Raw genomic sequence first — 42,575 nt, 5'->3', positions numbered from 1 at the left:
CTAGTCTGTACCGTAGGCTGTAGCAGTCCCGGTCTGTGTTGTTCAGAGATGATTGATAATGTTATTACTCAGCGATCAGCAAGTTAAGCAATTGGGGTTGTTGCGTGCTCTAGTTGTTCGAGACTTGGAGGCTAAATATAAAGGATCAAGTTTGGGAAATTTGTGGACGATCGCCCATCAAATTTCCCAAATTTTTATTTATACCTATGTTTTCTCAATTGTTCTCAAAGTTAAGCTCAATCTCGTTGGAGTTGATTCAAATAGCTTTACGTTTGGTCTATGGCTCTACGCGGGACTATTGCCCTGGACTGCGATTACGAATGCCCTTGTTCAAGCGTCTACGGTTGTTTTAACCCAACCGAATCTAGTTAAGAAGGTTGTTTTTCCTTTGGGGTTATTACCCCTTGTTCCTGTACTATCTGCATTTATGGAGAGCTTTGCAGGGTTTCTGCTTTTGGTGGCGATGTTAGCAGTAAGTCACCAGGAACTACAGTTAACTTTAATTTTGATGCCGTTGATTTGGATTCCACAACTATTGCTGACGATCGGGCTGAGTTATTTGGTTGCTGGCTTAACGGTTTTTATTCGAGATTTAGCGCAGTCTTTACTGGTTGTGCTGAGTATGCTGTTTTATTTGACCCCAATTGTTTATCCACTCTCGGCTGTGCCGGTTGAGTGGCGTGATTGGTTGTTGTGGCTGAATCCGGCTGCGGTAGTCGTTGAAATTTACCGAGAGCTGGCGATTGTAGGGCAAATCACGCACTGGGGAGAATGGCTGGCAACGGTTGGCTATTCGCTCGTGGCTTATGTTGTGGGGCGTTGGGTTTATCGCCGGTTGCGGCCAGGTTTTGCGGATGTGCTTTAGGAGACGCTGGATCCGACCGGGTGAATGCATCAATGCTGAGTAGTTTCTGCTAAGGTGTTTGGAACCTGCAAATTCGCGGTTTACCGGATCTGTGTCGCGGTGCGAAGATCTGGTAACTATCCTTGGTTGGAGTCTGACCGTCCTTAGCCCTAATGAACGATATTGTTATTTCGCTTCAGAGTGTTTCCAAGTCGTTTCAGCGGTATGCGAAGCCGGTCGATCGCCTGAAGGAGTTGCTGTTACCAAATCGTCAGCAAGCGAATGCGTTTTGGGCGGTTAAAGATCTCAACCTTGAGGTTCCCCGAGGACAAACCTTAGGCATTGTGGGCCGAAATGGTTCTGGGAAAAGTACAACCTTGCAGATGGTTGTGGGAACGTTGCAGCCCTCCAGTGGTTCTGTGCAAGTGCAGGGGCGAATTTCCGCACTTTTGGAGTTAGGAAGCGGCTTTAACCCAGAATTTACGGGTCGGCAAAATGTATTTTTCAATGCCCAAATGTTGGGTCTGTCACGCCGAGAAGTAGAGGCAAAGTTTGACCAAATTGCTGCATTTGCGGATATTGGCGAATTTTTAGATGAGCCAGTCAAAACTTACTCGAGTGGCATGTTTGTACGGCTAGCATTTGCCGTTGCCATTCATTCGGATCCTGATATTTTGGTGGTTGACGAAGCTCTCTCGGTAGGAGATGAGGCTTTTCAGCGAAAGTGTTTTGCGAAGATTCATGCGGTGCGAGATGCAGGAGGAACGATTCTCTTTGTTTCTCATGGAGCATCGACAATTATTGAGTTGTGCGATCGCGCTATCTTGCTGGATCGTGGTGAATTGCTATTAGATGGTAATCCGAAATTAGTTGTTGATAAGTATCAAAAACTTAGCTATGCTCCGCCCAATAAAGCTCAGGAGCTACGAGAAGAAATTCGGCGCTTAAACGGCTCAGAAGCTAATGTTTTTAGCCACAAAGAACTGACTATTATTGAAAGCATGGCAGCTTCAACGGATCTACTGCAACCGGTTGCGCCCCGGACTCCGCAGAAGCACCTGGGAACAACTCGGCTTAAGGCCTACTTTGATGCTCAGATGCAGCCGCCACAGACAATCGCCTATATTTCTCGGGGCGCGAAGATTCAGGATCCAAAAATTACAACTTTAAATGGCGAGGTGGTGAACTATCTTGTTGGTCGGGATGAGTATCTGTACACTTACACCGTGAAATTTGAGCAAGATGTGACGCAAGTTCGCTTCGGAATGCTCATTAAAACTGTGAGCGGCTTGGAGTTAGGTGGCGCATCGTTGGTGGGGCGTAACTTTGCGATCGAGCAGGTGAAAGCTGGCTCGGTTGCCAAGGTCAAGTTTCGATTTAAGTGTCTGTTAAATGCAGGTGCTTACTTTATGAACGCTGGAGTTTCTGGAACAATTGATGGGCATTTTGGTTATTTAGATCGCTGGATTGATGCGGCCATGTTTAAGGTGCAGGTGGAAGATTTTTCCCATGCTAGTGGCATTATTGATTGGGTAGTGGATCCTGATGTGACGGTTTATGCGGGACCTGCATCTGCCGTGACATTGCCGCTCAAGGCTTCAGAACCGTGAGGGTTTTGAAGGTTTAATTGGTTTAAGGATTGACATTTTTCTGAATCATTTAACCCATCGAGCAATTTTCATCCTACTGGAAGCGTTGCCATAGTTTTTTTAATTCATCTGTTGATTTATTTGTTAATGGTTATGGCTCATTCGGGATCTGGAAATTTACTGCTCAGTAACATGCCGCTGATTGTGGCAGGAATGCATCGATCGGGCACTTCTCTGATGACGGCGGTGGTGGGAGCGCTCGGTGTAGATTTGGGCGATCGCCTGTTAGATGGCGATATTCATAATGCCAAGGGCTATTTTGAGGATGTTGATTTCCTAGAATTTCAACGCCGAATTTTGCAGGAGCGATCGCCTGCGAATGATTTGGGTTGGCCAGATTGGGGCTGGACGGAAAGCGAGCAGCTCAATTTACAAAATCTGGATGCTTATCTGCCGGATGCTAAAGCTTTAATTGCCAGTCGATCGAGTCAAGGATTGTGGGGATGGAAAGACCCGAGAACAACGCTACTTTTAGATTTTTGGGCTGATTTATTGCCCAATGCTCGCTATCTGCTGGTGTATCGATTCCCTTGGGATGTGGCAGATTCAGTGTTGCGCGTCAATCATCCAACATTTGTGGCAAACCCCGATTATGCGCTACGAAGTTGGTATATTTACAATCGATCGCTCCTGCGTTTTTATGAAAAACATCAAGACCAAAGTTTACTGATTAATGTCAACGCTTTTTTAGAAAACCCAGAAACTGGGCTAAAGCTACTACAAACTAAGCTGAACTTAGCTATTCAAGCAGATCAAGCTGAACCCGAAGTTCTTTCTCAAATTTTTGACCCTAAACTGTTTGCAAGCTTGGGTTGGGATTATCCGCTGGCGCGATCGCTCTATACAATTGCGCCGCGATACTTTTCACTCTTAAAAGCCTTAGATCAAGCAGCAGATCTATCCAGTTCTATGCCGGATTGGGTCACTGTTGCGCCCAGTATTGATGACAATCCACCGATTTATGACGGTGTACCGCCAGAACGTGCTGTTTTGTCTCTGCATGGTTGCTTGATTCAGAATAATTTTCGCCATCAACAGGAAATGCATCAACTATCTCAGCAGTTTGCGGAAAAACTAGATCAGACGCAGGCGCAGCTCAAAACGGTTGAGCAATCTAAAGGTTGGCGGATACAGCAAGCTTTGAAACGTCTGAAAGCCAAGTTTGTGTAGGGCGATTAGATCATGAACTCAGGTATGCCTCAACAGGAATTTGTGATTCCTACGGTTGTTGAAAAGCCAGTGCTGTTATCTGTGGTGATTCCCTGCTACAACCATGGCGAATTTCTGAATGAGGCGATCGCCAGTGTGGAAAGCTGTGGCGGGAGTCATTGGGAAATTATTGTTGTGAATGATGGCTCAACGGATCCACTGACTCTTGAGCAACTCTCAGTTCTGAAAGCTCAGGGCTATCAAGTTATTGACCAGGAAAACCAGGGTTTATCGGCGGCCAGAAACTGTGGAATTCGAGCAGCAAAAGGTTGTTATATTTTGCCCTTGGATGCGGATAATTGTGTCAAGCTTCCATACCTGACTCGGGCGATCGAACTGTTAGTGCAACATCCGGAAGTGGGTGTTGTTTATGGCAACCTAGAGCGATTTGGAGCCGAGTCTGGGTTGGTGCAAGTGCCTCGATTTTCAGTGGATTTGCTGCTGCGCGGTAATGCGATCGATGCCTGTGCGGTGTTTCGTCGCTCAATCTGGTCAGACATTGGCGGTTATGACTCCAAAATTCCCGATCAATTGGGCTATGAAGACTGGGATTTTTGGCTTAGTATTGCTGAACGGGGCTGGCAGTTTTTGCACTTGGAAGCGGTGGGGTTTGCCTATCGTTGTCGCCCGGCTTCGATGGTCAGCGGTTGCAATATTCCCGAGCAACGATCGCGCCTGTTTGAATATATTTGTGCCAAACATGCCAAGCTTTACGCAACACATTTTCCAGCGGTATTTGCGGGCAAGGAGGCGGAAAGACTAGCGGCGGTGATTGAGTGTGAGCGGCTGCAAAATGATTTGTTGGATGCTCAAGAGGCGTTAACCCTAGAGCGCGATCGACTGCAACAGTTGCGCGATCGCCAAGTCAGTCACCTGGCTGAGTTAGCTGAGTTGCGACAATCGCAATCGTTTCTGAAAGCAGAACTTGATCGCCTGCTTGTACATTGTGCGGCTCAGTCAGAGCAAATTCAAGCGCAACAAATGCAACTTCAGCAAATGTCTACCACCCTCGAATCAACCCGAATAACGGCACAAATGTCCTGGTGGCAACGGCTCAAAAGACGGCTTAAACGTGGTCTAATGCTTAACTAGTTTTGGGTTAATTTTTGATCAATTTTTGACCAATCAATTCTTTGAAGAGTCTATTCATTAACTCAAAGCCGGTTGCCAGGTTGAAATCAGAAAAATTCCTAACTCATCAACCATTTCAGTCACAAGTAGTTTCAAGAAACTGGTTTAGTATGAAGCCTGACTTTTTAATTATTGGTGTGCAAAAGGGAGGAACCACTTCTCTTTATCAATATTTGCTGCAACATCCTCAAATTCAATCGGCAGCAACTAAAGAAGTCCATTTCTTCGATTTGCAGTGGAACCAGGGAATTGATTGGTATCTGCAACAGTTTCCTGCCAATTCAGAACCTCATGAAATGACTGGTGAAGCCAGTCCCTACTATATTTTTCATCCTTTGGTGGCTCAACGGGCTTGGGAATTTGATCCAAGCTTAAAAATTATTGTTCTATTACGAAATCCAGCCGATCGCGCCCTGTCCCACTACTACCATGAGGTGCGGTGGCAGTTTGAATCTTTGGACTTGGAGGCGGCTTTGAATGCGGAATCGGAACGCTTGGCCGGCGAAGCCGATCGTTTTCTATCTGATCCAGCCTATCAAAGCTATGCCTATCAGCATTACAGCTATGTGGCTCGGGGACGCTACGCCGAGCAGCTCAAACCTTGGCGATCGCGCTTCGGATCTGATCAACTGCTGATTCTGAACAGTGAAAAATTCTACCAGCATCCCCAAGGAACCCTGGCGCGAGTTGTGCAATTCCTAGGATTACCAGCCCATGAGTTTTCAGGATTTACTAAATATAATGCCGGTGACTATCCCACTCCGGATCTCGTAATTTATGAGCGCCTTAAATCACGATTTCTTGAAGCCAATCAAGATCTCAAGCATTACCTAAAGCAGCATTTCCCAGAAACTTGGCAAGCTGAGTTTGCTAATCAATCAGATTGGTTAATTGAATAAGACCCCTTAAAAGCTAATCACCAGCTCAGAAATTTAAGCTCTAGCATCATCTTGCTGCAAAGCGTGATTTTCAGGACTATTGCAGGCAAAATAGAAAGGTTGTCTTGCGATTTTCCCTGAGCGAACCGCAATGTCTAGCGCCTCTCCCTCTGACCGGACCAAAGCGCCCAAAATTATTGTTTTGGACGATGACCCAACGGGATCCCAGACGGTTCATAGTTGCTTGCTGTTAATGCGTTGGGATGTGGAAACCCTTTGTTTGGGGTTGGAGGATGCGTCGCCAATTGTATTTGTGCTGACTAATACGCGGGCTTTGACGGCGGAGGCGGCCGACGCGGTGACGCGGGAGGTTTGTCGTAATTTGAAGCAGGCGATCGCCCAAGTGGGGCTGACGGATTGGCTGGTGGTGAGTCGATCGGACTCAACCCTGCGTGGCCACTACCCCGTGGAGACTGACGCGATCGCGCAGGAGTTGGGGCCCTTTGATGCTCATTTTCTGGTGCCGGCCTTTTTTGAAGGGGGTCGCGTCACCCGCGACAGTGTGCATTATCTGAAGGTGAACGGTGTGGATACCCCCGTCCACGAGACGGAATTTGCCCGCGATTCGGTGTTTGGTTATCGCCACAGCTACTTGCCGGATTACGTGGCGGAAAAGACGGCGGGGCGCATTCCCGCAGACCGGGTGGAGCGGTTTCAATTGGCCGATTTGCGCGGCGATCGGCTGACCCTGGAGCAGCGACTGCAAGCCTTGACCGGGAATAGATGCTGCGTGGTGGATGGGGAAGTGCAGGCCGATTTAAATCAATTTGCGGCGGCTCTGTTGTCTCAGGCAAGCCAGGGGAAGCGATTCCTGTTTCGATCGGCCGCTAGCATCCTGACGGCCTTAGCGGCCCTGCCACCCCAGCCGGTGGCCGCTGAAGCGATGGCCCAGTATGTCCGAGACGGGCGATCGGGAGTGGCGATTGTGGGTTCCCATGTGCGCAAAACCACCGAACAGCTTCAGCAATTGCTGGCGGAGCCGGGGGTGGTGGGCATTGAAGTGCCCGTGGCAGAACTGCAAAGGCCCGATCGCGCTGCCATTGCCGCTAGCCTGTGCGATCGCGCGTTGACAGAGGTGCAGCGGGTGCGTGCTGATGGTAAAACACCTGTGATCTACACCAGCCGCCAGGAGCTGACCTTTGAGACGGTGGACATTCGCTTGGAATTCGGGCAAGCGGTCTCAGCCCTGCTGATGGCGATCGAGCGGGGGCTGCCGGAGGATATTGGTTACCTCATTAGCAAAGGGGGCATTACCTCCAACGACACCCTCAGCGACGGTTTAGCCTTGCGATCGGCTCGACTGCTAGGCCAGATCTTGCCCGGTGTTTCCGTCGTCAAAACCGCCGACCATCATCCCCAGTTTCCGAACTTGCCCGTGGTCTTATTCCCGGGCAATGTGGGCGATGCCAATGCGCTGGCATTGGTCTATCGCCGTCTCAGCCAAATTTAGTGCAATTTCTCGGTCTGAGCGATTGCTGTTCAATCACAGTTCAGTAACTGCTCAGTGACTGCTTAGGTGCTGTTCGGCTTTTGCCCGATCGGTCGCGCTAGCCCAGATTTCCTCGCCCATGACTGGCGATTGAAGGGGCCCGACCCACCAACAACGCCTCGGAGCACTGAAGTACAACAGAAAAAGAATCAGGAGGTTTAAATTTGCCTCAAAACCCTGAAATCTCTTTGAAATTCCCCGATCCCATCCTTTTGCAATTGCCATCGACGATGATCCGACTGAGGAGGACACCTTGACTGACAATCCACGGCTTGCCCTGATTGAACGGATCGCCACCGCGAGACGTGAGTGGCGCTGGGCTAATTCTGAGCTGGTGCATTTGGAAAAAGGGGTGAACGCTTGGAACCACTGGCGCTCTCGTCAGTCGGAGGCGAAACCCGACCTCAGTGGCATTGATCTGCGCGGTGTGGATCTCAAGGGGGTGAACCTGAGCCATGCCAAGCTAATCCGGGCAGATCTCTCGGGGGCGGACTTAACCGGGGCCAACCTGACCGGGGCGGATTTGGGCCAAGCAAACTTGACCCGGGCCAATTTGCAGGGAGCGATCTTGGTCGATACGGATTTGATTTGGGCCAAGTTGGTAGAAACCAATTTGCGCAAGGCTGATTTGCGGCGATCGAAGCCGATCGAAGCGGAATTTATCGGGGCTGACCTCAGCGAAGCGAGCTTGGCCGATGCCAAACTCAGCCGCGCCAGTTTTATGGACGCGGTGCTTTGTCGGACGGATTTCAGTCGATCAAAGTTGCTGGAAGCCAACTTTAGCGATGCCATCTTGGCCCAGTGCAGTTTTGCCGATGCCATTTTGATTGGGGCGGATCTGTGGCGTGCCCAGTTAACCGGCGCGAATCTGACCAGTGCGACCTTGACGGGAGCCAAGCTGAATAAGGCTGATTTCACCCGAGCGAATCTGTCTTCGGCGGATTTGACGGAGGTGGAAGCAAGGGGCGCAAGGTTCATGGGAACAGTGCTGACGGGGGCTTGCATCCAAGGCTGGGAAATTGATTCTGAAACGTCCCTCAGTGACGCGGTTTGCGATTATTTGTACCTGACGAGGGGCGATCGCCTGCCGGAAGGAACCCGATCGTTCATGCCCGGCGAATTTGAGCAAACGGTTCGCAACGAGCTAATGGCGATCGAGTGGACTTTCCCTCAGGGAATTGACTGGTCGGCTTTTGTGAGTGCCTGTCAATCCGTGAGTGCGGTGAATCCCGACTTACAGTTGGGCTTGCAGTCCTTTGAACAGCGCGCCAGCGGAGAGCTGGTTGTGCGGCTGGATGCCACGGGGGCGCGCGATCGGGCGGCGGTGTTCCAGCAACTGCGCACGGCCTATCAGGCGGCCCTGCCTTCTCCCAAGCCTTCCGCCAAGGGAGCACCCCCGGAGCAGGAACCCAGTTGCCATAGCCTTTGGGCGATCGCTCAAACCCTGTCGCGGGTGCAGCATCTGCCCATGGTTCCCTAGGGGCGAGGTTCCCTAGGGGCGAGATCGGGGCGATCGATCCCTGGTTGCCCACCTCCCCAGGGCCGAAATGGAGAAACCACCCGCAGAACCCCCTTTGGGGCCAGGGGGTTCAACAATGGTTTGGTATCCTAGAGACGGCCATCTGTGCAGTCGTCCTATTTTTTCCATCGATTATTGTCAGAATGTTGCCCAGCGGATCTTGTTAACCTCCTAATCAGATCTGGTTTATGGCGCAATTGATGACCCGAATTGATGCAATTGGGCGCTGTGCCGCTTGCCTAATCCATCCGAAAGCCTGAGAATTTTGCAGCCTTTCTACGCATCCTGAAGCATTCCCAATGGCATCCATCCGCGAGCTACACCAACAACTCGTTCGCAAAGAGCGCTCGGCCGTCGAGATCGCCCGCGAAGCGCTTGACCACATTGCCCAAACCGAGCCACGGGTGAAGAGTTTCTTGACCCTCACGGCTGATTTGGCCCTGGAACAAGCCCAGCGTGTGGATGCCAAAATTGCAGCGGGCGAGTCGATCGGCCCCCTAGCTGGCATCCCGATCGCCATCAAAGACAACATGTGTACGCGCGGCATTCGCACCACCTGCGCGTCCAAAATGTTGGATAACTTTGTGCCGCCCTACGAATCCACCGTGACCCAAAAGCTCTTCGATGCGGGAGCGGTGATGGTCGGCAAGACCAATCTGGACGAGTTTGCCATGGGCAGCTCCACGGAAAACTCCGCTTTCCAAGTGACAGCGAACCCCTGGGACTTGGAGCGTGTGCCCGGTGGTTCCTCCGGTGGGTCGGCGGCGGCCGTTGCAGCAGGCCAATGTCTGGTCTCGATCGGTTCTGATACCGGTGGCTCCATCCGTCAGCCCGCTGCCTTCTGTGGCGTGGTTGGCCTGAAACCCACCTATGGCCTGGTGTCCCGCTATGGGCTGGTGGCCTTTGCCTCTTCGCTGGATCAAGTCGGGCCCTTTGGGCGATCAGTGGAAGACACGGCCCTGCTTTTGGGGACGATCGCGGGGTATGACCCCAAAGATTCCACTAGTTTGAATGTGCCGATTCCCAACTATGCCAAGAGCCTGCTTCCGGATTTCCGCCCCAAGAGCAAGCTAAAGGTAGGGGTGATTCAAGAAACCTTCGGTGCTGGCCTGGACGCGGAAGTGGAAAAGGCCGTTGAAGATGCCCTGAAGGTGCTTCAGGAGCTGGGTGCTGAAATTGAGGTGGTCTCCTGCCCCCGATTCCGCTACGGGCTGCCAACCTACTACATCATTGCGCCGTCGGAAGCTTCAGCGAACCTGGCGCGTTATGACGGGGTGAAGTATGGTTTCCGGGCCCCCGGCGAGAACCTGCTTGAGATGTATGAAAAGACCCGCGCCGCCGGATTTGGCTCCGAGGTCAAACGACGGATTGCGATCGGGACTTATGCCCTGTCAGCGGGTTACTACGATGCCTATTACCTGCGGGCCCAAAAGGTGCGCACCCTGATTAAGCAAGACTTTGAGCGAGCTTTTGCAAGGGTGGATGTGCTGATTTCGCCCACGGCTCCAACCACGGCCTTCAAGGCGGGTGAAAAGACTGATGATCCGGTGTCCATGTACCTGTCGGATTTGATGACAATTCCAGTGAACTTGGCCGGTTTGCCTGCCCTGAGCTTGCCCTGTGGTTTTGATCGCAACGGGATGCCGATCGGGATGCAAATCATTGGCGATGTGCTGCGGGAAGATTTGGTGCTGGAAGTGGCCCATGCTTATGAACAGGCAACTCACTGGCATGTGAAACGACCGGAGATCGCCCCCGACTAATGACGCTTCGTTTAGCGGTTTTCGACAGACTCCATGGGCTATCCCCGATCGATTAACGATCCTTCGCGACCGGTTTTGCGTGCCGTGGTGTTAGTAGCCCATGGCAGTCGCGATCATCGTCCCCGTCAAGCGGTGGAGTTGTTGGCGAGTCGGCTTTCGGCAACGCTGGCGGCGGCCAACGTGCGATCGATTGTGGCTGTGGCCCAGTTGGAGGGGGCTAGCACGCCGCTGCATCAGCAGTTAGTGGGGTTCGCCCAACGTGCGCGATCGGCCGGGGCGGTGCGGGTGGAAATCATTCCCCTCTTTTTGTCGATGGGAGTTCATGCCACGGTGGATGTCCCCGAGGAAGTGGCCTTGGCAACCCAGAGCATGGGGCCCCAATGGGGCGATCGATGGCAGCTCTATCCTCCCCTGGGCGTATGGCCCGGCTTAGATCGGGTCATGACGGAGGAGTGGCGCAAGGTTGCGGTGGAGTTGCCGCGCCGGGCTTGGGTGCTGGTGGCCCATGGCAGCCGGAACCCGCTGGGCAATCAATTGGTGGAACAGTTGGCGGAGCAACTGGGCCTCACGTTGGCTTACTGGGCGATCGCCCCAACGCTGCTCGATCGGCTCACGGAGTTTGCCGCTGCCGGCCACCGGGCGATCGGCATCTTTCCCTACTTCCTGTTTGCCGGTAGTCTCACCGATGCCTTATTTGAGCAGGTATATAGCTGGCAGCGCGATCACACCGATGTGGATGTGCAATGGCTGGAGCCGATCGGCCCGGCAGCCTCCTTGGTTCGGCTCATGGCCAGTCAGTTGCTCGACGACCTCAACGACTGAACGCTTTTCTTGGGAAAGCAATTCCTTGAGGAACAAAGTCCAAGCAACCAAAAACAAGACCAAAACGCGAAAAACAAAATCGGGCTAGCCACAAGGACTAACCCGATTGTTTGTTCAAAAAATAAATTGTCGAACGAGATTCAGTGGTCTGCCGGGTCACAAGGGGCCGTGACCCCTTGCAACCGAACATCCAAGCTGAGCGTTGGTGCGGGGATTAGCCGAGCAGGGCCTTAGCCTTGTCTAACACGTTCTCGACGGTGAAGCCGAACTTCTCCATCAACACGCCACCGGGAGCCGAAGCGCCAAAGGTGTCCGTCCCGATCGAAGCGCCGGCCGAACCCACGTAGCGGGCCCAACCGAAGGTCGTGCCAGCTTCCACCGACAACCGCTTGGTGACGGCAGCGGGCAGCACCGATTCCTTGTATTCGGCGCTTTGCTCTTCAAACAGCTCCATGCAGGGCATCGACACCACGCGCACCTTGCGGCCAGCGGCAGTCAGTTGCTCGGCAGCGGCAACGCAGAGGCTGACTTCCGAACCGGTACCGATCAGGATCAGTTCGGGCGTGCCTTCGCAATCGGTGATCACGTAAGCACCTTGGGCTACCTTGTCAGCGCTGGAACCAGCCAAGTTCGGCAGGTTTTGGCGAGTCAGGGCCAGGGCACTGGGGCGCTTGCGGTTAGCCACGGCCACCTTGTAAGCGCCGGAGGTTTCCGTGCCGTCGGCGGGGCGCAGGGTCAGCAGGTTGGGGATGATCCGCAACGAGGCGATCGTTTCCACGGGTTGGTGGGTCGGGCCATCTTCACCCAGGGCGATCGAGTCGTGGGTCAACACGTAGATCACACCGGCTTCCGCCAGGGCCGACAGGCGCATTGCGCCGCGCATGTAGTCTGCGAACACCAGGAAGGTGGCGCAGTAGGGAATCAAGCCCGAGTTGTGCAGGGCGATGCCGTTGCAGATGGCGGCCATGCCGTGCTCGCGCACCCCAAAGCGGACGTTACGGTTTTCGTAAGCGCCCTTTTGGAAGTCGCCGGAGCACTTCAGCTCGGTCAGGTTGGAGTGGGTCAAGTCCGCCGAACCGCCGATCAGTTCGGGCAGTTTGGGGGCGATCGCATTCAGGCAGATTTCCGAATGCTTCCGGGTTGCCACCGCCTTGTCAGCGGGAGTGTAGGTGGGCAGATCCGCATCCCAACCTTGGGGCAGTTCACCGCGCAGCAACCGCTCAAATTCAGCGGCATCAGCGGCGTACTGGGTCTTGTATTGGGCGAAGATGCTGTTCCACTCGGCTTCCAGGCTGGCACCGGTTTCGATCGCTTTCTTCGTCCAACCCTCGGCCACTTCGGCGGGCACTTCAAACTCGCCGTAGCTCCAACCCAAGCTTTCGCGGGTCAGCTTCACTTCGTCGGGGCCCAGCGCCGCACCGTGTACGCCAGCGGTGTTGGCTTTGTTGGGCGAACCGTAACCGATCGTGGTGGTGACCTTGATCAGGGTCGGCTTGTCTGTGACGGCCTTGGCTTCTTCGATCGCCTTCGCGATCGCGGCCAAATCCGTGTTGCCGTTGGTCACGTGGATCGTGTGCCAGCCGTAGGCTTCAAAGCGCTTGCTGACATCTTCGGTAAAGGAAATATCCGTGTTACCGTCGATCGAAATGTGGTTGTCATCGTACAGCGCGATCAGCTTGCCCAAGCCCCAGTGGCCAGCCAAGGAGCAAGCTTCACCGGACACGCCTTCCATGTTGCAGCCATCGCCCAGGATCACGTAGGTGTAGTGATCGACGATCTTGGCATCGGGCTTGTTGAATTTGGCAGCCAAGTGGGCTTCCGCAGCGGCCAAGCCCACAGCGTTACAAATCCCTTGACCCAGGGGGCCGGTGGTAACTTCCACGCCGGGGGTTTCGAAGTTCTCGGGGTGGCCGGGCGTGCGCGATCCCCACTGACGGAAATTTTTGATGTCTTCAATGGTCACGCTGTCATAGCCCGTCAGATGTAGCAGCGCATACTGCAACATACAGCCGTGGCCAGCCGACAATACGAAGCGATCACGGTTAAACCAGTTCGGATTCTTGGGATTGAAACGGAGGAACTGATTCCACAGCACATAGGCCATGGGAGCCGCGCCCATCGGCAGACCGGGGTGACCCGAGTTCGCCTTCTGAACGGCATCGATCGCCAAAAAGCGAATGGCATTAATAGACAGTTCGTCGAGGGATTGGGTAGCGACAGCCATACTTGCTCGAACTCGTTCGACTGGAGAAGGTGAGTGGGGGACAGCGATCGGCGCGCGCCGCGATCTCAAGAAACAGCTAAATCCCGGGGTGTAGAGCGCGCGTCGCAGTAGGCAGATGGACTACGACCGCCCGAGTTAGCCCCTACACTATCTCACCAGAGGGGAATGGGAGCAAGCAGACCGTGGAATTGCTACATGGAGAAGTCTTTGGGAGCCTGAGTGGGGCCCCGGAGTGATTAAAAAAGGTGTGATGACGGGGCGATCGGGACGAAAATTGACCCAGGCAGCGGGCGATCGACCAATTGATTAACCCGCTCAATTAACCCGCGAATTTTCTAACCCGCGAATTTTCATTAATTTGCATCGGTTAACCGGCGCTGATGACCGGTGCTTAAGCTGCGCCGTGCCTAAGCCGCCTTGGGGAAGCACTCAAGAACGTCTTCATGGCCGATCGCTTCAGTGGGTGAAGCTGTGGGTGGATGGATCGGGATGGGAACTGATGGATTTGACGATGGATTTAGCGTTGAGGAGGAGGGTGGTGGGCCATGATTTTTCATGCAGCGAGATGATTCTTAATTGACTGGTAACCTTTGTTGTCATTTTGAGTTGTTATTTTGAGTTGCGATCGGGCTAGTTAATTTGCATCCCGTAGTGGGGGATACAACTTTTGGGTTGGCTTTTGCCTAGGGTATGTTTGAGGGTAAGCTAAACATACATGGCTTCTAGGGTTCCGGCAGCTTCCAGGTAATTCCAAAAGAATTTCAGATCGCTGTGACTGGTCCGAGAGAAGCAAGCTGATGACTCAGTGGCATGACCAGTGGATTTATCCCCAATTCTCTGGCCTTGAAAACCAGCTTTGAGCATCAGCTACACGGCGGGATAAAAGCCCGGGAGGTCAAAGGCACATCGCGTGGATTGCCTGGAACCCCCGGGCTTTGTAGTTCGGATTTTCGGGAAGTTCGCGCAGGTGACCTCAGCCGAATGGAGCGATCGATTCGGCCCCATTTCCGTAGTCATTTGCAAACCCAAACCCCCATCGCGATCGATGAGTATTTTTGAACGTCCCAACTATCAGGGTGGCGAATCCGAAGCAAAACGTGCCTTGGATTTAGAAGCTCGGCTGCCCATGACCGGCTGGCAGCAGGAAGTAGATCAGGCCCTGCGGTTTGGTTTGGAAGCCGCCGACAGCATCAAAGATCGGACAATTTCGACCTTTTCCCGGGGAGAATTGCCGCACTATGCTGGAATTAATACCTTCATGAAAGCGCCCTACCTGGAAGATGTGAACCAGGTGGGAAATTATGACGTGGCCATTGTGGGTGTGCCCCATGATTCCGGCACAACCTATCGCCCCGGAACGCGGTTTGGCCCCCAAGGAATTCGGCGCATTTCGGCTCTTTACACGCCCTATAACTTTGAGCTGGGCATTGATTTGCGGGAACAAATTACCCTCTGTGACGTGGGGGATATTTTCACAATTCCCGCCAACAATGAGAAGTCTTTTGATCAGATTTCTAAGGGAATTGCCCACATTTTTGCATCGGGCGCGTTCCCGATTATTTTGGGCGGTGACCACTCGATCGGCTATCCCACAGTGCGGGGCGTTTGTCGCCATTTGGGGGACAAAAAAGTGGGCATTATCCACTTCGATCGCCATGTAGATACCCAAGAAACCGACCTCGATGAGCGGATGCACACCTGTCCTTGGTTCCACGCCACCAACATTCAGAATGCGCCTGCCAAGAACCTGGTGCAGTTGGGCATTGGCGGTTGGCAAGTGCCGCGCCAAGGCGTGAAGGTTTGTCGAGAACGGGCCACCAACATTCTGACCGTGACGGATATCACGGAAATTGGGCTAGACGCGGCGGTGGATTTTGCCTTGGAACGCGCCTTGGACGGCACCGATTGCGTTTATATCAGCTTCGATATTGATTGCATTGATGCGGGGTTTGTGCCGGGAACGGGCTGGCCGGAGCCGGGCGGGTTGCTGCCTCGGGAGGCGTTGTATCTACTGTCGCGGATTATTCGCCAAGCGCCGATCTGTGGCTTGGAGGTGGTGGAGGTGTCGCCGCCCTACGATATCAGCGACATGACTTCCCTGATGGCAACGCGGGTGATTTGCGATGCGATGGCGAATTTGGTGCTGTCGGGACAATTGCCGCGCCGGGAAAAGCCGTCCTATATCCATGAGGAAGCGCAGATTTTTGAGGATGGCTGGTCTTAGTGGCCCTTTAGTGGCCCTGACGTTTTTGGGGACTGGTCATGAACCTCAGATATCTCGCCCAGTACCCGATATCTCAACCCAGTGCCAGACCTCTAACCCAGTTAAGGAATAGGTGCGCCCATGCATGAAGTCGATATGACCCGATCGCTCGTGTTGACGTTGCGGGATTGGTGGGAGTCCCAGCCCGATCGCCCGCAAATTTCGCGGGTACATCTGCGGGTGGGAGATTTCACCTGCGTGGAACCGGCGGGGCTGGTGTTTGCCTTCGATGCCTATCGAGAAGGGACATTTCTGGCGGCGGCGGAGTTGGTGGTTGAGTCGGTGCCGTTGGTGGCCTTTTGCCACGCTTGCCAAGCGGAATATCGGCCGGAGGTGGGGTTGCACTACGCCTGTCCCACCTGTGACGCGCCGATGGAGGATATTCGATCGGGTCGGGAGCTGAAAATTTCCCACATCGAATACCAGAACGCTCATCAGGAAACCCAAACCGATCGCTGGGCTGCGGCCTAGTGACGCTTCCGAGGGGAGCGCTGCGGTGGCGGTGGCGGATCCCCTCCGGAGGGACGGCATTGAAACGGCTGATCCCAATTTGGTTTAACGCCAATCCACCCTGAGCGGCCGCTTCTGGCGATCTCGAATGCTGGTGTTGCTAGGTCTGGCTATTTTGGGGCGATCGGGCTTTTGATCCTGATTATTGGTTTTCCTTTTCATTGCCTGATTTCTTGCCCTTTTCTTGCCATTTTTTCTGTTTTGTTGTCGTTTTGCTGTTGCTTGCCCTAGGAGTTGATCGCCATGCACCAAACCTTTGACGCGGCCTTGGAAATGAACCTGCTGCACGCCAATCAGGCAGGGGCAGACCACAACCGCGAGCATTTTGACGAGTGGGGAATCACTTGCCTGAACGTGATGAGCAGCCCCGGAGCAGGGAAAACCTCCCTGTTGGAGGCGACCCTGAGCGCGTTGCAATCGGAATTGGCGATCGCGGTCATTGAAGGGGACATGACCACGGAACTGGATGCCGATCGACTGCGGCGGTGTGGCGTGCCGGTGGTGGCGATCAATACGGGGCGATCGTGCCATCTGGATGCGCGGATGGTCTCTGGGGGCATTCATCAGCTCAAGACGTTGGTGGATCCCCAAACGATCGATTTGGTCGTGGTGGAAAACGTTGGGAACTTGGTTTGCCCCGCCGAATTTGAGGTGGGTGAACATGCCAAGGTGGCGCTCCTGAGCGTCACGGAGGGGGAAGACAAGCCCCTGAAATATCCGGTGATGTTTCGGGAGGCCGATTGCTTGCTGATCACCAAAACGGATTTGGCCCCCTATTTGGAGGTGGATCTCGATCGAATCATGGCCAACGTGCGGCAAATCAACCCAGAGGTGGCGATTTTCCCGGTTAGCGCCAAAACCGGCGAAGGGTTAGCCGATTGGTTGAACTGGGTGCGCCAGGCCACGGGGCGATCGATCCAGCCGGCCACGACTCAACCGGGCGATCGGGTCGCCACCCTGGCCACCGCCTAAAACCTTGCAGGGCAGTTCTTCGGAATTGCCCTGTGTTTTTTGGAGGGTAAGGATTGAGGCAATCTTGTTTGCTCAATTTCTGGTTCTGGAGCCGATGGCCTTGAGTTCCCTTGTTTTAAGTCCCCTAATTTTGAATTTCTCATCTTTCTGTCCATTCACGAAAACCTCTGAAAGCCCCTGAAAGCCTATGAATGCCCTCAAGCTGAACGCCCTGAAACGTCGTCGATTGCTCAGTTGGTTGGGCTGTTTTTTGGCCGCCCTGTTTCTGTCCATTAGCTGTGCGCCCGCGCCTGACTCCGGTGGCAGTCCCAACGGCACTCCCGGCAGCACCACCGCCCCGATCGTCCGAATGGGTTTTAGCGTTTGGCCCGGTTGGGTTCCTTGGCAGGTGACCCAAGACGCGAAAATTTTCGATCAAAACCAAATCAATGTGGATTTGAAATGGTTTGACGGCTATTTAGATTCAATTAACGCCCTGAATGCGGGGCAGTTGGATGGCAATGCCCAAACCCTGAACGACACGATTAGTTCTTTGGCCGCTGGGGCCGATCAGGTGATTGTTTTAACCAATGACAACTCCACGGGCAATGACAAAATTATTGTCAGTGCTGAGATTAAAACAATTGCTGATTTGAAAGGAAAACGGGTTGCCGTTGAAGAAGGAACCGTTGACCATTTCCTATTGCTCTTGGGCTTGAAAAAAGCTGGCTTGGCTCCGGAAGATATTCAAATTCAGCCGTTGGAAACTGGCGCGGCAGCGGCGGCTTTTGTGGCCGGTCAGGTGGATGCGGTGGGCGTTTTTGCACCCTTCACCACGAAGGCCTTGGAGCGACCCGGCAGCCGTGAACTCTTCAGTTCTCGAGACTTCCCGGGAGCCATTTCCGATCACCTGGCAGTTAGCCGCAAGCTAGTGGATGAGCAACCGGCGGCCGTGCAAGCTTTGGTGGATAGTTGGTTTGCCACGTTGGATTACATTAAGCAAAATCCCGAGAAATCCTACAGCATCATGGCCCAACGGGCGGGAGTTTCCGTTGAGGAATATCGGGAATATGAAGCAGGAACCAAGATCTTTACCCTGGAGGACAATTTGAAGGCCTTTCAGCCGGGAAATGATCGCTCTTCGTTGGTGTTTGCTGCCCAAGAAATTTCGGACTTTTTAACCAGTTCTGGATTGGCAAAATCGAAGCCAAATCTGAACAAACTTTTTGACGATCGCTTCGTGAAGGCCTACGCCGCCAAACGCCAACCGGCAACCTAGGGCGAGCCTGTCATCTGCTGCCCGATCGCCCCTTTCATGGCCCTGCAAACTCACCCTCTTTCCTCAGACCATGACTTCCCATGTGCCCATTCCCCACAATCCGCCCCTAGTGCGCGATCCGGGGCCCGCTCGGATGCTGCGCCCCAGCACCTTTTGGACGATCGCCGATCCGATTCCGTCCCGGCTCAGTTGGTCGTTGATGGGGTTGTCGATCGGGGTGCCCTTGGTGCTGTGGTGGCTGCTGGCCAGCACGGGCTGGGTGCGGCCCCTGTTTTTGCCCTCTCCGGCCCAAGTGGTGGGGGCGATCGGGCAGCTTTGGAACAGCGGCGCATTGCCCAAGGATATTCAATTTAGTCTGATGCGGATTTTGGGTGGGTTTGCCCTGGCCACGGTGATTGCAATTCCCCTGGGCACTTTGATGGGCACATTCGCCAGCATTCGATCGCTCTTGGAGCCGATCGTGGGCATTGTTCGCTACATGCCCGCCACCGCCTTCATTCCGTTGTTGATTTTGTATTTCGGCCTCGGAGAAGTGCCCAAAATTCTCTTGGTTTTTATTGGCACACTCTTTTTCAATACCTTGATGGTGATGGACTCGGTGAAGTTTGTCCCCAAGGAAATGATTGAAGCCACCTATACCTTGGGCGGCAACCGATTACAGGTACTTTTTCAAGTCATTTTTCCTTACATCACCCCCGGAATCATCGATACCTGCCGGGTGAATATGGCGGCGGCTTGGAACTTGGTGATTGTGTCGGAATTGGTGGCGGCTACGGAGGGCTTGGGGCGGCGAATTAGCGTGGCTCAACGCTTTTTGAAAACCGACGAGATCTTTGCGGGCTTGATTGTGATTGGTTTAATTGGCTTGGCGATCGATATTTTGTTTCGGATGTTTTTGCGCTTTTCCTGTCGATGGGCGGTGAAATAATCCCACAGATGAAAAACAGTCATCCCTCGATCAAGCTAATTTGAACTGAGCGCAGAATCAATGGACACAGTAATCGCCCGATTGAATTGATTGGAATTAATTGGAACTGAGTGCGGAATTCATGAGCACAGGATCAATGAGTACAGAATCAATGAGCAATGCATCTAGAAGTCAAGCATTTGTATAAGCAATTTGTCACCCGTCGCGGCCCGGTGGTCGCCCTCAAAGATATTAATTTGCATGTGGAAACGGGTGAATTTGTCTGTGCGGTGGGTGCGTCCGGATCGGGAAAATCCACCATGCTGCGAATTGTGGCGGGGCTGGAGCAACCCACGGCGGGGGATGTGTTGGTGGATGGGCAACCGGTGACGGGGCCGGGAGCCGATCGGGGCATGGTGTTCCAAAGCTACACGCTCTACCCCTGGATGACCGTTGAGGAAAATATTGGTTTTGGGTTGAAGTTGCAGGGGGCCCCGATTGCCGATCGCTACGAACAGTCCCGGTATTACATGGATGTGGTGGGATTGTTGCCCTTTGCCAAGGCCCTGCCCAAGGAGTTGTCCGGTGGGATGAAACAGCGGGTGGCGATCGCCCGGGCCCTGGCTTCCCAGCCAAAGATTCTGCTGATGGATGAACCCTTTGGGGCGCTGGATGTGCAAACCCGCGAGTCGATGCAGGGTTTTCTGCTGGAGCTGTGGCGCAATACGGGCACTACTATTTTGACCATCACCCACGACGTGGAAGAGGCGGTGTTTTTGTCGCAGCGGGTCTATGTGATGAGTGCGCGGCCGGGCACGATTCGCCGAGAGTTATCGATCGAGCTACCGGCGGAACGGGATGAGGCCCTGCGGCGATCGAGCGCTTTTCAGGACTATCGCTACCAAATTTTGGATCTGTTGCGACAGACGGAATCCACCGCTCTAGAACTGACGGCCCCACCTCAGTCGGCCTAGGTTTTAGGCGACGGGGTGCGCTCTGGGCTAATTAATCCCCAAATTTGGGTAGATTTGGGCAGGTTTGGGCAGATTTCGGCCACCGCGCCATGTTCAAGACTCATCCACAATCCGAAAGCCCAGAATGCCCATGCCTAAAACCCCGACAAAGTAAACCATGACTGCCAGCACCGGACTCAGCTCCCACAGGAAATGCGTCAAGGCATAAAGCAGCGGAGTGAGCAGCAGCAGCGCCAAGAAAATTTCAGGAAGCTTCAAATAATCCATAGACCAGATCGTTACCTATCGTCGCAACGTCGTTCAACCAGACTAATGCAACTCTGTGGCGGATCAGGATTTCCGCACGGGTGTTGTTCGATTGTGCCAGTGGCTCTCTGGGGCTTGAGCGAGCTGGCGGTGAACTGATGGGTTAAATAACTGATGGGTTAAATGATTTTGGATATTTGGTGCAGTGCCTGGTGCGATGAATGCCTGGTGTGATTAATGCTTGGTGTGATTAATGCTTGGCGCGACAATCGCCAAACCAGCGACGCTTCCAGCGGGATGTGGGTTCAAGGGGCGATCGCGCCTGTTCTTGGTTTTTGCGATCGAGGATCGTTGCCGCATCGTCGGTCAAGTGGGGATCGCGGTAGGGCACGGCGGCCTTGGTTTGCAAATGTTCTTGTTCTTGGGCTGAAAGGGGCGGTAAATCTAAGGGCACAAAGGCCGCCACAGTTCCGGGCCAGCGCCGGCCAAAGGGAACCGTAGCCCCCAATTGCAACCCCGCTGCCAACAGGGCCGATCGCACCGCCGCCGCGCAGGAATAGGTGGCCAAGCGGCCGTCGGGAGCCAAGCAGCGGCTCACCATTCCCAAAAATTCCACCGTCCACAGTTGCGGACAGCGGGGGGGTGAGAAGGGATCCAAAAACACCGCATCTGCCCGAAAACCCCGATCGAGGACGGGCCGTAAGGTTTGCCGCGCATCCCCCCACAGCAGTTGCCCGCGAAATTGGAGGGTTGGCGATGGGCTGGTGATTAATTCCGGGGTGATTAACTCCGGGGTGCTGAATTTTGGAGTGACAGAGGCCGGAGCCGGCCAAGCAGCTTGCCCCTGTTCTGCCAGATCGGTTAGCAATTGGGCGATCGCCCCGAGGATGGGTTCCGCCAACCCCAACGCTGCCCCAGCCGATCGCGCCGTGGCCAACAGGTAAGGCAAAGCCGCCCTTGTGGCCACTGGATCCAGTTCCAAGCCCACCCACTCCACCGCACAGGCCGGATTGAGGGCCCAGAGGGCGGTGAGGGCGGCCGCCGTGTTGTAGCCCAAGCCATAGCAGACATCCAGAATCCGAATCACCGGTTGACTGGTTGCCCGTTGGGGTAAATGGGTGGGTTCCACAAACTTACTCAGCGCCTCTTGCCAGGCCCCTTGGCGGCTGTGGAAGGTTTCGCCAAACCGCTCTGAGCGAAAGGTCACAGACCCGTCCGCTGTGGGTTCGATCGACAAATTGCCATTTTCAGCCGAAACCCAATCGATCGCCCCTTCAACCACCCTGGAATTCATCCTGCTCGATTACCAATTTCGCAAGTCAACGCAATCCGCTAGGGCACAAAGCGCCGCACCGTTTGCATCAGCTCATCTGGATCGACTGGCTTTCGTAAATAGGCATTGGCCCCCAACATCGTGCCCCAGGTTTTGTCTACGTCCGTTCCCTTCGTGGAACAAATCACAACGGGAATGCTTTTGGTGGCTTCGCTTTGCTTCAGTTGCCGACAAATTTCAAAGCCACTTTGACCGGGCAAAATCACATCGAGAACAATCAAGGCGGGCTTTTGGGTGTCCAAAACCTTCTGGGCTTCTTCCCCGCTGCCCACGGCCACCACCGTCAAACCAGCGTCTTGCAGATATCGAATCATCACGCCGCGATCGGTCGGGCTATCTTCAACAACCAAAATCGTTTGCATAGGGAGAAGGCTGAGAGGAGGAGTTTGAAAGGATGATGCTTCGTTAACTTGGAGCCAACCCTGAGTGTCAACTCCGAGTCAATTCGTCGTCAACTTGGGGCTAACTTGGGGCTGACTTTGGGCTACCGCTGGACTAATTCTGAGTCAATTTTCGGTCAATGATGAGTCGAAAAACAGAGCCAATCCAACAGAGCAAACAGCGGTGAACAGAATAGATAGACTAAGCAGAAAAGTATCAGTCAAGCAGCAAATTTGAATTGCTAACGCTTGAATGGCGATCGACCCAATGATGATCGACCCTCATCCCAATTGGAGAGCAAATCTCCATCGTGCATTCTAAGCGTTTACTGCGAGGGGTCAAGGGATTGATTCACGATGGAAACCTGAGTCATTTCATGGCCCAGAATGGGGCGGGAATCGCGAACCTTCTGCCTTTTCAGGCATCGAAAATTGCTTGGCGGTGGAGTCAGCATGGGACATGGGGGGCGAAACAACAGCAAAAATCGAGAGGGGATGGGGGCGAGACCGTGCCAAATTGGTTCAAAAAATTTCAAAAAACAGAGATTTCAGGCATTGATCAGCCGAAAGTGCTGAAAAGCGAGCTTTTTAGCTCCAAATGAGCAATTTTTAGCCCGTTTTGGGGTTCAAGCTGGCAGCCGTTGCCCCAGCGGGACTATTCACCGGAGCGGTGGCGGCGCTCAGATATTTTTGAATCAGGGTCAAAATTTTTTCGGTTTCAACGGGTTTGCTGACAAAATCCGTGGCTCCCACCACTTTGGCCCTGACGCGATCGATGATGCCGTCACTGCCGGTCAGGATGGCGATCGGGATATCCCGAAACAGGGCCACCCGCCGAATTTGGGCACAAATTTCGTAGCCATTGGCCACGGGCATAATCAAATCCAGAAAGATCAGTTTGGGCTTGCGCTCCAGCAGCACCGTGAGCGCCTGGGTGGAATCCTGGATGCAAAGGGGAACATAGCCTGCCTGTTCAATGATTTGGCTCATGGCTGCGCAAACCTGGGGGCTGTCGTCAATGCAGGCGATGGTGGCGGCGGTGGCGGTAGTGGCAGCGGCAGGGGTGGGGACTGTTTGGCGGCGATCGCTCGATCGACCGTTGCCCTCTGCTCCCGGCGTGGGAAGCACCACCAAGGATGGCAAATCCTCGATCGGGTGCAGATCAATAATGTTGCGGCGAATGTAGGGAACCAGCGATCGGGTAATGGTGGGCACGTCCTTCCGCATCAGCACCGCCAGATCGCGGACGGTGCGTTGGCCATCGATCGCCAAGGCCAGTTTTTGATAAACCTCCGGGGCCAACCGTTCCCGCAACTGATCCGTGCTGCGAATGGCCAAGGCCCAGTCGGGATGAAAATCGACCAGTTGGGCTTCTTGCCAAGCAGCCCAGGCCTGGGCCGCTTCCGTAATTGCCGCATGGCTTTTCACCGTCACCGAAGCCATCTTCAGCACGTCCAGGGGGTCGTAGGGCACTTCAGTTCCCACTTGCACCGCGCCGCCGGTTTGCCAAAGCAAATCAAACACCGCCTCGGCAATCACCCCATTCACCACCTGGCAAAACAGTTCCTGGGACAGAACACGGCGGTGCAACAACACCATTAACAGACTGTAGTTTTGGGCCGCAAAAGCATCCCCTTCCCGCAGTGCAAAGCGCTTTTGTTTGATGCTGGGACAGACGGCCTGCAACAGGCGCAGGGTGCGGCGGTTATCGCTTTTGCCGTCATCGACCCAAAACAAACGACCGAGACAGAAAAAGAATGACCAACGCTGTTGATTGCCTTTGGTGGGAACTAGGGTGATTTGACCGGTGAACTGTTGCTGTCGGTATCGATCGAGCGATTCATTCAGGGTGTTGGGGGTCGCATCGTCTGGAGTCATGGTCAAAGTTGGGGTTGGCGGGCCAAGCGCACAGGGGCGATGTTATGGAAGAGTCATGCGGTTATGGTTGGTCTCATGCACCCGATCGAAATTGACGATCAGAATCGAAATTATAAAAATTATCGAAAATTAACGATTCCGATGGTCAAAATTGACGATCACGATTGATTCCACGATCGAGCAATGAATTGAGCTGGCGTTTGCCGGTTTGTTTTGCTGATGTCTCAACTGGCTGAGCCTGGGGAGCCGGAAGCTGTTGTGCCCATGACACTGTTGGCTTGGTCGAGGGCCTGGGGCAGGCTGAGCAAGAAGAGGGTGCGTGGGGTGGTGTCTGGAGACAGCACAACGGCACATTGGGCCAAGTGAGCCAGGGGCGATCGCTCAAAGCGGGCCGGCAACGGCAGTACCTGATCGCGCGGCAGGTCGATCGAGTCCGGTGGCGAATCCGTGGGCAGTCCACAGAGCGTGTTTCCCGATCGAGCAATCACGAGAAATTGGCCCATGCCCTTGGGCGATCGCTCCGGACAATCCAGCAGCAGAGCCAAGTCCAGCACCTGAATGAGCTGACTGTCGATGTAGACCAAGCCCGATCGACTCCAATCACCATTGTCCAGCGGCGGACAGTGCGTCACCTTCAGCACCACCGCCATTGGCAGCGCGAACTCATACCCACCGGAGCGAAAGCAAATGGCCCGAATGGTGGGTAACTCTCGGGCACGGGAGCGGCCGGAAGCCGCCGTGGGCCCCGTCAAATTAGTTGACAGCATCGTTCCGTTCTTCTCCGTTGCGCCATCGCCTTGGGGTCTAAAGACTCGATCGCCCAGTGGTCAACCCTCATCACCCGTCGCCCGATCGAGATTCCAAAGGAATCATGATCGATTGCGGCTTGGGCGATTGGTTGGATTGATCACGATCTTGACTAACGATTAGGAAATCCACCGCTAGCCCTCTCAAGTCAGGCAATCTTGAGTTAACCAATCCGGTCAACGTTGCTTAACTATTCACCCTACTTTTACCCTACCCAAAACAGCAATCAATTGAATCGCCTTTTGAGATAGAAATTTGCCAGTCCCTAGCCCTTCCTGGGCAGCTTGGGTTAAACCAGGAATCGCTCGCATTTGACCAGAATCTTGGCGTGAATGGGTTGACTGGTGAGCGCTTGGGATGGATCAGACTCCTACCGCGAACCGTTGAGAAAAGTCTGCGTAGTTTGATGTATGCAATGATGCCAACTTGACCATAATTCACCGAAAAACCAAGAAAGGCACAGGCAAAACCAGACCTAAATGCTCAAAGGTAAAGTTTTGAAAATTGCAATGCACCCCAAAGCAAAATTGGCTGTGATGAATTATTGTGGCTGATTTTTTGGGCTGATCTCCTTGGAATTTTCCGCAACCATTTCTCCTCACTTTCGTAGTTGATTTGAATCGGTCAGCATCAACCAGCATCAACTGGGAGTAGCTTGGAGCGGTTTGGATTGATTTTTGCCTGATTCGGGCGAATTTGTCAGAGCAAGCGATGAGCCTTTAAGTCCATTCTAGGCAGATTCCCGATCGAGATACAAGCACCGAGAACTGCGACAGAATCATGGCAAAATTTCAAAAAACCGTTGAAGATTGCACAAAATCAGCCAATAGCAACCGTATGGCTCCCTGAACCTCCGGGGAGAGGCCAGGGCAGCGCAGGACGAGGCTGGCGGTGCGGCCTCACGATCGACTCCAGGGCGATCGAGTGGGGCTGGGCTGGTCATCTCCGAGATTATTTCTGAATTTTAAGTATTAAAAATAACGTTAACTTTCTCCGGGCTGAGTCCTGTGAGGAAGTCGATCAACCCAGGGAGTTAACCGAGGCGATCGGGTGAGGCGATCGACCCAGGTGATCGGTTGAGGCGTTTAATCCGCCATGAGTCCACGGGGCTGCACCCCAACCGATCGGCCTCAGGATGTCATTCTCAGGATGTCATTTCCTAGGCATCGGGGCCCAAAATGCTGACCAACAGGGCTTTTTGCACATGCAGCCGATTTTCAGCCTGATCCCAAACCCGTGACTGAGATCCCTCGATCGCCCCATCGGTGATTTCCTCGCCCCGGTGTGCGGGCAAACAATGGAGCACGATCGCCTCCGGATCCGCCTTGGCCAGCAGATCTTCATTGAGCTGATAGGGAGCAAATAGGCTCTTGCGGGCTTCCGCCTCGTCTTCTTGGCCCATGCTGGCCCACACATCGGTGTAGAGCATTTGGGCCCCGGCCGCCGCCGCGATCGGATCCGTGGTGACCACAACACTGGCGCGATCGCCCGCCAACTCGATCGCCCGCTGCACCATTTGTCCATTGGGTTCATAGCCCGGCGGCGTGGCAATCCGCACATTCACCCCCGCCATAGCACAGGCCATCATCAAGGAATGGGCCACATTGTTGCCATCACCCACATAGGTCACCGTCAGGCCCGCCAAAGTGCCAAAGGCCTCCTGCACCGTCAGCAAATCTGCCAAGGCCTGACAAGGGTGGGCCAAATCGCTGAGGGCATTAATGACCGGCACGCCGGAATAATCCCGGAAGGTTTCCAAGTCCGCTTGGTCAAAGGTGCGAATGGCCATCACATCCAAGTAGCGCCCCAGCACCCGCGCCGTATCCTCCAGGGGTTCCCCTCGGCTCACTTGGGTCACCATTGGGTTCAGGTCAATTACTTGGCCGCCCAGTTGATACATCGCCACCGTGAAGCTAACGCGGGTGCGGGTTGACGCTTTGGAAAACAACAGACCAAGCACTTTGTTGCAAATGGGCGTGATCGTCCCAGCTTTGAGCTGTGCTGCCAGAGACAGCAACGCTTGTAGTTCATCGCGATCGATATCCGCCAGACTCAGGAAACTGCGCCCTTTAAGTTGTGCTGGGATGGCATCCATAAAACGATATTCCCAAGAAATTTGGAGTTGGGTGATGGGGCTTGGTACGGGGCTGTTGTGATGGGGCGATCGGGCCAGGGCAAGCAGCCAACAGCCCAGGAGCCACGGCCAACCCAAGGGGCTGGCTCCCGCTGTGCCGTCACCAAAGGCCAGTCTCCCGATCGAGCCGCGTCCCGGAAAGCTCCAATCCTACTACTAGGCGTTGGTGGAAACAGCGTCGAAATGCACTGCTTTTCGGGGCTGTCATCTGAAATATGGACTGCGATCGCCTGTTTTGCGATTGCCGGTTTAAAGAAAACTCCATTCGCCAAAGAGATTGTGGGTTGTGCTTTGGATCTCCGCTTGGTGACCATAAAAGTCCACAACCTTTTGGGTCATGTGGGCGGCCCGCTCGGCAATGGTGGAAGCCAAATGGAGGGTGACGATGGCACAGGCCGCATCGCCGCCATAGAGCCGGGCCCGCAACGTGTTGAACCCAATGGCGATCGCGGAAACGTCCGTGGCCGTGGTCACATTGGCGGAACTCAGCTCGCCACTGAAAAAACTAATTTCGCCCAAAATCGTGGGAGCCGACAGCACATTCAGTTCCCGTTCACCCAAGTCAGTGTTTAAGGTGATGCGAACCTGACCGCTGGATAGGAAGAAGATGTGGCTGCCGGGTTTCCCCTGGTGAATGATGGTGCGATCGGCTGGGATGGTTCCCGACTGGCAGGAGGAGAGAAATCGCTGAAACTGTTCAGCGGTCAGGTCTCGGAATGCAGGAAAATCGCGAAAATTCATCTTCGCTCACTCGGCGGCCCCTGAAGATTTCCCATAGTCTATCCCGGGGGCCAAAGGGGCAAGGCTACGGTTGCGACCGTTCAATTGAGTGGTTTTTGACCCGCAGCCTGTGGATGGGCCAATGGGGCTGTGGGTTGCGGGTCGTTAACTCGCTAGTTAACTTGCTAGTTAACTCATGGATGGTTAACGGTTGGTTGTTAACTCATGGATGGTTAACGAGTGGTGATTAACGGTTGGTGGTTAACGGGTTGCTAACGAAATGATCGCGTGCTGGGTCAGCCCTTGGCCGCCAACTGCTCGATCGCCCATTGGGCCCGCAGCCGCACCACGAGATCCGTATCAGCAGTCGCCCGATCGCGTAACAAACCTAACACGCGATTGCCCAGCGTCGGTTGCGATTGCGCCAGCCCCTCCAGCCCCGCGATCGCCGCATAGCGCACCACCCATTCCAAATCCGTTGCATTCACCGTCAAGACCGCCAACACCCGATCGCGTGCCATCGGCACTTGCTCCGCCGCCATTCGTGCCCAACGCAACGCCCCCAACCCTTGGGCCGCCGCCCGCCGCACACTGGGAGCAAAATCCGTTTCAGCCGCCGCCAACAACAGTTCCAAAGCCCGAGGGTCGGCAATTTGGGCCAGTGCTCGCAAGGCCCAAGCCCGCGCCGTGTAGTTATAGCCATCCACCTGGGCCAAAATTGGCTCCACCGCCGTTTCCCCCAGAGCCACCAGCCCTTCCACCGCTGCCACCGCCGCTCCGGGGTTGTTGTATCCCAGCACGGCCATCAGGGTAGGGATCGCTGCCGGATCCTGGGCCGCCGCGAGCGATCGCACCGCGCCAACCATCTTGGCCACCGAGTCCGCCTCATCCACCGCCCGGATGAGTTGCGACAGATCAGGCGACAAATCCGAAGACAGCTCAGGGGAAGGGGCGATCGACATGGGTATAGCTCCGTTGGAATTGAGTAACTGTTGTTTTGAGTAACTGTTTTTTAAAAATTGGGATTTTTTGAAAGTGGGATTTTTGAAGATTGGCTTTGAAATCAACAACTTGAAATCAACAACTTGAAATCAACAACTTGAAATCAACAACTTGAAATCAACAACTTGAAATCAACAACTTGAAATCAACAACTTGAAATCAACAACTTGAAATCAACAAAAAGCCAATGGGGACGTTTTTAAACCCCTTCCAGGGCGATCGCCTCAATCGCCGCTTGACCCAGCCTTGCTGATGCGATCGATCAACCAAAGATTGGCCGTCAAATTGCAAAAATGAGCAAACATCCCGTGCGTGTTTCCCAACACCACAAACACATCCAACGCTTGAATAAAGCGACTCGGATCCACAAAACCCAAATTAAACGGACTGCTTTGCATCAATAGCTTATTCGTGAGCTGGCCCGTCACGGCCTCCGCCCCCACCAGGGCCAACCCCAAACCAAACAGATTAATCAAAACCCCCAGCCGGAGCCGCTTGAGGGTGTCTGCCTTGGATGGTCGGGCGTTTTTCGGGGCCTGGAGCCGCCGCGCATGTTGCGTGTTGGTGAAGGTGTAATAGATGCTGGCCAGCAAAGTCAGCATCGCCACCACGGCCACCGCCAACCCTCCGATCGAACCCGGGCCCGGCCCCACCGGAACTGCGCCGGGCGTGGGGCTGGTGCGCGCAAACAGCATGGGCGTGGTCAGCAACAGCAGAATACTGCCGATCACCCCAAGAAAAATTTGGATCCAAAAGCTGATGGTGCTGGTGCGACCCATCAGGCGGGCAATGCGTTCAACTTGGCTAACCACGGTGGGCTGGGAGCGGACACGACTGATCACCTTAACATGCTCGATCGCGCGGCCCCGAGTCCGATATGCTGATGGGAGCTGGGTTTGTAACTAATTGTTGCAGTTGTTGCCAGAAACGCCACCAGCCCAGCACCTTCCTCATCCCCCATCGCCCCACATCCCGTCACTCGCCATGTCCAACGATGTCGTTGTCTCGTCCACGCTGTTCTTGACGGTGTTGATGTTAATCGGCCTGGTCTTCTTCATCCGCGCTTCCGCCAAAGACCGCACGGAACTGGCTTGCTACATCCCCGAAACCATTCCGGAAACCGAACTGCGCGATCGGCTCCGAGGCTACTTCTCAGGGCGATCGTATCGCTTGGTGAATCGGGATGCAGACAATGATCGCGTCACCTTTGAAGGCCTGGTGGCCGCCAGTCCCACCCTTGCCATTTTCCTCAGCATCCTTGCAGCCGGCGGGTTGCTGTGTCTGGGACTCGTTTTGTCCATGACCATTCCCCAAATCCAGAATGCTGGATTAGCCCTAGTCCTCCTGGCCCCGGCCGCCGGTTGGTTCTATCAACGCAAAGCCCAGCGCACCGAACAAGTGCAATTGCAGCTCGAAACCAACGATCAAGGGGCGATCGCCCGGCTCTGGGTCAAAGCCCACCGCGACGAACTCATCGCTCTCGAAGCGTCCCTCGGCCTCGAACCCACCCGACCCGCCAGCCACTAACCCAATCATGCAAAGCTGGGCCGGTTGCTGGGCAGAGCCAAAGAAACATTTGGGCAACACTCAGCAATCGTTAAGGATGCAATTAACAATCGATTGAAACCCAGTCTAAAAGTCGGCTAACTGACTAATCAGATCACCCCTCCGAAAGGTTGCAGACAATTGCTGCAAAGAGAGAGCAGAAGCTGAATAAAGATGGTGAATTGCATCCTCAATAATTTGCTGATATCAACAAATCTGCGACTTCGTGATGTGATTCAAGAATATAAATTACTTTAGGACAATCCACTTTTCTTAAGTGCCTTCTGCCAAAGTCCTAAAAATGGAGATCGCCCACCTTTAGCATTTGTAAACCCTAACCCTAGTCGAAGCATTTCCGTTAGCCAATAAGAGCCAGATTTGGGGTCACGAAATACTGCACCCTCTATTTCAAGAGACCTGACTTCATCTGTAGTTAGTTCTAGGTCTTCTCGATTGAAGGGTACTTTTTTCTTGCTTGTATCAAGATCTTTCAGCTTTGAAAAAATTGTGTCTAGAGATGGATTCTCTTGCGTAATTTCTCGGATTTTGTTAACCGCACATTTACTGAGTGCATCACGCATTGCGCCAGGGACAAGCACACGATCAAAATATATCTTTTGCTCTCGATACTTAGTATTTTCGTTGGAGCCTTTAGCAGACTCATGCAAAAATCTTACTAAGTCCCGTGATTGAATCTGGATATTGAAATCGCACAAAGCAGCAAGAGCAAATTTCCAAGAAGTAGCTTCCCTAGATTTTGCAGAGCCAACTAGCTTACCCCACAGAAATTCTAATTTTGTGATCAATTCTTGTTGGTTCGTCATTCCTTGAACTGCTTCTGGCTTATCCTCGATCACCTCCGAGACTGAGCAAACCCACAGAACCAGTTGGAGGGCTTCTGTTAACCCCCAGCGCAACGCATAGCGATCATAGCGAGTGCGAAACTGCTCTAAGTTTTGCTTGATGACTAATTTGACAAAATCGGATCGAACAAAAATTAGGACACCAAGAGGACGTGCAGGATACTGACTTAACCATTCAGGCACTGATTGCAGAAGAGACCTCAAAGCTGTTTGCTCTGCTGGATTCTGACCAATCTTTTGGAAAATGTTTTCTAGCCCATCAAACAGCATGATGACTGATTGCTGTTTTTCTAGCAGAGTATTAATTAGGGAGCGGCCAGCACCAGACTCATCGGGATTGAAATCGAGTTGCCATGCCATTAAGTCTAGCCAGCGATCAATCCACTCAGATTCTGTTAAATCTTCCTTCAGCCACTTCTCAATCCACTTTTGAGCATAAAGGTATAGACTTTCTTCTTGAAAAGCACTTGAATGCTCAACTGGTATTGAAGTAGAGAGAGATAACTGATTCAGAGTATGCCTCTTGCACTCAAATACTAGTTGTTTAGCCTGATTATTGAGGCTTATAGAATGTATCGCAATTCCGATTGAACATTGAATGTCAACTTGTGAATTGCTAATTGTTTTTTGAATGAATTTAGACCAGATTTGACAACGAACAATCTGCAAGAACGTATAGGTTTTTCCAGAACCCTTTGAGCCAATCATCACTACAATTGGTGCTTGTTTGGAATAACTAGAGGCAAGATTATTTAACGCATCAGTTGGCAGAAAGCGATCACTTTCTGCATATTCTGCAAAAATCATTTTTCTGGCTGTTTGAGCCAATTTTTGGCGTTGCTCGTTTATATTCGCGCCATTGGATAATTCAGATAAATTAGAGGACGCTGCTAGAACGCTAGCCTTGCCTCGGACAACCTCTAGTAATGTCTCCCAGGATGAATTGTTTAAATTGTTGAATACTGCGAGCAGTGGTTTTAGCTCTGTCCAATGATTGGGTTGAATCTGTAGGCTGTCTGAGTAGTATGTCGGTGTGATCTGGACAACTTCAGTGAGGTTTTCAGCAGCAATAGTAAAGTCATCATCACCACTGAACTCTTCTTGATTAGTATCTCGACTATCAATAAGTTGAGATGCTGCATCTGTCAAAGCTTGTTCTGCTTCTTGTTTGATTGACCCAATTCCTTGCCGATTAATGGGTAATTGAGAAAGAATAACTTGGGGCATTATGTCACATTCTCGAAAACTCGGTGATCGCTCACCAATTAGGCGCAATAAACTACAAGTTCCTAATATTGACTGCTGACTGAGCGTTGTGACAAAGACTCGGTAAATTCGAGGATCGAGCAGGAATGCCGATGAAAGCTCAGTCAACCCAGCTCTCAGATCGATAATGATTGCTCTGACTCCCAAGACTAGACCAAGACGACCAATCAAGTCTGTCAGGCTAAATGGATTCTGACTTCCTCGGATAAAGTGTTGCGGCAGAATTTCTGCAGTGTTTAACTGTCCGATTTGCCGAAAAACAGGCATTACAAAGAGCCGATCAACTCTTTGAGCAGATAGGCGGTTAGCAACTAAGCTAGTCGTTACTTGATATTGATCTGAACTATCTTCATGGGCTAAAGCCAGTAAATCTGCAAAGGAGATCAGTGGCTCGCCCAACAATCCATCGAAAATCCAACTAATGCCTGGTGCTTCTAAGTCTGCATCGATCACCAAAAAGCTATGATCTGCGTTTTTAAATTCATCTAATAGCTTCTCTGAAAATGCCATTGCGTGGGTTGTTCTCCCAACACCACCTTTAAAGGAGTGAAAAGCGAAGATCGGTGGATATTGTTCATCCAGAGGCGGAGGAGCCTCGGGTTGATCTAGACTCTTTGCGTCAACTGCCAGAATAGTTGAAGGGCGTGATAACTGTGGCGTTAATTGGTTTTTAGATAACTGTTCATCATCGTCTTCTTCTAGGAAAATAGGTAGATTACGCGGTGATTCGACTAAAGACTCTAGACGAATCATTAGCTGATCATCAGTTGTCTTAACTAGGCGAGCTTCAAATAACTGCTCCAGCCAGGTTTGAATTGCACTGTTACTACCGGACCTGATGCCTAAATTAAGGCTACTACGAGATGCATTAGCCCAAAGTAAATCGGACGGCCAACGCTGGTTTGGATCTTTTCCAGCATGAATTTTGAGAAATACATCCTCGACATCAACCCATGTATATAGACGCGATCCTGATGGCAGCATAGTTAATAATCAATCTTATCTAATCTGACTGTGAAGGTACTGCAAGATTTTGGCTAGCCAATCAACTAGGGTCTGTCGAGAATTTGCGCAGCTTGAATTTGTATCAGGTAAAAAGTCAATCCCGTAACGCAAGGCTTCATGTGCATCTTTCACTGATATAGTCTTCCGATCTCCCTCAAGCGAGATGTATGGCTTAGGTGAAGATAGCCCACCTAAATCATGGACTGAAATGCCCAGAAACTTGATGATGCTAGGTAGATCATGAGTTAGCACGGGATGCTTCTTTCGATCCTGAATTTGATTCGTATTGCTCAGGTTTTCTCGCTGCATCACTAGGTATTTGAGTCCACACTCTGCGGCATAGAAGCGAATAAGATCTAGTGATGGATGATTGGAATTAGCGCAGGACTTGAGGCACTTGACATGTGTTTTGTATGCGTGCCTCAAGTTTTGACTGGATACATTCAGCATAGCGTTGCAGTCAGTACTACACCACAAAATTCACCAGCTTGCCAGGGACGACGATCGCCTTTTTCACCTCCTGACCGGCAATGTGCTTTTGGGCCACATCGCTGTTGAGGGCGAGCTGTTCTAGGGTGTCCTTGTCAGTGCCTGCCGGAACTTGAATCGTGCCGCGCGTTTTGCCCTTGATTTGAATCACGATCGTCACCTCATCGGCCACCAACGCGGATTCATCCAAAGCGGGCCAAGTCGCCGCATGAACCGAGCCGGACTGCCCGATCGCCCCCCACAATTCTTCGGTTAAATGGGGTGCAAAGGGAGCCAGCAACAACACCAGGGTTTGAATCCCTTCCGCAAAAACCGGCGTGGTTTTGTTGGCGTAATCATTGAGCGCATTACTGAGCTTCATCAACTCAGAAATGGCCGTGTTCAATTGATAGTCTTCGGCCAAATCTTCCGACACTTCCTTGATGGCGGTGTGGATGGCGCGGCGCAGGTCTTTTTCGGCTTTTGGATCGGGGGCGATCGCCTCGCCGGCCTGGGCTTCCAGGGAGTTGCTGACCAACCGCCACACGCGATTCAGGAAGCGGAATTGCCCTTCCACATCCGCATCGTCCCACTCCAAATCCTTCTCCGGCGGCGCTTTGAACAGCACAAACATTCGCGACGTATCCGCGCCATATTTCGCGAGTACGCCCTCGGGATCAACACCGTTGTATTTGGACTTGGACATTTTTTCGTAGACCGACACCAGCGGATCGCCTGTGGCCGGGTCTTTCGGCTGGCTGGGATCGCTGAAATCCACATCGGCCGGGGCGATGTATTTGCCCGTGGTCGGGTTTTTGTAGGCCATGGCTTGCACCATGCCTTGGGTCAGCAGGCGGCTGAAGGGTTCATCGAAGTTCAGCAAGCCGCGATCGCGCAGCACTTTCGTGAAAAAGCGCGAGTAGAGCAGGTGCAAAATCGCGTGCTCAATGCCGCCCACGTATTGATCGACTGGGGCCCAAGCGTTGGTCTTGGCCGGGTCGAAGGCGGCGGACTCGTTGCGCGCGTCGGGATAGCGCAGGAAATACCAGGAGGAATCGATGAAGGTGTCCATGGTGTCCGTTTCCCGCTTGGCTGGTGTGCCACAGGTGGGACAAGGCACGTTCACCCAGTCGTCCAGCTTGGCCAGGGGCGAGGGGCCGCGCCCGGAAAACTGCACATTGCTGGGCAATTCCACCGGCAATTGGTCGTCGGGTACGGGCACTGCGCCACAGTTGGGGCAATGGACGATCGGGATCGGCACACCCCAATAGCGCTGGCGGGAAATCAGCCAATCCCGCAGCCGGTATTGCACCTTCGCTTTGCCCCAGCCTTGGGCCTCAGCAAATTCGGTGATTTTGGCCTTGGCTTCGGGGGAAGGCGTGCCGTCGAATTGCCCCGAGTTCACCAATACGCCCGTTTCCGTATAGGCCGCCGTCAGATCAGCGGCATCGGCTGACGCGCCTGCTTCCGGCACAATCACCACCTTCAGGGGCAAGCCGTTGTTTTTGGCGAATTGGAAATCCCGCTGATCATGGGTGGGCACGCCCATCACCGCACCCGTGCCGTATTCGTAGAGCACGTAATCGGCAATCCAAATCGGAATTTCTTCACCGGTAAAGGGGTTCAGCGCCGTGCCGCCCGTGGGGATGCCGCGCTTGGGTTTGTCGTCGGCGGTGCGATCAATCTCGCTTTGGGCGGAAATTTCCTGTACGAAGGCTGCCACGGCTGACTGGCGATCAGCCGTCGTCACTTGGGCCACCAAGGGATGCTCGGGAGCCAACACCACGTAGGTCACGCCATAGACCGTATCGGGGCGGGTGGTGAAGACAGTGATTTTGGTGTCGGCCAGGGCGGCATTGCCGACGATCGGGAAGTCCAGCAAGGCTCCGGTGGATTTGCCGATCCAGTTAGCCTGCATGGTTTTCACCCGCTCGGGCCAGCCGGTTAGCTTGTCCAAATCCGTCAGCAATTGTTCGGCGTAGTCGGTGATTTTGAAGAACCACTGACGCAGCAACCGTTTTTCGACCAACGCGCCCGATCGCCAGGATTTGCCCTCGCTGTCCACCTGTTCGTTGGCCAAAACGGTTTGGTCGATCGGGTCCCAATTCACCGTGGCTTCCTTTTGATAAGCCAGCCCGGCGGCGAAAAATTGCAGGAAAATCCACTGCGTCCAGCGGTAATAGTCCGGGCGGCAGGTGGCCACTTCGCGCTCCCAGTCGTAGGAGAGGCCCAAGCGCTGAAGCTGGCCCTTCATTTGGGCGATGTTTTGCTCCGTCCAAACGGCGGGATGCACGCCCCGATCGATCGCCGCGTTCTCAGCGGGCAAGCCAAAGGCATCCCAGCCCATCGGGTGCAACACCTGGTAGCCCTGCATCCGTCGCACCCGGGCGATCGCATCGGTGATCGAATAGTTGCGGACATGGCCCATGTGCAAATTCCCTGAGGGGTAGGGGAACATGGACAGGGCGTAAAACTTTTTGTGCTCCTGGGAGCGATCGGCTAGGTCAGGCGTGCGATCGGCGTTTTGCTCGGCCCAAACGGCTTGCCACTTTGCTTCGATTTCGTTGGGGTTATAGCGAGCGTCCACGGCGATCGATCCTCCTGGGGGCAACGGTTGGCGATTCTATACTGTATCGCAACTCACTGGCCTCACCAGTTTCAACCTGCTGTCTCTGGGGGGCGGTGCTATGATCACTAATAATTCACGATGCATAGATTGGTTTCAAACCGTTAAAAACTATGGAAGCTAATCTTGTTCCCTCAGAAACAGCATCAGATGATCAAGTTCTAGAAGAAACTTCCGAAGCTAAATCTGCCAGCTCAAATGGAAACTCAGAAGCTGACATAGAAGGTGATGTTGATGATGGAGTTCCTCCTGTCTACTATTCAATTAGTAGCTATGGTGCAGATTTTGATGTTTATGGATTAATTAAAAGACTAGAACGGGGCGAGATCATCATTCCTGATTTTCAGCGATCTTATTCTTGGAAAATTGAACAAGCTTCTCGGCTGATAGAATCTTTTTTGCTGGGAATTCCCGTTCCCGGAATATTCTTAGTACGAGAAAATGAAACCAATAAACTGATCGTCATGGATGGTCGGCAACGATTAAAAAGCTTACAGTGCTTTTACAGTGGTCAGTTTCCTGAAAAACCAGGATCTGACCAATATATCGACTTTGTACTCTCGGGTAGAATTGCCCCACAGTTTATTGGTAAGTCCTATAAAACTCTGAGTGCCAGTGATCAGCGAAAACTCGATGATTCGATAATTTCTACCACCATTATTCGAGAAGATTCATCCATGCCAGAGGAAGGCAGTAAGCAGACTGTTACATATTATATTTTTGAGCGTCTCAATACTGGAGAAAATCAACCCTTTCCTCAAGAAATTCGAGCTGCTATTTATCATGGAAGATTGAACGATCTACTATCTAATTTGAATGCCCATGAGCAGTGGCAAAAAATTTTCCAAGGTAGAAAGTCAATAAAGTCCCCGAATTTTAGTCAGGGCATGAAGGATCAAGAACTGATTTTGCGTTTTTTAGCACTGTACTTCGAGCTATGTAAGTACAAGGGTGGAATGAAAGAATTTCTAAATATTTTTATGAAAGAAAATCGTTCTCTTGATCAAAACTATACTGATGTGCAGATGCGATTAGTATTTGAAAAAACAGTTGACTTGGTATATGTCTGTATAGGAGAAAAAGCTTTTCGTCCCCGACGTGGACTCCACGTTGCTGTGTTTGATGCAGTAATGGTTGCGCTAGCCAAGCGATTGGATCAAAAGCCAGTTCAGGATCTTGTGGCGCTAAAAGAAGCTTATGATCAGTTGCTGGTTAGCGAAGAGTTTCGACGAGTCAGCATCGATTCTGAAAAAGTGACCGATACTGAAGAGGTTCATAAGCGAATTGACCTGGCAACCCTGGCTTTTGAGACTGTGCCCTAGTGATCATGGCTTCATCATCTCTACGGAATTTTTATCAAAATAAAAGTCGAATTGATTCATCAATCAAACGAGCTAAGTCAGTAGAGGATATGCAGATTCAAAGTGACCTTGCTCGTTATATATGTATTCGCATTGCAGGATTGATTGAGACGACAGTTAGAGATTTTTACACTGAGTATGCAGAATCAAAATCGACTCAAAATGTAGCCAAATATGTTGGCCATAAACTTGAGAAGTTTCAAAATCCTGACATGAATAAATTAAAGATGCTAGCAACAGAATTTAGTGAAAGTTGGGGTCAGGAATTAGAAGAATTAGAAGAAATAGATCGATTGGCAGTTACCAGTATCGTAAAAACTAGGCATAGCATTGCTCATGGCGGTGATACTAGTATCAGTTTAGCAATAGTTGAAGCTTATTATAAGCGGGTACTAAAGGTTCTACTAGTTATTCAAAACCAATGTGATATCACTGAAGGCTGAATTGATGCTTGGGGTTGGTAGCTTTGCAATCAATAGGATTATTAATATGTCTTCTTCCAGTTCTTCTCTTACTCAATCTATTCACGATCGCCCTCTTGAGCATCCCGCTTGCACTGATGCAGAATTTATGGCGTTGGGACGGGATGGTCATCGTCATGAATGGGTTAACGGACAGCTAATTGATATGGGTAATTCTGGTGCCAAGCATGGGTATTTAGCGATTATTTTGAGTGCGGCTTTGTTTACGGTGGTGGCGGCTCAAAAGTTGGGCGCGTTGTTTGATTCCAGCACTGCCTTCAAGATGAAAAATGGCAACAAGCGATCGCCCGACATTTCTTTCTTTGCCAAGGAGCGGCTTCAGGGATTGGATGACTTACCGATCGGGTTCTTGGAGGGTGCGCCGGATCTGGTGGTTGAAATTCTCTCGCCGACCAATACGATCGAGGAAATTGACGAGAAGCTCATTGAATATTTTGAAAATGGTGCTCGGCTGATCTGGGTGATTAATCCGCGTCAAAATCATGTGTTGGTGTATCGATCGGCAACAGAACCCGATCGCCTGTTGAAATTGACCGATCAATTAGACGGCGAAGAAATCATCCCTGGGTTTTCGTTATCTGTTTCTCAGCTTTTTCAGTCCCGTTCTTTTTAGAGCCGATGACTATTTTAGTGGCCGGTAATTTATCTGCTTAGCGCCAGGGAATGGATTGGGTTTGGACTTTAAACCAAGCCCAGGTCGGCCGCCACTCGGTGAGCACAGGCGAACCCGGAGAAAGCCACCGCGTTGAGGCCTTGGCCAGGAAAAGTGCTGTCGCCCACGCAATAGAGATTTTTAACGGCGGTGCGGTTAAAGGGCATGGTGAGCAAGCCGGGAAGCTTGCGCCGGGGGATCGGCCCATAGGAACCATCCACTCGGCCCAGGAAGCGGCGGTGGGTGCGCGGAGTGCCAATTTCGATGTAGTCGATCGCCGCGTCTAACTGGGGAATAATCGGGGCGAGGCGATCGCACAGTTCCTGTGCTCTTTGTTCCTTTTGAGCTTGGTAGTCTTCGGGGCTGAGATTGAGCCAGTCGCTGATCCAGCAAGGGGTAAACACATGCAGGATGTGGTGATTGAGCGGGGCCAAGTCTGGATCAAGCAGGGTGGGAATTGACACAAATACCGTGCCGTAGGCGGCTTCCATCTGTTCCCAATCCTTGACTAGGATGTGGTGGCAGTCTGTGCCAGCGGGCAGGGCATCGGCGCGCACACCCATGTGGACGCTGAGGAAGCTGGGGGATTTTTGATAGCGCTCTTGCCAACGATCTTCGTCCAGGGGTTGATCCCGATCGAGCAGTTGGCCGAAGGTATCCCAGCGGGTGGCGTTGGAAATCACCCGTTTGGCCCGCAACAGTTCGCCCGAAGCGAGCTTCACACCCACGGCGCGGCCCCCTTCCGTCACAATTTGGGTCACCCGTGCTTTGTATTGAATTCGGCCGCCGTGGGTTTCCAGCCCATCCACCAGCTTTTGGGCAATTTGACCCACGCCGCCTTTGGGATAGTTAATGCCGCCGTAGTGGCGATCGCTGAAAACCATGCCTGCGTTGATAGCTGGGGTGAGATCCGCCGGAACCACTGACCAGCAGTAGCATTCGATATCAATGAATTTCAGTAGTTCCGGATCGCTGATGTAGCGTCGGGCGATCGCCCCGACATTTTGGGGTAAATATTTCACCAAGCCCAAACAGGCCAAGGGATTTTGGAAAAAGACCCGCATGAGGTAGCGCAGTTCTTCGAGCGACAGCAGCTCCATCGCATTCAGACAGTTAAAGATGGTCCAGCACTCGTCATAAAACTGGCGAATGCCTTGGCGCTCGTGGGGGAATCGATCGCCCAGCTCCTGCAAAAACTGTTCGTAGTCCCGATGCACTTTCACTTCCAACTGGTTGGGAAGGTGATAGTGAATTTGCACGGGGTCAGGAATGGTTTCGATCGTTTGGCCCACCGCTGCCAGAGCGCGGGTTAGCAAGTTGGTTGTGCCCTGTTGCCCAAAGCCAAAAATCATCGATGCGCCCACGTCGAAGCGGTAGCCCTCGCGCTCAAAATAGCCAGCGCTGCCGCCAGGGATGAGGTAGCGCTCTAACACCAGCACCTTGGCTCCCTTAGCGGCCAATTGGGTGGCCGTGACCAATCCGCCAATGCCGGAACCAATGACGATCGCATCCCAATCACGGGGCAATGGGTCGGTTTGCATGGCGGTGGTGGTCGGGGCGATCGAGGGCTTATCCACGGCGGTCATGGCGACGGAAAGGGCGAAACAGCAACGGCAAGGCCCAGGGGCGCGGCCATGTTTGAGTGTAGCGTTCTCGTTGCGCGGCTCCAACCCGATCGCCCAGAGATGCCGCTGCTGCTGGTTTTCTCGGGTCGATCGGGCAATAGGTTCAAAGCAATCACCCAAAGCGATCCATTACCCAAAGTGATTAATCACCCAATCCATTACCCAACGTGAATGCTCTGCTGAATTGCTGGGCGTTCAAGGATTCTGGTCATTCAACACCGGAGGCCGATCGGGGCGTTGCCTCTGGGGCATTGTGGAGTCGATTGTGGTTGGGGTGTGCCAACGGCTTTTCAGGATTTATTGCAAGAGTTTGTCGATCAAGGTGGAACCTGAATCGCCGGGCTGGGCTGAAGTGGCGGGGGCGATCGGGTCTCGGTCTTAACCGGAAAATAACCAAAAAAAAAGGACTAATCCGCAATTGCAGACTAGCCCCACCCGCCGTTTACTAGAGAGAAGAACACGCTCAATACAATAGCGGCTACTAGGAATCTTTGTCAACTCTCTTGCAAGATATTCTCATTAGAATTCTTTTCTGACCCCATGCATCCCCCGATCGCCCTGCAATCGCCCCACCACCGATCCTTGCTGGGTGTTGCTTGTATCGATCTCGTATCGATCTCGCGCAATCCAACCAGTACCCGGCAAGCCCGTCCCAACAACCGGGTAAAATCAACCTGAATCTGCCCGTCATCCTAAAATTTCCAGTCGCCGAATTGCGGCCCTTGGCCGTTGTCGGCAGCTTCAGGCCAGGTTGATGGCTCCTTAAACCTTTCCCTTCGCTCTTCCCATGCCGTTGCAACTTCGCGTTTACGTGCCACCCCATGCCCTCATTCAGCATTGGCTGGGTGTGGTGCGCGATGCCCAAACGCCGCCGACTTTGTTTCGCAGTGCGCTGACGGAGTTGGGGCGTTGGCTGGCCTATGAAGCGGTGCGCGAATGGTTGCCCACGGAAACGGCAGAGGTGGAAACGCCTTTGGGAACTTGTCCGGCAACGTTTATTTCGCCCGCCACTCCGATGGCTGTGGTGCCAATTTTGCGAGCAGGGTTGGCGTTGATGGAAGGGATTTTGCCCGTAGTGCCCTTGGCCAGTGTTTATCACTTGGGTTTGGTGCGCAATGAAGAAACCCTGGAGCCATCCTGCTATCTCAATCGGTTACCGGCCCAGTTTCCGGCGGAGGCGCGGGTGCTGATCTCAGAGCCGATGTTGGCAACGGGTGGGTCGATCGAGGCGGCCATGAAGGAATTGACCCAACGGGGCCTCACGCCGGAGCAAATTCGGATTATTTCGATCGTGGCGGCTCCTCCGGCCTTGCAACGTCTGAATCAGCAATTCCCAGGCTTGGTGATTTACACGGCGGCGATCGATGAGTCCGTGAATGATCATGGCTGGATTGTGCCTGGGTTGGGCGATGCGGGCGATCGCGCCTTTGGAACCTTCTAGAGCGGTTTTCTTAGGGGGGTTTTCAGGGGTTTTCGTCGCTTCAGCATCGGTCTCTGCCTTGTCTCATCGATCGCCTTGATTAGTTTGATGGGTCTGATCAACTTGCCGATCGCGATGAAGGCCATTCCCCGGATCATCATTCCCAGCATTACTTTCTGAGCACAAGTCTGAGCACAAGCAACATTCTCAACGCAGGACGAGTTATGGCAAATCGAGAGGGTTTTGGTAGTGGATTTTTTTGGGGGGCCCTGTTGGGGCTGTCTCTTATA

The 42,575-nt window shown here is 52.9% G+C and carries 34 protein-coding genes and 1 riboswitch; of the genes, 21 read left to right on the top strand and 13 right to left on the bottom strand.

What is annotated here, in order from left to right:
* Window positions 1-58: 58 nt before the first annotated feature.
* The 9 genes from AMR42_RS18535 to AMR42_RS18495 all read left to right on the top strand — a co-directional run bounded on the left by AMR42_RS18535 (window position 59) and on the right by AMR42_RS18495 (window position 11,364).
* Window positions 59-865, top strand: coding sequence for an ABC transporter permease (locus AMR42_RS18535; RefSeq protein WP_099535214.1), 807 nt, complete (start codon window positions 59-61; stop codon window positions 863-865).
* Window positions 866-1,017: 152 nt separating this feature from the next.
* Window positions 1,018-2,454: an ABC transporter ATP-binding protein gene (locus AMR42_RS18530; protein WP_099535212.1), complete on the top strand. Its 1,437-nt coding sequence runs from the start codon at window positions 1,018-1,020 to the stop codon at window positions 2,452-2,454.
* Between the two features lie 111 nt (window positions 2,455-2,565).
* Entirely contained in the window at window positions 2,566-3,663 is a 1,098-nt protein-coding gene (locus AMR42_RS18525; RefSeq protein ID WP_099535210.1) for a sulfotransferase family protein, read from the top strand.
* A gap of 12 nt (window positions 3,664-3,675) precedes the next feature.
* The gene (locus AMR42_RS18520) at window positions 3,676-4,794 is read left to right on the top strand and encodes a glycosyltransferase (RefSeq protein WP_099535208.1); all 1,119 of its coding nucleotides are present in this window, start codon (window positions 3,676-3,678) and stop codon (window positions 4,792-4,794) included.
* Between the two features lie 149 nt (window positions 4,795-4,943).
* On the top strand, window positions 4,944-5,732 hold the full coding sequence (locus AMR42_RS18515) for a sulfotransferase domain-containing protein (RefSeq protein ID WP_099535206.1): 789 nt from the start codon (window positions 4,944-4,946) through the stop codon (window positions 5,730-5,732).
* Window positions 5,733-5,862: 130 nt separating this feature from the next.
* Window positions 5,863-7,221: a four-carbon acid sugar kinase family protein gene (locus tag AMR42_RS18510; RefSeq protein WP_099535204.1), complete on the top strand. Its 1,359-nt coding sequence runs from the start codon at window positions 5,863-5,865 to the stop codon at window positions 7,219-7,221.
* A 292-nt stretch (window positions 7,222-7,513) separates the two neighbouring features.
* The gene (locus AMR42_RS18505; protein WP_099535202.1) at window positions 7,514-8,740 is read left to right on the top strand and encodes a pentapeptide repeat-containing protein; all 1,227 of its coding nucleotides are present in this window, start codon (window positions 7,514-7,516) and stop codon (window positions 8,738-8,740) included.
* Window positions 8,741-9,078: 338 nt separating this feature from the next.
* Window positions 9,079-10,542, top strand: a complete 1,464-nt coding sequence (gene gatA, locus AMR42_RS18500; RefSeq protein ID WP_099535200.1) for an Asp-tRNA(Asn)/Glu-tRNA(Gln) amidotransferase subunit GatA — start codon at window positions 9,079-9,081, stop codon at window positions 10,540-10,542.
* A gap of 33 nt (window positions 10,543-10,575) precedes the next feature.
* A complete protein-coding gene (locus AMR42_RS18495; RefSeq protein WP_099535198.1) occupies window positions 10,576-11,364 on the top strand; it encodes a sirohydrochlorin chelatase in 789 nt (262 codons plus the stop codon).
* Between the two features lie 214 nt (window positions 11,365-11,578).
* Here AMR42_RS18495 and tkt read toward each other — a convergent pair whose 3' ends face one another.
* Complete coding sequence (gene tkt, locus AMR42_RS18490; RefSeq protein WP_099535196.1) at window positions 11,579-13,588, bottom strand: transketolase; 2,010 nt, start codon at window positions 13,586-13,588, stop codon at window positions 11,579-11,581.
* A gap of 711 nt (window positions 13,589-14,299) precedes the next feature.
* Window positions 14,300-14,484: riboswitch (guanidine-I (ykkC/yxkD leader) on the top strand.
* 149 nt (window positions 14,485-14,633) lie between these two features.
* Between tkt and AMR42_RS18480 the strand changes: the two genes are divergently transcribed.
* The 6 genes from AMR42_RS18480 (at window position 14,634) to AMR42_RS18455 (ending at window position 20,472) form a co-directional block, all read left to right on the top strand.
* Complete coding sequence (locus AMR42_RS18480; RefSeq protein ID WP_099535192.1) at window positions 14,634-15,812, top strand: agmatinase family protein; 1,179 nt, start codon at window positions 14,634-14,636, stop codon at window positions 15,810-15,812.
* Window positions 15,813-15,932: 120 nt separating this feature from the next.
* Window positions 15,933-16,322: a hydrogenase maturation nickel metallochaperone HypA gene (gene hypA / locus AMR42_RS18475; RefSeq protein ID WP_099535190.1), complete on the top strand. Its 390-nt coding sequence runs from the start codon at window positions 15,933-15,935 to the stop codon at window positions 16,320-16,322.
* A gap of 282 nt (window positions 16,323-16,604) precedes the next feature.
* On the top strand, window positions 16,605-17,333 hold the full coding sequence (gene hypB, locus AMR42_RS18470; RefSeq protein ID WP_099535188.1) for a hydrogenase nickel incorporation protein HypB: 729 nt from the start codon (window positions 16,605-16,607) through the stop codon (window positions 17,331-17,333).
* A gap of 211 nt (window positions 17,334-17,544) precedes the next feature.
* Window positions 17,545-18,591 carry an ABC transporter substrate-binding protein gene (locus AMR42_RS18465; protein WP_199858245.1) on the top strand — a complete coding sequence of 349 codons (1,047 nt, stop codon included), beginning with the start codon at window positions 17,545-17,547 and terminating at the stop codon, window positions 18,589-18,591.
* A 70-nt stretch (window positions 18,592-18,661) separates the two neighbouring features.
* A complete protein-coding gene (locus tag AMR42_RS18460; RefSeq protein WP_099535184.1) occupies window positions 18,662-19,519 on the top strand; it encodes an ABC transporter permease in 858 nt (285 codons plus the stop codon).
* A gap of 158 nt (window positions 19,520-19,677) precedes the next feature.
* The gene (locus AMR42_RS18455; RefSeq protein WP_099535182.1) at window positions 19,678-20,472 is read left to right on the top strand and encodes an ABC transporter ATP-binding protein; all 795 of its coding nucleotides are present in this window, start codon (window positions 19,678-19,680) and stop codon (window positions 20,470-20,472) included.
* Window positions 20,473-20,565: 93 nt separating this feature from the next.
* Here AMR42_RS18455 and AMR42_RS20735 read toward each other — a convergent pair whose 3' ends face one another.
* The 3 genes from AMR42_RS20735 to AMR42_RS18445 all read right to left on the bottom strand — a co-directional run bounded on the left by AMR42_RS20735 (window position 20,566) and on the right by AMR42_RS18445 (window position 22,413).
* Window positions 20,566-20,739, bottom strand: coding sequence for a hypothetical protein (locus AMR42_RS20735; RefSeq protein ID WP_158234544.1), 174 nt, complete (start codon window positions 20,737-20,739; stop codon window positions 20,566-20,568).
* A 229-nt stretch (window positions 20,740-20,968) separates the two neighbouring features.
* Window positions 20,969-22,012: a tRNA (5-methylaminomethyl-2-thiouridine)(34)-methyltransferase MnmD gene (locus tag AMR42_RS18450; RefSeq protein ID WP_099535180.1), complete on the bottom strand. Its 1,044-nt coding sequence runs from the start codon at window positions 22,010-22,012 to the stop codon at window positions 20,969-20,971.
* A 38-nt stretch (window positions 22,013-22,050) separates the two neighbouring features.
* Window positions 22,051-22,413 carry a response regulator transcription factor gene (locus AMR42_RS18445; RefSeq protein WP_099535178.1) on the bottom strand — a complete coding sequence of 121 codons (363 nt, stop codon included), beginning with the start codon at window positions 22,411-22,413 and terminating at the stop codon, window positions 22,051-22,053.
* A 329-nt stretch (window positions 22,414-22,742) separates the two neighbouring features.
* Here AMR42_RS18445 and AMR42_RS18440 point away from each other — a divergent pair, with 329 nt between their 5' ends.
* A complete protein-coding gene (locus AMR42_RS18440; protein ID WP_143473179.1) occupies window positions 22,743-23,033 on the top strand; it encodes a hypothetical protein in 291 nt (96 codons plus the stop codon).
* A 7-nt stretch (window positions 23,034-23,040) separates the two neighbouring features.
* On the opposite strand, the gene AMR42_RS18435 is transcribed toward AMR42_RS18440, so the two are convergent.
* The 6 genes from AMR42_RS18435 to AMR42_RS18410 form a co-directional block, all read right to left on the bottom strand.
* Entirely contained in the window at window positions 23,041-24,309 is a 1,269-nt protein-coding gene (locus AMR42_RS18435; RefSeq protein ID WP_099535173.1) for a response regulator, read from the bottom strand.
* Window positions 24,310-24,533: 224 nt separating this feature from the next.
* Window positions 24,534-25,076, bottom strand: coding sequence for a chemotaxis protein CheW (locus tag AMR42_RS18430; RefSeq protein WP_099535171.1), 543 nt, complete (start codon window positions 25,074-25,076; stop codon window positions 24,534-24,536).
* A 1,199-nt stretch (window positions 25,077-26,275) separates the two neighbouring features.
* Entirely contained in the window at window positions 26,276-27,211 is a 936-nt protein-coding gene (gene argF, locus AMR42_RS18425; RefSeq protein ID WP_099535218.1) for an ornithine carbamoyltransferase, read from the bottom strand.
* Between the two features lie 288 nt (window positions 27,212-27,499).
* On the bottom strand, window positions 27,500-27,991 hold the full coding sequence (locus AMR42_RS18420; protein WP_099535169.1) for a Crp/Fnr family transcriptional regulator: 492 nt from the start codon (window positions 27,989-27,991) through the stop codon (window positions 27,500-27,502).
* 275 nt (window positions 27,992-28,266) lie between these two features.
* On the bottom strand, window positions 28,267-28,932 hold the full coding sequence (locus AMR42_RS18415; protein ID WP_099535167.1) for a HEAT repeat domain-containing protein: 666 nt from the start codon (window positions 28,930-28,932) through the stop codon (window positions 28,267-28,269).
* A 264-nt stretch (window positions 28,933-29,196) separates the two neighbouring features.
* The gene (locus AMR42_RS18410; RefSeq protein ID WP_158234543.1) at window positions 29,197-29,784 is read right to left on the bottom strand and encodes a DUF3611 family protein; all 588 of its coding nucleotides are present in this window, start codon (window positions 29,782-29,784) and stop codon (window positions 29,197-29,199) included.
* 172 nt (window positions 29,785-29,956) lie between these two features.
* On the opposite strand from AMR42_RS18410, the gene AMR42_RS18405 reads away from it, so the two are divergent.
* The gene (locus AMR42_RS18405; RefSeq protein ID WP_099535163.1) at window positions 29,957-30,499 is read left to right on the top strand and encodes a cofactor assembly of complex C subunit B; all 543 of its coding nucleotides are present in this window, start codon (window positions 29,957-29,959) and stop codon (window positions 30,497-30,499) included.
* 272 nt (window positions 30,500-30,771) lie between these two features.
* Here the strand turns inward: AMR42_RS18405 and AMR42_RS18400 are convergent, their stop codons facing one another.
* Together AMR42_RS18400 and leuS are read right to left on the bottom strand one after the other, a co-directional pair.
* On the bottom strand, window positions 30,772-33,630 hold the full coding sequence (locus tag AMR42_RS18400) for a chromosome partitioning protein ParA (RefSeq protein WP_099535161.1): 2,859 nt from the start codon (window positions 33,628-33,630) through the stop codon (window positions 30,772-30,774).
* 487 nt (window positions 33,631-34,117) lie between these two features.
* Complete coding sequence (leuS, locus tag AMR42_RS18395) at window positions 34,118-36,706, bottom strand: leucine--tRNA ligase (protein WP_099535159.1); 2,589 nt, start codon at window positions 36,704-36,706, stop codon at window positions 34,118-34,120.
* 152 nt (window positions 36,707-36,858) lie between these two features.
* On the opposite strand from leuS, the gene AMR42_RS18390 reads away from it, so the two are divergent.
* The 3 genes from AMR42_RS18390 to AMR42_RS18380 all read left to right on the top strand — a co-directional run bounded on the left by AMR42_RS18390 (window position 36,859) and on the right by AMR42_RS18380 (window position 39,201).
* Window positions 36,859-38,067 (top strand): DUF262 domain-containing protein, encoded by a 1,209-nt coding sequence (locus AMR42_RS18390; RefSeq protein ID WP_099535157.1) that lies wholly within the window; start codon window positions 36,859-36,861, stop codon window positions 38,065-38,067.
* Window positions 38,068-38,072: 5 nt separating this feature from the next.
* Window positions 38,073-38,549: a HEPN domain-containing protein gene (locus AMR42_RS18385; protein WP_143473178.1), complete on the top strand. Its 477-nt coding sequence runs from the start codon at window positions 38,073-38,075 to the stop codon at window positions 38,547-38,549.
* Window positions 38,550-38,676: 127 nt separating this feature from the next.
* A complete protein-coding gene (locus AMR42_RS18380; protein WP_368670755.1) occupies window positions 38,677-39,201 on the top strand; it encodes a Uma2 family endonuclease in 525 nt (174 codons plus the stop codon).
* Window positions 39,202-39,269: 68 nt separating this feature from the next.
* Here AMR42_RS18380 and crtH read toward each other — a convergent pair whose 3' ends face one another.
* Entirely contained in the window at window positions 39,270-40,781 is a 1,512-nt protein-coding gene (gene crtH / locus AMR42_RS18375; RefSeq protein WP_199858244.1) for a carotenoid isomerase, read from the bottom strand.
* 871 nt (window positions 40,782-41,652) lie between these two features.
* On the opposite strand from crtH, the gene upp reads away from it, so the two are divergent.
* Entirely contained in the window at window positions 41,653-42,306 is a 654-nt protein-coding gene (gene upp, locus AMR42_RS18365) for a uracil phosphoribosyltransferase (RefSeq protein WP_099535149.1), read from the top strand.
* Window positions 42,307-42,575 lie beyond the last annotated feature (269 nt).

The sequence above is a fragment of the Limnothrix sp. PR1529 genome (assembly GCF_002742025.1).
GTDB lineage: Bacteria > Cyanobacteriota > Cyanobacteriia > CACIAM-69d > CACIAM-69d > CACIAM-69d.
The sequence above is the reverse complement of the archived record's forward strand: the minus strand, read 5'-3'. Positions and strand labels throughout refer to the sequence as shown.

What these genes read in the sequence shown, in the direction of transcription:
- AMR42_RS18535 (WP_099535214.1), top strand. Translation starts at nt 59, where the DNA reads ATGTTATTACTCAGCGATCAGCAAGTTAAGCAATTGGGGTTGTTGCGT.
- AMR42_RS18530 (WP_099535212.1), top strand. Translation starts at nt 1,018, where the DNA reads ATGAACGATATTGTTATTTCGCTTCAGAGTGTTTCCAAGTCGTTTCAG.
- AMR42_RS18520 (WP_099535208.1), top strand. Translation starts at nt 3,676, where the DNA reads ATGAACTCAGGTATGCCTCAACAGGAATTTGTGATTCCTACGGTTGTT.
- AMR42_RS18515 (WP_099535206.1), top strand. Translation starts at nt 4,944, where the DNA reads ATGAAGCCTGACTTTTTAATTATTGGTGTGCAAAAGGGAGGAACCACT.
- AMR42_RS18510 (WP_099535204.1), top strand. Translation starts at nt 5,863, where the DNA reads ATGTCTAGCGCCTCTCCCTCTGACCGGACCAAAGCGCCCAAAATTATT.
- gatA (WP_099535200.1), top strand. Translation starts at nt 9,079, where the DNA reads ATGGCATCCATCCGCGAGCTACACCAACAACTCGTTCGCAAAGAGCGC.
- AMR42_RS18495 (WP_099535198.1), top strand. Translation starts at nt 10,576, where the DNA reads ATGGGCTATCCCCGATCGATTAACGATCCTTCGCGACCGGTTTTGCGT.
- tkt (WP_099535196.1), bottom strand. Translation starts at nt 13,588, where the DNA reads ATGGCTGTCGCTACCCAATCCCTCGACGAACTGTCTATTAATGCCATT.
- AMR42_RS18480 (WP_099535192.1), top strand. Translation starts at nt 14,634, where the DNA reads ATGAGTATTTTTGAACGTCCCAACTATCAGGGTGGCGAATCCGAAGCA.
- hypA (WP_099535190.1), top strand. Translation starts at nt 15,933, where the DNA reads ATGCATGAAGTCGATATGACCCGATCGCTCGTGTTGACGTTGCGGGAT.
- hypB (WP_099535188.1), top strand. Translation starts at nt 16,605, where the DNA reads ATGCACCAAACCTTTGACGCGGCCTTGGAAATGAACCTGCTGCACGCC.
- AMR42_RS18460 (WP_099535184.1), top strand. Translation starts at nt 18,662, where the DNA reads ATGACTTCCCATGTGCCCATTCCCCACAATCCGCCCCTAGTGCGCGAT.
- AMR42_RS18455 (WP_099535182.1), top strand. Translation starts at nt 19,678, where the DNA reads ATGCATCTAGAAGTCAAGCATTTGTATAAGCAATTTGTCACCCGTCGC.
- AMR42_RS20735 (WP_158234544.1), bottom strand. Translation starts at nt 20,739, where the DNA reads ATGGATTATTTGAAGCTTCCTGAAATTTTCTTGGCGCTGCTGCTGCTC.
- AMR42_RS18450 (WP_099535180.1), bottom strand. Translation starts at nt 22,012, where the DNA reads ATGAATTCCAGGGTGGTTGAAGGGGCGATCGATTGGGTTTCGGCTGAA.
- AMR42_RS18445 (WP_099535178.1), bottom strand. Translation starts at nt 22,413, where the DNA reads ATGCAAACGATTTTGGTTGTTGAAGATAGCCCGACCGATCGCGGCGTG.
- AMR42_RS18435 (WP_099535173.1), bottom strand. Translation starts at nt 24,309, where the DNA reads ATGACTCCAGACGATGCGACCCCCAACACCCTGAATGAATCGCTCGAT.
- AMR42_RS18430 (WP_099535171.1), bottom strand. Translation starts at nt 25,076, where the DNA reads ATGCTGTCAACTAATTTGACGGGGCCCACGGCGGCTTCCGGCCGCTCC.
- argF (WP_099535218.1), bottom strand. Translation starts at nt 27,211, where the DNA reads ATGGATGCCATCCCAGCACAACTTAAAGGGCGCAGTTTCCTGAGTCTG.
- AMR42_RS18420 (WP_099535169.1), bottom strand. Translation starts at nt 27,991, where the DNA reads ATGAATTTTCGCGATTTTCCTGCATTCCGAGACCTGACCGCTGAACAG.
- AMR42_RS18415 (WP_099535167.1), bottom strand. Translation starts at nt 28,932, where the DNA reads ATGTCGATCGCCCCTTCCCCTGAGCTGTCTTCGGATTTGTCGCCTGAT.
- AMR42_RS18405 (WP_099535163.1), top strand. Translation starts at nt 29,957, where the DNA reads ATGTCCAACGATGTCGTTGTCTCGTCCACGCTGTTCTTGACGGTGTTG.
- AMR42_RS18400 (WP_099535161.1), bottom strand. Translation starts at nt 33,630, where the DNA reads ATGCTGCCATCAGGATCGCGTCTATATACATGGGTTGATGTCGAGGAT.
- AMR42_RS18390 (WP_099535157.1), top strand. Translation starts at nt 36,859, where the DNA reads ATGGAAGCTAATCTTGTTCCCTCAGAAACAGCATCAGATGATCAAGTT.
- AMR42_RS18385 (WP_143473178.1), top strand. Translation starts at nt 38,073, where the DNA reads ATGGCTTCATCATCTCTACGGAATTTTTATCAAAATAAAAGTCGAATT.
- AMR42_RS18380 (WP_368670755.1), top strand. Translation starts at nt 38,677, where the DNA reads ATGGCGTTGGGACGGGATGGTCATCGTCATGAATGGGTTAACGGACAG.
- crtH (WP_199858244.1), bottom strand. Translation starts at nt 40,781, where the DNA reads ATGCAAACCGACCCATTGCCCCGTGATTGGGATGCGATCGTCATTGGT.
- upp (WP_099535149.1), top strand. Translation starts at nt 41,653, where the DNA reads ATGCCGTTGCAACTTCGCGTTTACGTGCCACCCCATGCCCTCATTCAG.